Annotated in this window: 40 protein-coding genes and 3 tRNA genes (2 of these 43 only partly in view); 34 read left to right on the forward strand and 9 right to left on the reverse strand. The window is 71.5% G+C overall.

Going from position 1 to position 57,671, the window contains the following annotated elements; all coding sequences use genetic code 11:
- The 5 genes from AIF0345_RS05605 to AIF0345_RS05625 all read left to right on the forward strand — a co-directional run.
- Window positions 1-839, forward strand: partial view of an alanine/glycine:cation symporter family protein gene (locus AIF0345_RS05605; RefSeq protein ID WP_285297582.1) — the 3' portion only. It extends 625 nt beyond the left edge of the window; only the last 839 of its 1,464 coding nucleotides appear in the window; the start codon falls outside the window, past its left edge; the stop codon is at window positions 837-839.
- Window positions 840-974: 135 nt separating this feature from the next.
- Entirely contained in the window at window positions 975-2,525 is a 1,551-nt protein-coding gene (locus tag AIF0345_RS05610; protein WP_285297583.1) for an alanine/glycine:cation symporter family protein, read from the forward strand.
- A gap of 12 nt (window positions 2,526-2,537) precedes the next feature.
- Complete coding sequence (locus AIF0345_RS05615; RefSeq protein WP_285297895.1) at window positions 2,538-4,031, forward strand: alanine/glycine:cation symporter family protein; 1,494 nt, start codon at window positions 2,538-2,540, stop codon at window positions 4,029-4,031.
- A gap of 84 nt (window positions 4,032-4,115) precedes the next feature.
- On the forward strand, window positions 4,116-5,672 hold the full coding sequence (locus AIF0345_RS05620) for an alanine/glycine:cation symporter family protein (RefSeq protein ID WP_268916644.1): 1,557 nt from the start codon (window positions 4,116-4,118) through the stop codon (window positions 5,670-5,672).
- A 71-nt stretch (window positions 5,673-5,743) separates the two neighbouring features.
- The gene (locus AIF0345_RS05625; protein WP_285297584.1) at window positions 5,744-6,565 is read left to right on the forward strand and encodes a fumarylacetoacetate hydrolase family protein; all 822 of its coding nucleotides are present in this window, start codon (window positions 5,744-5,746) and stop codon (window positions 6,563-6,565) included.
- 20 nt (window positions 6,566-6,585) lie between these two features.
- Here the strand turns inward: AIF0345_RS05625 and AIF0345_RS05630 are convergent, their stop codons facing one another.
- On the reverse strand, window positions 6,586-7,824 hold the full coding sequence (locus tag AIF0345_RS05630; protein WP_285297585.1) for a MalY/PatB family protein: 1,239 nt from the start codon (window positions 7,822-7,824) through the stop codon (window positions 6,586-6,588).
- 520 nt (window positions 7,825-8,344) lie between these two features.
- Between AIF0345_RS05630 and AIF0345_RS05635 the strand changes: the two genes are divergently transcribed.
- The 10 genes from AIF0345_RS05635 (at window position 8,345) to AIF0345_RS05680 (ending at window position 20,276) form a co-directional block, all read left to right on the forward strand.
- Entirely contained in the window at window positions 8,345-9,067 is a 723-nt protein-coding gene (locus tag AIF0345_RS05635; RefSeq protein ID WP_404976003.1) for a polysaccharide deacetylase family protein, read from the forward strand.
- A 66-nt stretch (window positions 9,068-9,133) separates the two neighbouring features.
- Window positions 9,134-10,243 carry a C45 family autoproteolytic acyltransferase/hydolase gene (locus tag AIF0345_RS05640; protein ID WP_285297586.1) on the forward strand — a complete coding sequence of 370 codons (1,110 nt, stop codon included), beginning with the start codon at window positions 9,134-9,136 and terminating at the stop codon, window positions 10,241-10,243.
- A gap of 191 nt (window positions 10,244-10,434) precedes the next feature.
- A complete protein-coding gene (locus AIF0345_RS05645; RefSeq protein WP_285297587.1) occupies window positions 10,435-12,273 on the forward strand; it encodes a LuxR C-terminal-related transcriptional regulator in 1,839 nt (612 codons plus the stop codon).
- 130 nt (window positions 12,274-12,403) lie between these two features.
- On the forward strand, window positions 12,404-14,002 hold the full coding sequence (gene gltX, locus AIF0345_RS05650) for a glutamate--tRNA ligase (RefSeq protein ID WP_268916650.1): 1,599 nt from the start codon (window positions 12,404-12,406) through the stop codon (window positions 14,000-14,002).
- A gap of 186 nt (window positions 14,003-14,188) precedes the next feature.
- Window positions 14,189-14,260: transfer RNA gene (locus AIF0345_RS05655), tRNA-Gln, on the forward strand.
- Window positions 14,261-14,343: 83 nt separating this feature from the next.
- Window positions 14,344-14,416: transfer RNA gene (locus tag AIF0345_RS05660), tRNA-Glu, on the forward strand.
- Between the two features lie 36 nt (window positions 14,417-14,452).
- Window positions 14,453-14,525, forward strand: a tRNA-Glu gene (locus tag AIF0345_RS05665).
- 180 nt (window positions 14,526-14,705) lie between these two features.
- On the forward strand, window positions 14,706-16,340 hold the full coding sequence (locus AIF0345_RS05670) for a ribonuclease J (RefSeq protein WP_084682687.1): 1,635 nt from the start codon (window positions 14,706-14,708) through the stop codon (window positions 16,338-16,340).
- 30 nt (window positions 16,341-16,370) lie between these two features.
- Window positions 16,371-17,330: a PfkB family carbohydrate kinase gene (locus AIF0345_RS05675; RefSeq protein ID WP_043564713.1), complete on the forward strand. Its 960-nt coding sequence runs from the start codon at window positions 16,371-16,373 to the stop codon at window positions 17,328-17,330.
- A gap of 60 nt (window positions 17,331-17,390) precedes the next feature.
- Window positions 17,391-20,276, forward strand: a complete 2,886-nt coding sequence (locus tag AIF0345_RS05680) for an FtsK/SpoIIIE family DNA translocase (RefSeq protein ID WP_285297588.1) — start codon at window positions 17,391-17,393, stop codon at window positions 20,274-20,276.
- Between the two features lie 76 nt (window positions 20,277-20,352).
- On the opposite strand, the gene AIF0345_RS05685 is transcribed toward AIF0345_RS05680, so the two are convergent.
- Entirely contained in the window at window positions 20,353-21,669 is a 1,317-nt protein-coding gene (locus AIF0345_RS05685) for a CapA family protein (RefSeq protein WP_285297589.1), read from the reverse strand.
- Between the two features lie 148 nt (window positions 21,670-21,817).
- Between AIF0345_RS05685 and pgsA the strand changes: the two genes are divergently transcribed.
- The 6 genes from pgsA (at window position 21,818) to AIF0345_RS05715 (ending at window position 25,924) form a co-directional block, all read left to right on the forward strand.
- Complete coding sequence (gene pgsA, locus AIF0345_RS05690; protein WP_285297590.1) at window positions 21,818-22,525, forward strand: CDP-diacylglycerol--glycerol-3-phosphate 3-phosphatidyltransferase; 708 nt, start codon at window positions 21,818-21,820, stop codon at window positions 22,523-22,525.
- Entirely contained in the window at window positions 22,522-23,037 is a 516-nt protein-coding gene (locus AIF0345_RS05695) for a CinA family protein (protein ID WP_268916654.1), read from the forward strand. Before pgsA ends, AIF0345_RS05695 begins: the two co-directional genes overlap by 4 nt.
- A gap of 133 nt (window positions 23,038-23,170) precedes the next feature.
- Window positions 23,171-23,593 carry a helix-turn-helix domain-containing protein gene (locus tag AIF0345_RS05700; protein WP_404975981.1) on the forward strand — a complete coding sequence of 141 codons (423 nt, stop codon included), beginning with the start codon at window positions 23,171-23,173 and terminating at the stop codon, window positions 23,591-23,593.
- A gap of 155 nt (window positions 23,594-23,748) precedes the next feature.
- Window positions 23,749-23,982, forward strand: a complete 234-nt coding sequence (locus AIF0345_RS05705; protein ID WP_268916655.1) for a DUF3046 domain-containing protein — start codon at window positions 23,749-23,751, stop codon at window positions 23,980-23,982.
- Window positions 23,983-24,203: 221 nt separating this feature from the next.
- Window positions 24,204-25,430, forward strand: coding sequence for a recombinase RecA (recA, locus tag AIF0345_RS05710; protein ID WP_043564666.1), 1,227 nt, complete (start codon window positions 24,204-24,206; stop codon window positions 25,428-25,430).
- Window positions 25,430-25,924, forward strand: a complete 495-nt coding sequence (locus AIF0345_RS05715) for a regulatory protein RecX (RefSeq protein ID WP_043564668.1) — start codon at window positions 25,430-25,432, stop codon at window positions 25,922-25,924. Before recA ends, AIF0345_RS05715 begins: the two co-directional genes overlap by 1 nt.
- Window positions 25,925-25,951: 27 nt before the next feature.
- Here AIF0345_RS05715 and AIF0345_RS05720 read toward each other — a convergent pair whose 3' ends face one another.
- Window positions 25,952-27,829, reverse strand: coding sequence for a phosphoenolpyruvate carboxykinase (GTP) (locus AIF0345_RS05720; protein WP_268916656.1), 1,878 nt, complete (start codon window positions 27,827-27,829; stop codon window positions 25,952-25,954).
- Between the two features lie 285 nt (window positions 27,830-28,114).
- On the opposite strand from AIF0345_RS05720, the gene AIF0345_RS05725 reads away from it, so the two are divergent.
- Window positions 28,115-29,851 (forward strand): formate--tetrahydrofolate ligase, encoded by a 1,737-nt coding sequence (locus tag AIF0345_RS05725; RefSeq protein ID WP_268916657.1) that lies wholly within the window; start codon window positions 28,115-28,117, stop codon window positions 29,849-29,851.
- A gap of 165 nt (window positions 29,852-30,016) precedes the next feature.
- Here AIF0345_RS05725 and gcvH read toward each other — a convergent pair whose 3' ends face one another.
- From gcvH to gcvP, 3 genes are read right to left on the reverse strand one after another with little or no spacing between them, the layout of a single operon-like run.
- A complete protein-coding gene (gene gcvH / locus AIF0345_RS05730; protein ID WP_285297592.1) occupies window positions 30,017-30,409 on the reverse strand; it encodes a glycine cleavage system protein GcvH in 393 nt (130 codons plus the stop codon).
- A gap of 35 nt (window positions 30,410-30,444) precedes the next feature.
- Window positions 30,445-31,761, reverse strand: coding sequence for a glycine cleavage system aminomethyltransferase GcvT (locus tag AIF0345_RS05735; protein WP_285297593.1), 1,317 nt, complete (start codon window positions 31,759-31,761; stop codon window positions 30,445-30,447).
- Window positions 31,758-34,760, reverse strand: coding sequence for an aminomethyl-transferring glycine dehydrogenase (gene gcvP, locus AIF0345_RS05740; RefSeq protein ID WP_285297594.1), 3,003 nt, complete (start codon window positions 34,758-34,760; stop codon window positions 31,758-31,760). The genes AIF0345_RS05735 and gcvP overlap by 4 nt, the downstream gene beginning before the upstream one ends.
- 1,048 nt (window positions 34,761-35,808) lie before the next feature.
- On the opposite strand from gcvP, the gene AIF0345_RS05745 reads away from it, so the two are divergent.
- The gene (locus AIF0345_RS05745; RefSeq protein WP_285297595.1) at window positions 35,809-36,555 is read left to right on the forward strand and encodes a hypothetical protein; all 747 of its coding nucleotides are present in this window, start codon (window positions 35,809-35,811) and stop codon (window positions 36,553-36,555) included.
- A gap of 64 nt (window positions 36,556-36,619) precedes the next feature.
- On the opposite strand, the gene AIF0345_RS05750 is transcribed toward AIF0345_RS05745, so the two are convergent.
- Window positions 36,620-37,579 (reverse strand): tetratricopeptide repeat protein, encoded by a 960-nt coding sequence (locus tag AIF0345_RS05750; RefSeq protein ID WP_285297596.1) that lies wholly within the window; start codon window positions 37,577-37,579, stop codon window positions 36,620-36,622.
- A 140-nt stretch (window positions 37,580-37,719) separates the two neighbouring features.
- On the opposite strand from AIF0345_RS05750, the gene miaB reads away from it, so the two are divergent.
- From miaB to AIF0345_RS05765, 3 genes are all read left to right on the forward strand, one after another.
- Complete coding sequence (gene miaB, locus AIF0345_RS05755) at window positions 37,720-39,375, forward strand: tRNA (N6-isopentenyl adenosine(37)-C2)-methylthiotransferase MiaB (protein WP_285297597.1); 1,656 nt, start codon at window positions 37,720-37,722, stop codon at window positions 39,373-39,375.
- Window positions 39,376-39,461: 86 nt separating this feature from the next.
- Window positions 39,462-39,836: a PH domain-containing protein gene (locus AIF0345_RS05760; RefSeq protein ID WP_285297598.1), complete on the forward strand. Its 375-nt coding sequence runs from the start codon at window positions 39,462-39,464 to the stop codon at window positions 39,834-39,836.
- 678 nt (window positions 39,837-40,514) lie between these two features.
- Entirely contained in the window at window positions 40,515-42,875 is a 2,361-nt protein-coding gene (locus AIF0345_RS05765; protein ID WP_285297599.1) for a DUF6531 domain-containing protein, read from the forward strand.
- Here AIF0345_RS05765 and AIF0345_RS05770 read toward each other — a convergent pair.
- Window positions 42,847-43,914 (reverse strand): IS630 family transposase, encoded by a 1,068-nt coding sequence (locus tag AIF0345_RS05770; RefSeq protein WP_285297600.1) that lies wholly within the window; start codon window positions 43,912-43,914, stop codon window positions 42,847-42,849. The two genes, AIF0345_RS05765 and AIF0345_RS05770, sit on opposite strands and share 29 nt — an antisense overlap.
- Before the next feature lie 72 nt (window positions 43,915-43,986).
- Here AIF0345_RS05770 and AIF0345_RS05775 point away from each other — a divergent pair, with 72 nt between their 5' ends.
- Window positions 43,987-47,184, forward strand: a complete 3,198-nt coding sequence (locus AIF0345_RS05775) for an RHS repeat-associated core domain-containing protein (protein ID WP_285297601.1) — start codon at window positions 43,987-43,989, stop codon at window positions 47,182-47,184.
- Window positions 47,185-48,442: 1,258 nt separating this feature from the next.
- Here AIF0345_RS05775 and AIF0345_RS05780 read toward each other — a convergent pair.
- Window positions 48,443-49,405: an FAD:protein FMN transferase gene (locus AIF0345_RS05780; protein ID WP_285297602.1), complete on the reverse strand. Its 963-nt coding sequence runs from the start codon at window positions 49,403-49,405 to the stop codon at window positions 48,443-48,445.
- 125 nt (window positions 49,406-49,530) lie between these two features.
- Between AIF0345_RS05780 and AIF0345_RS05785 the strand changes: the two genes are divergently transcribed.
- The 7 genes from AIF0345_RS05785 to AIF0345_RS05815 all read left to right on the forward strand — a co-directional run.
- Entirely contained in the window at window positions 49,531-51,510 is a 1,980-nt protein-coding gene (locus AIF0345_RS05785) for an FTR1 family iron permease (protein WP_285297603.1), read from the forward strand.
- Window positions 51,511-51,635: 125 nt separating this feature from the next.
- Window positions 51,636-52,259 (forward strand): iron transporter, encoded by a 624-nt coding sequence (locus AIF0345_RS05790; protein ID WP_285297604.1) that lies wholly within the window; start codon window positions 51,636-51,638, stop codon window positions 52,257-52,259.
- A gap of 218 nt (window positions 52,260-52,477) precedes the next feature.
- Window positions 52,478-53,746 carry a DUF2318 domain-containing protein gene (locus AIF0345_RS05795; RefSeq protein ID WP_273165873.1) on the forward strand — a complete coding sequence of 423 codons (1,269 nt, stop codon included), beginning with the start codon at window positions 52,478-52,480 and terminating at the stop codon, window positions 53,744-53,746.
- A gap of 34 nt (window positions 53,747-53,780) precedes the next feature.
- Window positions 53,781-55,070, forward strand: a complete 1,290-nt coding sequence (locus AIF0345_RS05800; RefSeq protein WP_285297605.1) for an ABC transporter permease — start codon at window positions 53,781-53,783, stop codon at window positions 55,068-55,070.
- A 26-nt stretch (window positions 55,071-55,096) separates the two neighbouring features.
- Window positions 55,097-56,440 (forward strand): ABC transporter permease, encoded by a 1,344-nt coding sequence (locus AIF0345_RS05805; protein ID WP_285297606.1) that lies wholly within the window; start codon window positions 55,097-55,099, stop codon window positions 56,438-56,440.
- Window position 56,441: 1 nt separating this feature from the next.
- The gene (locus AIF0345_RS05810) at window positions 56,442-57,194 is read left to right on the forward strand and encodes an ABC transporter ATP-binding protein (protein WP_285297607.1); all 753 of its coding nucleotides are present in this window, start codon (window positions 56,442-56,444) and stop codon (window positions 57,192-57,194) included.
- Window positions 57,191-57,671 carry the 5' portion of an FMN-binding protein gene (locus AIF0345_RS05815; RefSeq protein ID WP_285297608.1) on the forward strand. It continues 71 nt past the right edge of the window, so only the first 481 of its 552 coding nucleotides appear in the window; the start codon lies at window positions 57,191-57,193; its stop codon lies off the right edge, out of view. The genes AIF0345_RS05810 and AIF0345_RS05815 overlap by 4 nt, the downstream gene beginning before the upstream one ends.

The raw sequence follows: 57,671 nt of genomic DNA on the forward strand, positions 1-57,671 counted from the left end.
TCGTCTTCGGCGGCATCCGCGCCGTGGCCCGCGTCACCGAGTGGATGGCCCCGATTATGGCCCTGGTCTACATCGTCCTGGTCCTCATCATCTGCCTGGCGAACCTGGGCGACTTCATCCGCGTCATCGGCCAGATCCTCTCCTCGGCCTTCGCCGTCGAGCCAATGGTGGGAGGCCTGGGCGGCGGCGTCCTCGCCGCCGTCATCAACGGCACCAAGCGCGGCCTGTTCTCCAACGAGGCCGGTCAGGGCACCGCCCCCAACGCCGCGGCCACCGCCACCGTCGCCCACCCCGTCCAGCAGGGATTCATCCAGTCCCTGGGCGTGTTCGTCGACACGGTCATCGTGTGCACCGCCACCGCCTTCGTCATCCTCATCGCCGGGCCCGAGACCTGGGGCGCCGAGGGCGCCGACCCCTCCACGCTGACCACCCTGGCCATCTCCCACGAGCTGGGCGGCTGGACGGTCCTGCCCATGGCGATCCTCATCTTCGTCCTGGCCTACTCCTCGATCATCGCCGCCTACGTCTACACCGACGTGAACATGGACTACCTCACCGGTGGCAGGCGCTGGGCGAGCTGGACCGTGCGCGTGGTCTCGGTCGTCTCCGCCACCGCCGGCGCGGTCCTGTCCCTCGACGTCGTGTGGAACGCCGTCGACATCGCCATGGCCGTGATGACCCTGACCAACCTCGTCGCCCTGCTGCGGCTGTTCCGGTGGGGCGCGGGCGCGCTGCGGGACTACGAGGCCCAGCGCGCCCGCGGCGTCGCCGAACCGGTCTTCCGCGGCCGCGACAACCCGCACCTGCCCGCCGACGTGCCCGGCGACGTCTGGGACTGACACTCCCCGCCCGCCCCGTCACACCCCGCACCCTCCGCACAGCGGTGCGACCCCACCAAGGAGAAACCTCATGAACCCAGTAGTGACAAGACTCCCGCAGACCAGCCAGCCGGCCGCCGCGACAGGAGCAGAACGATGAGCGCCGCCTCCGTCGCCGAGCTCGCCGCCCTCGCCCCCGCGCCCCGGGCCCTGTCCGCGGCCGACCTCGAGGCCGTCCTGGGCGCCGTCGACGACGGCTTCTACACCTATGTGCTCTCAGCCCTGCTGATCGCCGTCGGCCTGTACTTCACCGCGCGCACCCGCGGCATCCAGGTGCGCCACTTCGGCACCATGATGCGCAGCATCACCGTCTCCCGCTCCGGCGCGCACGGCGGCATCTCCTCCTTCCAGGCCTTCGCCGTCGGACTGGCCGCGCGCGTCGGCATCGGCAATGTCGCGGGAGTGGCCCTGGCCGTCGTCGCCGGCGGGCCGGGCGCCCTGTTCTGGATGTGGGTGGTCGCCGTCATCGGCATGGCCACCGCCTTCACGGAGTCCACCCTCGCCCAGATCTTCAAGCAGCGCGGCAGGGACTTCACCTTCCAGGGCGGGCCCGCCTACTACATCACGAACGGCCTGGGGTCCAGGGCCTGGGGGGCGGTCTTCGCCGGCCTGTGCATCGTCAGCGTCGGGGTGACCGTCGTCATGGTGCAGACCAACTCCCTGGCGGGCGTCGTCAGCGCCACCGTGCCCGAGGTCGCCCCCTGGATGGTCGGCGTCGCCCTCGTGCTCCTGACCGCTCCGATCGTGCTGGGCGGACTGAAGTCCGTCGCCCGCGTCACCGAGGTCGTGGCGCCGCTCATGGCCCTGGCCTACGTGCTGGTCGCCCTGCTGGTCCTGCTGATCAACATTGACGAGCTCCCGCGCGTCCTGTCCGAGATCGTCCGGGGGGCCTTCGGCGTGGACCAGGCCTTGTTCGGCACCGCCGGGGGGATTATGGCCGCCGTCCTCAACGGGGTGCGGCGCGGCCTGTTCTCCAACGAGGCCGGCCTGGGCACCGTCCCCAACGCCGCCGGGACCGCCACCGTGGCCCATCCCGTGCGCCAGGGCCTCATTCAGTCCTTCGGGGTCTTCGTGGACACGATCCTGGTGTGCACCGCCACCGGCCTCATCATCCTGCTGGCCGCCGACACCTACCGGCCCGGCGACGACAGCCTCGTCGGCGCCGTCCTGACCCAGCAGGCCGTCGTGGAGCACCTCGGGGCCTGGACCACCTGGCCCATGGTGGTGCTCATCTTCGTCCTCGTCTTCTCCACCGTCCTGGGCTGCTACTCCTACTCCCAGGTCAACGTGAACTTCCTGGGGGGCGAGCGCCGCGCCGAGCAGCTCTTCGGCGTCGTGCTCACCGCCGCCGCCTTCGCCGGCACCGTCCTGACCCTGCCGATCGTGTGGGCGCTGACCGACATCGCCCTGGGGCTGCTCGGCGTGCTCAACCTCGTCGTCATCGTGCGCCTGACCCCCTGGGCCCTCGGCGCCCTGCGCGACTTCGAGGCCCAGGTCGCCGCCGGCCGGGAGCCGGTCTTCATCGGCCACTCCAACCCGCACCTGCCCGGCGACGTCCTGGACGGCGTGTGGGAGGCGCCGCGGCCCGGGGACGACGGCGGCCGCCGCTCGGGCGCCCCGCGGCCGCAGCCCGAGGGAGGGGAGTGAGCCGTGGGGGCGATGGACGCGGTCGACTCGGTCCTGGCCACCCTGTCGAACTGGCTGTTCGGCACCGCCCTGGTGTGGGTGCTGCTCGGAGCCGGCATATGGTTCACGTACGGCACGCGCGCAGTCCAGCTGCGGCACATGGGCTCCATCGCGCGGGCCGTCGCGGGCTCGCGCAGCGGCGCCGGGGGCGGCATCTCCTCCTTCCAGGCCTTCGCCGTGGGGCTGGCCTGCCGGGTGGGGACCGGCAACATCGTCGGCGTCGCCCTCGCCCTGGTCCTGGGCGGTCCCGGCGCCGTGTTCTGGATGTGGCTCGTGGCCCTGCTGGGCACGGCCACGGCCTTCACCGAGGCGACCCTGGGCCAGCTGTTCAAGGTGGACCGCGGCGACGGCACCTACCGCGGCGGACCGGCCTACTACATCGCCCGCGGACTGCACCTGCCGGCGCTCGGGGCCGTCTTCGCGGTCCTGTTCATGATCGCCAACGGCCTGGCCATGCCGATGGTCCAGGCCAACGCGATCACGGCGGCCCTGGGCGACTCGGCGGGTCTGAGCCCGTGGTGGGGGGCCGCGATCGTCGTCGTGCTGGTCGCACCGGTGCTGCTCGGCGGGCTGCGGTCCATCGCCCGCGTCACCGAGTGGATGGCGCCGGCCATGGCCGTCGTCTACCTGCTCCTGGTCGCCGTGATCATAGTCCTGCACCCCGTGCAGGCCGCCTCCGCCGTGGGCGACATCGTCGCGGGCGCCCTGAGCCTGCGCGCCGGTCTGGCCGGTACCGCCGGGGGCGTGGCGATGGCCGTCCTCAACGGGGTGCGACGCGGCCTGTTCTCCAACGAGGCGGGACTGGGCGGCGCGGCCTGCGCCGCCGGGTCCGCCACCGTCGCCCACCCGGCGCAGCAGGGCTTCATCCAGGCCTTCGGCGTGCTGGTCGACACCATCGTCGTGTGCACCGCCACCGCCCTGGCCATCCTCGTCGCCGGGCGCATCGACGGCGCGGCGTACACCCCCGGCGTGACCGGGGCCGACGGCGCCGACGTGTCGGGCACCCTGACGCAGAACGCGATCGCCTCCGTCCTGGGGCGGTGGACCGCCTGGCCCATGACCATCCTCATCGTGGTGCTGGCCTACTCCACGATCCTGGGCGCCTTCTCCTACGCCGAGGTCTGCCTGGACTACCTCACCCGGGCCACGGCGGCCACCCGGGCGCTGCGCGCGGCCGCCGTGGCGTGCGCCTTCGTCGGCGGAGGAGCGGCGCTGACCACCGTGTGGACCCTGGCCGACGTCCTGCTGGGGGCGGGGGCGCTGATCAACCTGGTCGCCCTGGTCCTGCTGAGCAGGTGGGCGCGCGGCGCCCTGCGCGACTGGGAGGCGCAGCGCGCCGAGGTGGCCGCAGGCGTGCGGGACACCGGCTCCGTCCGCTTCCTCGCCACGGGCAACCCCCACCTTCCCGGGCCGCTGCCCGGGGGCGTCTGGGACGCCGGGGCGGGCGGCGCGACGATATCTTCCTGAAACGCGGGCGGCCTACGTTGAGGGCATGTTGGCCGCCCATGACCCCGCGGGCGGTGTGTGTCCCCGTCAAGACCGGAGATCCATATGCTTCCCGCAGTGCTTCCACCGACCGCAGGCCTCTTCGACGGCCCAGCCGAGCTGCTCGACCAGGTCTCGGGCCACCTGTACGGCGACTTCCTCGCCTGGCTGCTCATCGCGGCCGGAATCTGGTTCACGATCCGCACGCGCGGCGTCCAGGTGCGCCTGTTCGGACAGATGCTGCGCGCGATCGCGGGCTCCCGCGGCGGTGACGGGGGCATCTCCTCCTTCCAGGCCTTCACCATCGGCCTGGCGTCGCGGGTGGGCACCGGCAACATCGTGGGCGTCGCCCTGGCCATCACCATGGGAGGCCCCGGGGCCGTGTTCTGGATGTGGGTCGTGGCGATCGTGGGCATGGCCACCGGATTCATCGAGGCGACCCTGGCCCAGATGTACAAGATCCGCCACCCCGAGGGCACCTTCCGCGGCGGCCCCGCCTACTACATCAGCCGCGGCCTGGGATCGAAGTGGTGGGCGGGCGTCTTCGCCGTCGTCATCACCTTCGTCTTCGGCTTCGCCTACGAGGCCACCCAGGCCAATGCCATCTCCGGGGTCATGAAGGGCACCTTCGGCGTGCCGCCCTGGTGCACCGCGGTCATCCTGATCCTCATGACGGCCCCCATCGTCTTCGGGGGCATCACGGTCGTGGCGAGGATCGCCGAGTGGATGGCCCCGATCATGGCCGGCGTCTACGCCCTTCTGGCGGTCACTGTGCTCCTGCTCAACGCGCACGCCATCCCCGCCGCGCTGGCGAGCATTGTCGAGGGCGCCTTCGGGCTCAACCAGGCCTTCGCGGGCCTCGCGGGCGGGTTCACCGCCGCGGCGCTCAACGGCATCAAGCGGGGCCTGTTCTCCAACGAGGCGGGCGAGGGCTCGGTCCCCAACGCCGCGGCCACCGCCACCGTCGCCCACCCGGTCCAGCAGGGCCTCGTGCAGTCCCTGGGCGTGTTCGTCGACACCATCGTCGTGTGCACCGCGACCGCCCTCATCGTGCTGCTCTCCGGGGTCTACACGCCCGAGGGCACGCTCGAGATGGGCGAGGGCCCCGCCAAGGACGCCGCATCGACCCTGACGTCCTCCTCGATCGGCGCGGTCCTGGGCGGCTGGACCGAGTACCTCATGGCCGTCATCATCTTCGTCTTCGCCTACTCCTCCCTGCTGGGCAACTACACCTACGCCCAGGTCAACATGGACTTTCTGCGGGGCACGGGGCACAGGCACTACGCCCTGCGCGCCATGATCGTGGTGGCCACTGGGATCGGGGCGATGGCGTCGCTGACCTTCGTGTGGAACCTGTCCGACGTCGTCATGGGCCTCATGGCGATCATCAACATCGTGGCGATCATCGTGCTGGGCAGGTGGGCCTTCGGGGCCCTGGCCGACTGGGAGGACCAGAAACGGCGCCTGGACGCCGGGGAGATCAGCGAGATCCGGTTCGTCGCCGAGAACAACCCGCACCTGCCGGGCGCCCTGCCCGGCGACGTGTGGAGCAGGGCCGGCGCCGGGCGGATCGAGCCGGCGGCCGACGGCGGGCAGCGGGACCCGCAGTACGTCCAGCAGTAGCGTGCAGAGGCGCCCGCCCCGCGCCGTCTCGGCCGTCCGGCGCCGCGGCGCCGATCCTCTACGCTTCCCCCATGAAGATCGCGCGCTTCTCCACCGGCGACGAGTTCCGCTACGGGATCGTCGAGGGCCTGCCGGACGATGACCCCGCTCCCTCGGGGGGCAGCCGGGGGCACCTCATCGTCCTGAGGGGCGACCCCCTCTACACCCCGCCCGAGGCCACGGGCGAGGTCGTGCCCCTCGACGAGGCCCGGCTCGTCTCACCGGTCATCCCGCGCTCCAAGGTGGTGGGCATCGGCAAGAACTACGCCGCCCACGCCGAGGAGACGGGGGGCCGGCCACCGGCCGAGCCGATCGTCTTCCTCAAGCCCAACACGGCCGTCGTCGGCCCCGACTCGCCGATCCTCCTGCCGCCCTGGTCCGAGGAGGTCCACTACGAGGCCGAGCTGGCCGTCGTCATCAAGTCGGTGGCCAAGGACCTCGCCCCCGCCGAGGCGCCCCGCGTGATCCTGGGGTACACGGCCGCCAACGACGTCTCCGCCCGGGACCGCCAGCGCGAGGACGCCACCTGGACCCGGGCCAAGGCCTTCGACACCTCCTGCCCCCTGGGGCCGTGGATCGAGGTCCTTGAGCCCGGTGACGGCGGCTTCGACCCGGACGACACGATGGTGCGCGCCCGCGTCGACGGCGCCGTCGTCCAGGAGGGCTCGACGCGCGACATGATCCGCTCAGCGCCCGAGCTCGTCGCCTACGTGTCGGGGATCTTCACCCTCCTGCCGGGCGACGTCGTCCTGACCGGCACGCCCGCGGGCGTCGGCGAGATCCGGGCCGGGCAGCGCGTCGAGGTCGAGGTCGAGGGCATCGGCTCCTTCTCCAACCCCGTCATGCGCCGCTGAGGCCGGCGGGTCCGGCGGCCTCAGGCCCGGAGCGCGCCGACCGCCCCGGCCAGGCGCCGGGCGATCTGGACGGCGATGCCCCGGCCCGTGGCCAGGTTGAGGCGGCAGAAGCGCTCGTACCCCCGCCCGAAGGCGGCGCCCGGACTCATGGCGACGCCCGGCTCCCGGCGGAAGAACCGCGCCGGCGCCTCCCCCTCCAGATCCAGGCCCGAGCAGTCCAGCCAGCCCAGGTAGGTGCCCGTGGGCGCGGTCAGCTCCACCCCCTCGACGCCCGACAGCGCCTCGGCCACCAGCTCGGCATTGCCCCGGACGTAGTCGCGGACCGCCCGGTTCCAGGCCATGCCCCCGGGCGTCAGGGCGGCGACGGCCGCCCGCGCCCCCAGGGCCGCCGCCTCGTCGGCCAGGTGCGCGCTGAGGGCGGATGCCTCCCACGCCGCCCTGGCGCCGCCGGAGGCGATGAGTTGGGCGCACATGAGGCCCGGGATGTTCCAGCCCTTGGACACGGCGGTCGCCGTGAAGGTCAGGTCAGCCTCGGCCGCCGGCCGCGAGGCGTAGGGCGTGTGGGTCGCCGCGGGATCCAGGACGAGCGGGGAGTGGATCTCGTCGGCGAAGACCGGCACCCGGTAGCGGGACGACAGCGCCGCCACGGCGTCGAGCTCGGCCGGGGGCAGGACCCGCCCCACCGGGTTCCACGGGTTGCACAGCACCAGCAGGCCCGCGCCGCCGGCCATGGCCGCCTCGATGCGGCCCAGGTCGAGCTCCCAGACGGGGCGCCCCGCGGCGTCGCGCCCGCGGTGCGCCGGGACCTGGACGCACTCGCGGCCGTGGCGGCCCGGGATCGACAGGAACGGCATGTAGGCCGGAGTCGGGACGATCACCGCGGACCCCGGCCGGGTATGGTGCTCGACGACGGCTCCCAGCGCCGAGAGGACGTTGGGCAGCAGGCTCACGTCCTCCACCGGCACCCGCCAGCCGAAGGCCTGCTCGTGGAAGGCGGCGACGGCCTCGCGGGCCGCCTCGCCCACGCCCGTCGGCATGTAGCCCAGGGTGCCGTCCTCGACGGCGCGGCGCAGAACCTCCGCCACGGCGGGCGCGGTGCCCAGGTCCATCTCGGCCACCCACGCCCCGATGACGTCGCCGTCGTACTGCGTCCACTTCAGCGAGCCGCGGCTGCGCATGACCTCGGGCGTCAGGGCGTCGAAGGCGCGGACGAGGTCGTCCTGCGGGGCGGCGGAGGCGGTCGGGGCGGCGTCGGTCATGGGCGCCAGCCTATCCGGGCCGTGGAGCGTCGCCCGCCCGGAGGGAGCGGGGCCGCGGGCCCGGCCCCGCGGGTCGCGGTCCCGTTCGCCGAGATCGGTCCGAGGAGTCCGACGGGGCGCCCGCCGAGCGCCTGCTGGGCGGGACGATCACTTCTCCCGCCCCGGAGCCAGTCGGTCAGCCGGCGAGACGATCGGCTCCGGTCCGGCAGGCACGGCCGCCGGGTACTGCGGGCCGGAGCGCGCCGGAACGTCCACGTCGTCAATCGCGGTTGACGTCAGTTTGCTCCACGCTCCGTTGGAATCACTCATCTAGGGTATTCACCCGATGTCATGCGGGTGTGAGCCGCGTAACGTCATGGGTGTCCGCCACGTGACGACAAAGGAGTGATTCCCATGGCCGGCACCATCTGCTTGACCTTCCACTTCGACGCGGTGAGCCTCTACCCGGGCATGTTCGGGGTGACCTCGCCCTCGACGGCCTCCCGGGGGCGAGTTCGGTGCACGCGTCGGCGTCCCGCGAATCCTCAAGGTTCTGCGCCGCGAGCGAGTCCGGGCGACCTTCTTCACCCCGGGTCTGACGGTCGACACCTTCCCCGAGGTCTGCAAGGAGATCCGCGGGGACGGGCACGAGTTCGCCCACCACGGGTACCGTCACGTCAGCCCCGTGCCGATGACCGAGGCGGAGGAGCGCGAGGAGCTTCTGCGCGGCATCGACGCGATGGAGCGCCACCTCGACGGCTACCGGCCCTACGGCTACTGCTCGCCCGCCTCGGACCTGTCCCCGAACTCGATCCGCCTGCTCAGGGAGGAGGGCTTCGTCTACGACGCGACCATGTGCGCCGACGACTTCACGCCCTACTGGTGCCGTGAGAACGACGAGCTGGGGGCCGACGGCTCCATCACGTTCGGCACCAGGGTCCCCCTTGTCGGCCTCCCCTTCTCCTGGACGCTCGACGACTTCCCGCAGATGGAGTTCGTCCTGGGCAGAGGACTGACCATCGAGGGCCTCAACGACCCCAGGAAGTGCGAGTCCATGTGGCTGGCCGACATGGACTTCATGGCCGAGGAGGTCGAGGACGGCGTCTACGTCATGTGCTTCCACCCGCAGGTCATCGGCCGCGGGGCGCGCATCCGCGTGGTCGAGCGCATGATTCGCCGCGCCCGCGAGCACGGCTTCGCGTTCACGACCTGCCTCGAGGCCGCGCAGAACTGGAAGGCCGGGAACCCGTTCCAGGCCGCCTGACCGACACGACCAGCTGTGCGGGGAGGCGGATCCGGTCCGCCTCCCCGCCATCCCCGAGGAGGAACCATGGCGCTACCGCCCATTATCACCGTGGACGAGGCCGACCCCTACCGGCGGGGCCGGGCCATCGGATACAGGGCCCGGGAGTGGATCGACCGTTCCCTCCGGCTCTACGGGCGCATCTTCGAGCACTACGCCGGCCTGGAGTGGCCGCGCGTCGTCAGGCACGCAGAGGCGTTCCGGCCCGTCATCGGCGGCTTCGACCCCGACATTCTCGCCGAGATCGACGGCATCGCCGACGGCGCAGGCACCGGCCGAGACGACATCCTCGCCCTCAACGTCCGCTCCGAGATCATGTTCGGGCTCAGGGCCGCACCCGCGGCCGAGTGCACGTCCTTCTTCGCCGGGCCGCAGGCCGCCCGTGGGGGCAGGGTCCTGCTCGGGCAGAACTGGGACTGGAAGCCCGACTGCCTGAGCACCACCGTCCTCCTGGACGTCAGGCAGGGGCCGGACGCGCCCGCCTACATCACGATCGTCGAGGCGGGGCTCCTGGCGAAGACGGGACTCAGCTCCGCCGGCATCGGCCTGACCACGAACACCCTGATCTCCCCCTACGACAGGGGGGAGGCCGGGGTCCCCTACCACGTCCTGCTCCGCAGCATCCTGAGCTGTGCCGCCCTCGAGGAGGTCGAGGACCTTCTCGCCCGGGCGCGGCGCTCCGCGTCGGCGAACTACATGGTGGCCGACGCCGCCGGGCGCGGCCTGTCGATCGAGACCTGGCCGGGGTCGCCGGGCGGGGTCTCGCGCATCGATCCCGTCCGCGGCGTCATCGGGCACTCCAACTGCTTCGTCTGCGAGGTCCCCTTCGAGGACCTCGGGGCCGTCGAGATCCCCGACGGCCCCGAGCGCGTGCGAGTCCTGTCCGGGATGCTCCAGGAGGCCTCCGGCTCGTTGGACGTCGCCTCTCTGCACCGCATCTCCCAGACCCATGGGCCCCTGCACCCCAACGGCATCTGCCGGCATCCGGACGAGAGCCAGGAGCCCATGGCCCGCCTGATGACGGTCGCTTCTGTGATCTACGACCTCAAGGACCTCACGGCGCACGTCTGCCTCGGCAACCCCTGCACCAACGATCTCGAGGTCTACCACCCGACCTTCGCCGGGGAGGCGCCGTGAGCGCGCCTCGCGTCATCCCGCTCGCCGTCCGCGCGCCCTGCGGGCGCCGTCGCCCAGCCGGTCGATATGCTCGCTCCCGAGACGCTGCGGCCAGCGGGAGCCGACGTCGGCCCCGTGACGGCGCGACGCTCGGGCGGATCGGCGGCGGCCCACGCGAACGGCTGCTTGAGGATCGACGAGGATGAAGGACGATGGGCGTCGGCGCATCGGCTCCCTCCGGGGCGAGGGGAGGAGCGGGCCACCCGGAGCGGCGCGGCGAGGCCCTGGTCCGCGAGGACTCGTGCACGGTGCTCTGCGACCCTCATCGTCTTGTCCGTCCCGTTGTCGTGGACATCGCCCGCGCTGCGCTGAGGCTCGATCTCGGCCCGGTGAGCTTCATGTGCCGATGCGGGCCGTCGGGGGCGCTCGCGGTCCGAGTCGGCGAGGCCGACTGCGCTGAGGGGGTCAGGGAGCTGACGGTCCGCGACGCCCCGATCCCCTGGGGACTGACCCCGAGGCAGCTCGAGGTCCTCACGCTGCTGTCCTTCGGCCTGACGAACCAGGAGATCGGTGCCGGGCTCGGCATCCGCCTCAAGACGGTGGGCGCCCATGTCGAGGACCTCTTCACCCGGCTGGGCGTGACGAACCGGACTCTGGCCACCGTCGTGGCGGTCGAGCACGGCCTGCGGCTCATCGACGTCGTTCCGGGGGACGACGAGTTCCCCGGCCTCGACATCTGCCGGCTCAGGAGCCAGTGGGACCGGCAGCGGCGCGGGGCCGGGCCCGCCGGCAGGAGGGGGCGGGCCGTGTCCGGTCGGGGCGTCCCGCCCCCGACCCGTGAACGCCCCTGGGAGAGGACGCCTCTGCGCATCGGCTCGATCATTCCCCAGCAGCTGCCGGGGGAGGCCCTCGACATGCTCCAGGGCGCCGAGCTGGCCATCCGCAGCCGCAACGCCCGCGGAGGAGTGCACGGCACCCCGATCGAGCACCTGGTCGTCAGCTGCGACGTCTTCGACAGCGCCAGCATGACCGAGGCGCTCGCGAGGCTGCGGGGGATGGGGGTTGACGCCGTGCTGCTGGGCTACAACCTCGACTACCCCAATACCGAGAGGTTCCTCAGGGCCGCGGGGGAGGCCGAGGTGCCCGTGATCCACGCGTCGACCTCCCGGCTGGCCATTGACAACGTCGCGGACAACCCGGGGCTGCTCGGGAACATCTTCCACATATGCGCGGGCGACGAGCTCTACGGGCCGGGGATCCTGAGCCTTCTCGACCACGTGGAGGCCGCTCACGGCGTCGGCCTGCGGGGACGGCGGCTCGCTCTCATCGAGCCGCCCCCGGGGATGGACGTCTTGGGGCCGTACGCTGCCGACCGCCTGTGCGACAGGGGCATCGGCCTCCTCGCCGTCGGGCGGGGGCAGTCCCTCTGCGACGCCGCGGAGCGCTCCCACATCGTCGCGGAGCTTGACCGGCTCGATCCGGACATTGTGGTCTGCGCCTCCTTCCTCGACGAGCAGCTCCTGGTGGATGTGCTGACGTCGTTCACCGGTGAGGCGCGACGGCCTCTCGTGTTCTCCCTCTTCACGCCCTCGCTCGCCGGATTCGTCGAGGACAACGCCGCCCTGGTCGAGGGACTGGTCTGGTCGACTCAGACGGGGACCTACCACGATGCGCTCGGGCAGCGGTTCCGCAGGGAGATGATGTCCTCCTACGGGCGGTGGCCCGGCCACTCCCAGGCCGGGGTCCACTTCGACGCGGTGAGCATGCTCGTGCGCTCATGGCTCGACGCCGGGCACCCGCGCGACTACGCCGACGTGACCCGGCGGATGAGGGAGCACCCCTACCGCGGGGTCAACGGTAGCTACTGGCTGGCCGGAGCCGGTCAGGCCCCGCTGAGCTATCCCTACGAGAGCCTGGACGGGTCCCTGGCGCAGGCGCAGCTCATCTACCAGGTCCGCGGGGGCCGGAACGCGGTGATCCTCCCCGATGCGTACGCCGAGACAGGCGTCAGCATCAAGGGGACTCGACTGGCGGGCCCCTCCGGGGCGTGAGCCCCCGCCGGGCTCCGTGAACCGATCTCGGCGCGGAAGTGAACCGATCTCGGTGAAAGGGGCGGCGCCGCCCACCACGGCGGGGCGGGTCGCCGGAGCGGAGGGATCCTGCCGTTAGGCTTGCGCCACTATGAGTGAGAACACCCCCTCCGCCGCAGCCACGGCGGCCGCCCCGCCCGCCCCCGGGTCCAGCCCGGTGCGCGTCCGCTTCTGCCCCTCGCCCACGGGCGCCCCGCACGTGGGCATGGTCCGCACCTGCCTGTTCAACTGGGCCTGGGCCCGCCACACCGGGGGCGCCTTCGTCTTCCGCATCGAGGACACCGACGCGGCCCGCGACTCCGAGGAGTCCTTCGACGCCATTATCGACTCCCTGACCTGGCTCGGCCTGGACTGGGACGAGGGAGTCGGCAGGGGCGGACCCCACGAGCCCTACCGTCAGTCCCAGCGCATGGACCTGTACAGGCAGGTCGCCTCCGAGCTGCTTCAGGCCGGCTACCTGTACGAGTCCTTCTCCACCCCCGAGGAGATCGAGGCCCGTCACCGGGCCAAGGGCGAGCCCCCCCGGCTCGGCTACGACGGGTACGACCGCCACCTCACCGACGAGCAGAGGGACGCCTTCCGCGCCGAGGGCCGCCGCCCCGTGCTGCGCATGCGCATGCCGGAGGAGGACATCGCCTTCACCGACCTGGTGCGCGGCCCCATCACCTTCAGGGCCGGCAGCGTGCCCGACTACGTCGTCGTGCGCGCCGGCGGGGACCCGCTCTACACCCTGGTCAACCCCGTCGACGACGCCGCCATGGGCATCACCCACGTGCTGCGCGGGGAGGACCTGCTGTCCTCCACGCCGCGCCAGATCGCCCTGTACCGCGCCCTGATCGCCATCGGCCGCGCGCGGGCCGTGCCCGAGTTCGGCCACCTGCCCTACGTCATGGGGGAGGGCAACAAGAAGCTCTCCAAGCGCGACCCGCAGTCCAACCTCCTCATCCACCGCTACCGCGGCATGATCCCCGAGGGCCTGCTGAACTATCTGGCGCTGCTGGGCTGGTCCCTGAGCGCCGACCGGGACGTCTTCTCGGCCGCCGAGATGGTCGAGGCCTTCGACGTGACGCACGTCAACCCCAACCCGGCTCGATTCGATCCCCGCAAGTGCGAGGCCATCAACGCCGAGCAGGTGCGCGCGCTGGCAGAGGCCGACTTCCGTGACCGCCTGGTGCCCTACCTCGCCGACGCCCTCCCCGACCCCACCGGCCGGGCGCCCGCCGAGCCCCTGGTCTCGGCCGCCTCCTTCGAGGCGCTCACCGCCCGGGAGCAGGAGATCCTGTCCGCCGCCGCGCCCCTCATCCAGACCCGCATCCAGCTGCTGCGCGAGAGCCGGGACATGCTCGGCTTCCTCTTCGTGGCCGACGACGACCTCGTCATCGACGACAGGGCCGTGCGCAGGCTCAAGGACTCGGCCGCCGACGTCCTGGAGGCGGGCATCGGGGCCCTGGAGGGGCTCGCCGAGGACCAGTGGAGGGCGGCCGGGCTGGAGGAGGTCCTGCGGGCCGCCATCGTCGAGGGCCGGGGAATGCCCGGCGGCGAGGGCATCAAGCCCCGCCTCGCCTTCGGTCCGCTGCGCGTGGCGATCACCGGGCGCCAGGTCTCCCCGCCCCTGTTCGAGTCCATGGAGATCCTGGGGGGCCCCGCCTCGCTGACGCGGCTGCGCGCCCTGCGGGACCAGCTGGGCTGACCCGCCGGTGAGCGGCTCGACCGGGGCCGCCGCACTCGGGGCGGGGCGATCCGGCCGCTCGGCCGCCGAGACCGGCGGGCGCTGGTGTGGGCGCACTCACGCCGTCCGGGTTTGTCGGCGGGAGGGCCTGCGTGTAGATTGTCTCCCGCTGCTCCGGGGCCCCGGCGTCTCGAAGCGCGCCAGCACTGGGGTATGGTGTAATTGGCAACACAGGTGATTCTGGTTCATCCATTCTAGGTTCGAGTCCTGGTACCCCAGCGGAGAGCCGGACGGCTCGGTTCATCTCCCGGTCCGGGCTCGGCCGGCCGAGTGGTCTCTCCCATTACAAGTGCATACACCGCGCCCCGTTCGTCTAGCGGCCCAGGACACCGCCCTCTCACGGCGGCAGCACCGGTTCAAATCCGGTACGGGGTACGAGTCAGGAAGATGCTTCGCATCCTCACTGATCGGGCCCCGTTCGTCTAGCGGCCCAGGACACCGCCCTCTCACGGCGGCAGCACCGGTTCAAATCCGGTACGGGGTACTTATCGCTGCTCTCGCTTCCTGTGCCCGGCCGCTGCTGCGGTCGGGCACTCGTCGTCTGCGCCCGCCTGCCGCCGCACCCGCTCAGGGGCGCACCGGGCCCCGGTTCCACTCATCTAGAATGCGTGGCGTGACGAACTTCCCGACGCTCAAGGCTCCCGGTCCGGTTCCCGACGGCGCGATGCGCATCGTGCCCTTGGGGGGACTGGGAGAGGTCGGCCGCAACATGACCGTCTTCGAGGTCGATGGCGAGCTGCTCATTGTCGACTGCGGCGTTCTGTTCCCCGAGGAGGACCAGCCCGGTGTCGATCTCATCCTGCCCGACTTCAGCTACATCGAGGACCGTCTCGACGACGTCGTCGCCCTGGTCCTGACCCACGGCCACGAGGACCACATCGGGGGCGTGCCCTACCTGCTGCGGCTGCGCGACGACATCCCGCTGGTCGGCTCCGCGCTCACCCTCGCCTTCGTCGAGGCCAAGCTCAAGGAGCACCGCATCCGCCCCGCCCTGCGCGTGGTCGCCGAGCACGAGGCGGTCTCCTACGGCCCCTTCGACCTGGAGTTCGTCGCCGTCAACCACTCCATTCCCGACGCCATGGCGGTCATGATCCGCACCGACGCGGGCAACGCGCTGATCACCGGGGACTTCAAGATCGACTCCCTTCCCATCGACGGGCGCATCACCGACCTGCGGTCCTTCGCGCGCTTCGGCGACGAGGGCGTGGACCTGTTCTGCGTGGACTCCACCAACGCCGAGGTCCCCGGCATGATCGGCCACGAGAACCAGATCGGTCCCGTGCTCGACAGCGTCTTCGCCGAGTCGGACCAGCAGATCATCGTGGCCTCGTTCTCCAGCCACGTCCACCGCGTCCAGCAGGTCCTGGACGCCGCCGCGCTCCACGGGCGCCGCGTGGCCCTCGTGGGCCGCTCGATGGTGCGCAACATGAGCATCGCAGCCGAGCGCGGCTACCTCAAGGTCCCCGACGGCGTGCTCATCGACGCCAAGGACGTGTCCTCCCTGCCCCCCGACGGGCGCGTCCTCATGGCCACAGGGTCCCAGGGCGAGCCCATGGCGGCCCTGTCGCGCATGGCCCACGGCGAGCACCGCAGCATCACCCTGGAGCCCGGCGACACCGTCATCTTCGCCTCCTCCCTCATCCCGGGCAACGAGAACTCCGTCAACCGCGTCATCAACCAGCTCATGCGCCTGGGCGCGCGCGTCGTCCACCAGGGCAACGCCAAGGTCCACGTCTCCGGCCACGCCTCGAGCGAGGAGCTGCTGCACGTCTACAACATTGTGGGGCCCCGCAACGTCATGCCGATCCACGGGGAGGTCCGCCACCTCGTGGCCAACGGCGCCCTGGCCGTCAAGACCGGGATCGCCCCCGAGAGCATTATGCTCGCCGAGGACGGCGTCGTCGTCGACCTGCTCGACGGGCGCGCCCGCATCGCCGGGGCGGTGCCCTGCGGCTACGTCTACGTCGACGGGGCCTCCGTCGGGGAGATCGACGAGACCGAGCTCAAGGACCGCCGCATCCTGGCGGAGGAGGGCTTCGTGTCCGTCTACGCCGTCGTCGAGACCAAGACCGGCACCATCCTCGCCGGTCCGGACATCCAGGCCCGGGGCATGGCCGAGGACGACTCCGTCTTCGAGGACGTCCTGCCCGACGTCACCACCGCGCTCCAGGCGGCCCTCGACAAGGGCAACGCCGACGCCCGCTCCCTCCAGCAGGCCATGCGCCGCGCGCTGGGGCGGTGGATCGGGCGCCGCCTGCGCCGCCGGCCCATGATCGTGCCCGTCGTCATCGAGGCCTGATGAGGGGATGAGGGTATGAGCCCGCCGAGCATGCGCCGCCCGCCGTGCTTCATCTCCACCGGGAGCGTCCTGATGGACCTTCCGCTCCGCGTCGGCCGCGTCCCCGCGCCCGGCGGCGCCGTCACCGCCACGTCCTCCGGCCCCGCCGTCGGCGGGGGGTACACGGTCGTGTCCGCCGTCGCCCGCCAGGGCGTGCCCGCCGCCCTGGCCGCCACGCTGGGCACCGGCCCGAACTCCGCCCAGGTGCGCGAGACCATGATGACCGACGGAGTCGAGCTCGTCGTCGAGGAGCTCGTCGGCGACATCGGCACCTGCACCACCCTCATCGAGCCCTCCGGGCGGCGCACCTTCATCACCACCGAGGGGGTCGAGGCCGAGCCCCAGCGGGAGGACCTGGACCGTCTCGAGCTCATACCGGGCGACTGGGTCTACACCACGGGCTACGACCTGGCCCACTCCACCTCCCGGGACGTGCTCGCCGAGTGGCTCCTCGCCCTGCCCACCGGCGTCAGCCTCATTGCGGATCTGGGGCCCGTCGAGCCCGAGATCCCGGGCCCCATCATTGATCCGCTTCTGCGACGCACCAACCTGCTGACCGGCAACCACCTCGAGATCACGCAGCTGTCCGCTCGTCTCGGCAGCCCGGCGGCCATGCGCCGGGCCGCCCCCGACGCCCTGATCGTGCGGCGCACCGGGGTGCACGGCTGCGTCCTGTGGCCCGCGCGCGGCGACATGATCGAGGTGCCCGGATTCGCCCGGGACGTCCTGGACACCACCGGCGCCGGCGACACCCACACCGGCGTCCTGGTCGCCGGCCTCATGGACGGGCTCGACGTCGTCGCCGCCGCCCGCCGCGCCAACGCCGCCGCGGCCGAGGCCGTCAGCCGCCTGGGCCCGGCGCGCTCGCCGCGGCGCGACGAGATCGATGCGCTGCTGTCCGTCCAGGTCGCCCCGGGACCCGAGTCGCCCCCGGGGGTGACGCACACGTGAGGATCTCACTGGCGTGGTTGGCTGCCGAAACGCCGCCAGTTCGATAATGTCGCAGGCACCATGGCCACTTCCCCCTCATCCTCCGCCCGCTCCGGCGCCCGGGGCCCCCGCGGACGCGCTTCGAAGCAGCCCACGCAGCAGATGGAGCCGTCTCCGTCGGGGAGCCGGTACCGCCGCACCGCATGGGCCTTCGTCATTCTCGCCCTGGCCGTCGTCACCGGCCTGCGCGAGTGGCTGGGCGTGTCCGGCGCCGCCGGGGGCGTCCTGCACCACCTGGCTGCCGGACCCGTCGGCGTCCTGGGCATCGCCGTCCCCCTCCTGCTGGGAGCGCTGGGAGTGGCCATGCTGCGGGTCCGCCGCCTGGGCACGGTGCACGCGCGCATCAGCGTCGGCACCCTCGGCGTGCTCGCGGGGGTGACGGGCATCATCCAGGTCGTCTCCGGCAACCCCTCCCTGGCGCACGGCATGGCTCCGCTGGAGGAGGCCGGTGGGCTGCTCGGCTGGGCCGTCGGGTACCCGCTGGTCGTGCTGTTCTCCTCCGTGGCCGCCGTCATCCTGTTCGTCCTGCTCATCGCCTTCTCCGCCCTGGTGATCTCCGGGCGCACCATCGCGGACCTGCGCGAGCAGCTCGCCGAGCGCCGCGGGTCCGCCTGCGGGGAGGACGGCGGCGAGCCCGGCGACAACCTGGCTACGCGCGTCCTGGGGGCGATGCGCCGCACCGCGGGCGGCCGCAGGGCCCAGGACGAGGCCCAGACCCGCACCCTGGGGTCCTACGACGGCGACGAGCCCTTCCGCACCGCGCTGGAGACCGAGAAGCGGCGCCGGGGCAGCGGACGCCGCAAGCGCACGCAGCCCCCCTCCGCGGAGGCGGCCGACACGGGGGCCCAGCCCGCCCTCGACGACGACACCCGCGACCGGACGGCGACCTCCGTGCTGTCGACCCCGGCCGCGGGCGTGCCCCTGGACGACGAGCCCGACTCGCCCCCCGCCGTGCGCCCGGGGCGCTCCGCCGCGGCGCGCTCCCGGGGGCCGCGTCCGGTCCCGCCGGCCGAGCCCAACGCCGTCACCGAGGAGACCCCGTCGCTTGAGACCGACCCGGCCGACGAGCCCTCCATGACGGACATGACGGACATGTCGGGGATGTCGGGGATGTCGGGGATGCCGGGGATGGTGCCGATGGCGCTGCCCGACGGCACGACCTACACCCTGCCCAGCGAGAGCCTGCTGGAGCCCGGGGCCGGCCACGCCACCCGCACCGAGGCCAATGACGCGATCGTCGAGAAGCTCCAGGACGTCTTCACCGAGTTCAATGTCGACGCCACCGTCACCGGCTACACCCGCGGCCCCCAGGTCACCCGTTACGAGGTCCACCTGGGCCGTGGCGTCAACGTCTCCCGGGTGACGGGCCAGGAGAAGAACATCGCCTACGCGGTGGGCAGCGACGAGATCCGGCTGCTGACCCCCATCCCCGGCAAGAGCGCCATCGGCGTGGAGATCCCCAACTCCGACCGGGAGATGGTCAAGCTCGGCGACGTCCTGCGCTCGGGCGCCGCCAAGAAGCAGACGCACCCCCTGGTGGTGGGCCTGGGCAAGGACGTCGAGGGCGACTACGTGGTGACCAACCTCGCCAAGACGCCCCACATGCTCGTGGCCGGTCAGACCGGATCGGGTAAGTCCTCGTTCGTGAACTCCATGATCACCTCGATCATGATGCGGGCCACCCCCGAGGAGGTCCGCATGGTGCTGGTGGACCCCAAGCGCGTGGAGCTGACGATCTACGAGGGCATCCCGCACCTGATCACGCCCATTATCACCAGCCCCAAGAAGGCGGCCGAGGCCCTGGAGTGGGTGGTCCGCGAGATGGACGCACGCTACGACGACCTCGCCTCCTTCGGCTTCAAGCACATCGACGACTTCAACCGGGCGGTGCGCGCGGGGCAGGTCGAGCCCCTGCCCGGCTCGCAGCGCGTCATCTCGCCCTACCCCTACCTGCTGGTGGTGGTCGACGAGCTCGCCGACCTCATGATGACCGCGCCCAAGGACGTCGAGGCCTCCATCCAGCGCATCACCCAGCTGGCCCGCGCCGCCGGAATCCACCTGGTGCTGGCCACCCAGCGGCCCGTGGCCCAGGTCGTCACGGGCCTGATCAAGTCCAATGTGCCCTCGCGCCTGGCCTTCGCCACCGCCTCCCAGCTGGACTCCCGCGTCATCCTGGACCAGAACGGCGCCGAGACCCTGACCGGCCAGGGCGACGCCCTCTACCTGGGCCCAGGCACCTCGGCCCCTGTGCGCGTCCAGGGCTCGTGGGTCGATGAGTCCGAGATCCGCGCCGTCGTCGAGCACGTCAAGCGCCAGCTCACCCCGGAGTACCGCGACGACGTCACCGTCCCGGAGGTCAAGAAGCAGATCGACGAGGAGATCGGCGACGACATGGACCTGCTGCTGCAGGCCGCCGAGCTCATCATCTCCAGCCAGTTCGGCTCGACATCCATGCTCCAGCGCAAGCTGCGGGTCGGCTTCGCCAAGGCGGGCAGGCTCATGGACCTCCTCGAGTCCCGCGAGGTCGTGGGCCCCTCCGAGGGCTCCAAGGCCCGCGACGTCCTGGTGGCCCCCGAGCAGCTCGAGGAGACGCTGGCCTGGATCAAGGGCGAGGGCGGCGCCCCCGGCGGCGAGCCCGAGCAGCCCCAGCAGGCGGGGCAGGCGCAGCAGGCCGGTGCCCCCCAGCCGGCCCGGTCGGCGGGCTCGGCCGACGCGGCCGGCGCGGGCGACCGCCGGCCGACAGCCGCTCCGCCCGCCTCCCGGACCCCCGACTCCGGGACCGATGCGGATCGACGGGCCCCGCAGCCGTGGGGCGGCGACACCGCCTCCGACGGGGCAGGAGACGCGGGGGACGCGACGGACTCGGAGGACGCCTGGAGCCTGACCGGGCGCGGCCCCTCCTGGTGAGGCGGCCAGCGCCGGGCGGGGGCCGCCCAAGGCCCCCGGACCCGGGCGGACGGGGAGCGGCCCGCCCCGCCGGGCCTCAGCCGCGCGGCACCACCGTCGGCTCCGGCCCGGTCATGGCGGGCACGTCATCGGAGTAGGTCTCCATGTTGAGGAAGGTCGTCGCCGCGTCCCACCGGTTGGCGAGCTCCTCCTCGCTCAGGGTGCAGCCCTCGGGGACGCTGCCAGCATGGGCGGCCGCCAAGTCTATCATGTGGTGGCCGTTGTTGTCGACGGTGAAGGGGTGCCAGTGCAGGGCGTCCACGTGCGCCTCACTCGCGCCGTCGGCGGCCTGACCGACGGTGACATCGACCCACACGAAGGTGCCGGTGCCCGCCAGCGCGTTGCCCAGCTCGGGCGACTGGTTGGAGATGAAGTTGCCGGCCGAGTACGACACCCACATGCCCGCGCCGCCGGGGCCGCCCTTGAGGAGCTCGTTGGTCTGCGGCACGTGCGGGTGCGCGCTGAACAGGACGTCGATCTCGCCGGTGTCCGCGATGGCCTGGGCGTACTCGGTCTGCTCGGCCACCGGGTCGGAGGTGTACTCCTCGCCGATCTGGGAGTGCAGGACGACGATGTCGGCTCCCGCCTCGCGGGCCGCCCGCGCCTGCTTGGCGGCCCAGTCGACGTCATTGAGGTTGACCGCCCACTGCGGGTCGGCGGTGAAGCCGTTGAGCCCGTAGGTGGTGGACAGCTCGGCGACCCTCACCGTGCGGCCCTCGCGCTGGAGCTCGTAGATCTGGTAGGGCCTGTCCGCCTCCGCCTGGGTGCGGTTGGTCCCGCTCCAGCCCATGCCGGCGTCCTGGAGCGCGTCGGCGGTGGCGATGACGCCGTCCATCCCCTGGTCCCAGGAGTGGTTGGAGGCGGTCGCGCACCCGTCCCAGCCCGTGCTCTTCAGGGCGGTGACGACACCCGGCAGGGTGCCGAAGGTGGGGAATCCGGAGACGACGCCGGTCGGGGAGACGGGGACCTCCATGCCGCACAGGGCCAGGTCGACCCCGCTGGTCCAGGGCCGGGCCGCCGCGGTCAGCGGTGCGATGTCGCCCTGCCCGTCCTCGGTGTCGTCCATGACGGGCACGTGCATGAGCACGTCGCCGCCGTATCCGATCGTCAGGTGCGCGTCGGGCGGCGGCGTGGGGGAGGGGCTCGCCGCGGGCTCCTCGGACGCCGTCGCCTCCGCCGGGTCGGTGGCGGAGCGGGCGCAGCCGGTCAGGAGCCAGTCGCCGGCGGCGCCGGTCCACACCAGGGCGACGACGGCGACCACCGCGAGCGGCCCGGTGCGCCGTCGGCGCGCCCCGGGGATCGAGGGCCGCGCGGAGTCGCCGGGCCGAGAGGATTCAGAAGTGTGAGAAAACATACGTCTCAGGGTAGGGGCTCGGCCACGCCGTTGAAAGGACTTCGAGTGGAAGGCTATCTCCTGGCCCACACCCGGCATCGCCCGTGCGCAACCGCCGTCGTGCCGTGCCTGAGCTGAAGAGGGCGCTCACACCGTTAGGCTTGTCCCGATGAACGCCACTCCGACGCCCCCCGACCGTGAGGGCTGCGAGGGCTGCGAGGGCTGCGAGGACCATGGCGATCGTGATGGCGCTGCCGCCGGAGTCCCGGCCCCGCAGGGCCCCTCAGCGCCGGGCCGCGCGCCCCTGCTCAATGTCGCCAACGCCCTGACCGTGCTGCGGCTCATTCTGGTGCCGGTCTTCATCTGGCTCATGCTGAGCCCCGGCGAGGCGACGAGGCTGACGGCGACCCTCGTCTTCATTGTCGCGGCCTTCACCGACCGCCTCGACGGGCAGCTGGCCCGCTCGTGGGGCCTGGTGACCAGCTTCGGCAAGATCGCCGACCCGATCGCGGACAAGGCCCTGACCCTGTCGGCCTTCCTCCTGCTCTCGGTCGCAGGCAGCCTGTGGTGGTGGGTCACCATCGTCATCATTGTGCGCGAGCTGGGCATTACGGTGCTGCGCTTCGTCATGCTGCGGCGCGCCGTCATGGCGGCCTCCCGCGGCGGCAAGCTCAAGACGGTGCTGCAGATGTTCGGCATCGTCGGTCTGCTGATGCCCTGGGGCATGCTCCTGCCCGACGCCGTCGCCGGCGGGATCACCGCGCTCGCCTACGTCGTCATCGCCGGCGCGCTGGTCGTCACCGTGGTCACCGGCGGCGACTATGCTGCTCAGGCCTGGCGCATCGCTCGGCGGGCGGCGGACGGAGCTGGACGATGAGCCCCGCCGATGGCGCCCCCCGGGCCTCCACCCTGGTCGAGGCGGCCCGCTGGCTCCTGGCGAGCGCCGAGAGCCGCGGCCTGACCGTTGCGGTCGCCGAGTCCCTCACGGGCGGCGAGGTCGTCTCGACCCTCGTGAGCGTCCCGGGCGCGTCGGCCGTCGTCGTCGGGGGCGTGGTCGCCTACGCCACGCGGATCAAGTCCCAGGTGCTCGGGGTCGACGAGCGCCGCCTGAAGCGCACCGGCCCGGTGGACGGCGAGGTCGCCAGGCAGATGGCGAGCGGCGTGGCCGCGCTCATGGGAGCCGACCTCGGGCTGGCCACCACGGGCGTGGCGGGCCCCGGGCCGGCCGACGGCCACCGCGCGGGCACCGTGCATGTGGCGGTGGTCTCGCCGTGGGGCGAGGTCTCGCGCGAGCTCCACCTGGACGGGGACCGCATGCAGGTGCGCGACGGGGCGACCACGGCGGTCCTCGCGCTCGCCGCTGCCCTGCTCGGTGCGGCCGAGACCTGATTCCTCAGCAGGGAACCTGTCGGATACCCAGGTTTCTTCCAGGATCCTCGGCTTTGATGATCCTGCCGCCGGCGAGGCGCACAGCCCCACGGCGGCGGGAATGAATCTCCGCAGTGAATGGTTGCACCACACGATGAATAACGCGACTCACCCCCGCACAACCCGACCCGCTCGACCGGTCGGACGCGCGCCGATGCGCCCGGCCGTCAAGGCTGGACGCGGTGCGGCTGCGGACGCCACCGCCAGCAAGCACGAGAACGTCCTCCTGCGCCGTGAGATCGGCGAGGTCCTGCGCTCGGTGCGTCAGCACCAGGGCCGTACGCTCCGCGAGGTCTCCGGCCAGGCCAGGGTCTCGCTCGGATACCTCTCGGAGGTCGAGCGCGGCCAGAAGGAGGCCTCCTCCGAGCTGCTCGCCTCCATCTGCCAGGCCCTGGAGGCCCCGCTGTCCGTGGTTCTGCGCGAAGTCTCCGACCGCATCGCCGTGACCGAGGGCGTGACCATCCCGGACACGGTCCCCGACGAGCTGGTGCGCCAGCAGGGCGTGCCCCTGCGCTGATCGCGCACTGTGCGCGACCAGGTGACCAGGTAGTTCTGCCTCCGGTGCCGTCCGCGGCGCCGGAGACGGCTGGGCCTTCGCGCTGCAGGAGGGCGTGGGGCGCGGCCCGCCTCTTCGCCCCAAGGGCGCCTGCGCGCACGCGACAGGGATCCCACATGAAGCACTCCGAGTTCTGGAAGGCAGTGGAGACCGTGTACGGCTCGGCCTACGGGCGCTCTCTCGCGCAGGACCTCGTGGTGCCGGGCCTGGGGGCTACCTGCGTGGAGGCGCTGGCGGCAGGGGTGCCTCCACGCGAGGTCTGGCACGCCCTGTGCGATGAGACGCAGGCCGGCGACGCGGACCGCTGGGTCTTCCGGGAGGATGTTCGACGGCGACCATCCCGGCGGTGAGCGACACGTCATCATCCCGGCTGGGATTCGAACACGTGTTCGGCTACACTGGTCCACAGACGACGTTCGCGCGCCCGGTGCCCACAGGGCTCGATAGGGAGCGGTGAAACATGTCGGTGGTCCGGCATAACGTCGTTCGTGAGCCCCGGAGAGGGGACCTCACCACAGGACCAGCCATGACCGCCGCGGCGTCGAGCCGCCCGAGAACCCGAGGTAGACCCATGCCCGTCGCCACCCAGACCAAGGACCGGTCCAAGGCCCTGGCCACCGCACTCGCCCAGATCGACAAGTCCTTCGGCAAGGGGTCGGTCATGCGCCTGGGGGATGACACCCGCCCGCCCGTGGCCGTCATCCCCACCGGCTCGACCGCCCTCGACATCGCCCTGGGGATCGGCGGCCTCCCGCGCGGCCGCATTGTCGAGATCTACGGGCCGGAGTCCTCCGGCAAGACCACCGTCGCGCTCCACGCCGTCGCCAGCGCCCAGAGGGCCGGGGGCAACGCCGCCTTCATTGACGCCGAGCACGCCCTCGACCCGGTCTACGCCAAGGCTCTGGGCGTGGACACCGACAACCTCCTCGTCTCCCAGCCGGACACCGGCGAGCAGGCCCTGGAGATCACCGACATGCTCATCCGCTCCGGCGGCCTGGACATCATTGTCATCGACTCCGTCGCCGCGCTCGTTCCCAAGGCGGAGATCGAGGGGGAGATGGGCGACTCCCACGTCGGCCTGCAGGCCCGCCTCATGAGCCAGGCGCTGCGCAAGATCACCGGAGCGCTCTCGTCCACCGGTACCACCGCCATCTTCATCAACCAGTTGCGGGAGAAGATCGGCGTCTTCTTCGGCAGCCCGGAGACCACCACCGGCGGCAAGGCCCTGAAGTTCTACGCCTCGGTGCGCATCGACGTGCGTCGCACCCTGACCCTCAAGGACGGCGACCAGCCCGTGGGCAACCGCACCAAGGCCAAGGTCGTCAAGAACAAGATGGCTCCGCCCTTCAAGCAGGCCGAGTTCGACATCCTCTACGGCCAGGGGATCTCCCGGGAGGGCGGCCTGCTGGACCTCGGCGTCGACAACGGCATCATCCGCAAGTCGGGGGCCTGGTACACCTATGGCACCGACCAGCTCGGGCAGGGCAAGGAGAACGCCCGGACCTTCCTGAAGGACAACCCCGAGCTCGCCGAGGAGATCGAGAACAAGATCCTGGCCGCCCTGGGCGTGGGCGAGCCGGGGCGCAGGGCCAAGGAGGAGGCCGCTGCCGCCGCCGCGCAGGCCGATGCCAAGGCCAAGGGCCCCTCCAAGGACGACTCCGCCGGTTCCGCCGGCCCGGCCAAGGACAGGGACTCGGCCGCGAAGGGCGCCGTCAAGACCGCCAAGAGGCGCACCAAGAAGAACGCCGCCGAGCTGGACATCGACTCCGCCTTCGGCGAGGACGCCGGCGGCTTCTAGTGCCCTGGCTCACCGCCGATGAGCACCAGGAGGAGGTAGAGGCTGCACGGGACGTCGTCCTGCGGCGCCTCGACCGCTCGCCCGCTCCGCGCGCGGCGCTGGCCGACCTGCTGGCGCGCAAGGAGGTCGCCCCGGACATCGCCGAGGAGGTCCTCGATCGGCTCGAGTCCGTCGGACTCGTCGACGACGCCGCCTACGCCGCCGCCCTGGCGCGCACCCGCTTCGCCGAGAAGGGCGCCGCGCGCCGGGCCATCGCCGAGGAGCTGCGGCGCAAGGGCCTGGGGGAGGACGACATCCGTGCGGCCCTGGGCCAGATCGACTCCGACGACGAGGCGACCGCGGCCCTGGCCCTGGCGCGCAAGAAGCTCGCGGCCACCCGGGGGCTCGAGCCCGCGGTCCGCCGGCGCCGCGCCCTGGCGCTGCTGGGCCGCAAGGGCTACTCCCGCGAGGCCGCCCTGCGCGCCCTCGACCGGGCCCTGGCGGAGCAGGGCTGAGGGGTCGCCGGCGCGCAGGGCCGCGGGTCAGGCCCGGCGGCCTGGACCGCCGCTCGCCTCCTCATCCAGGGCGGCCTGCACGCGCCGGTGCGCCTCCCAGATCTCCTCGGGCAGGCCGTCGAACTGGGCGAGGTGCTCCTCGCGCAGATCCATCTCCCGGCGCCAGCGGTCGGCGTCGATCTCGAGCAGCCGCTCCAGGTCGCCGCGGTCCCCATCGAATCCGTCGAGGTTGAGCTCCTCGACGCGCGGGACCAGCCCCACCGGGGTGCGCACGCCCTGGGCCCGGCCCTCCTTGACGTCGATGAGCCACAGCAGGGCGCGCAGGTTCTCCCCGTAGCCGGGCCACAGGAAGCGCCCGTCGTCGGGGTCGCGCTGGAACCAGTTGACGTGGGCGAAGATCGGCGTGTGCTCGGCGGCGCCCAGCACGTCCAGCCAGTGGCGGGCGTAGGCGCCTTCGGGGAAGGACATGAAGGGGCGCATGGACATGGGGTCGTAGCGCAGGCGCCCCTCGGTTCCCTCCGCGGCGAAGGTCGCCTCGGCGCCCAGCGTCAGGCCGTCGTAGACGCCCTCGGCCAGGTCGGTGATGGCGCGGATGAGGGGCTCGCGGTCGCGGCAGCGCCCGCCGAAGATAATGGCGTCGATCGGCACGCCCTCGCTGCGCTCGTAGTCCTCGGCGATGTTCGGCACCACGGACAGGCGGGCGGTGAAGCGAGAGTTCTTCTGGGACCACAGGTCCTCGTCGGCGCCGGAGCGCTGGTGGTCGGCGGGGCGCTCGGAGACGAGCTCGTTCTTCCAGTCGCGCCAGCCGGTCACGTCGTCGGGGTAGTCGGGGGTCTTGCCCTCCCACCACAGCTCCTTGGTGCCCTCATGGTGGGCGACGTTGACGAACAGGGTGCCGGTGCCCTCGGCGATCGCCCTCATGGCGTTGGGGTTGGACTCCCAGCTGGTGTCCTTGGCCACCCCGAAGGTCCCGTACTCGGGGTTCATGCCGTAGACGCGCCCGTCCTCGCCCACGCGCAGCCAGACGATGTCGTCGCCGTAGAAGTCGACCTCGTAGCGGTCGCTGAGCGCGGCCGGCGGCAGCATCATGGCCAGGTTGGTCTTGCCCGAGGCCGAGGGCATGCCCCCGCAGACGTGGTAGGTGCGGCCGGTGACCCTGTCCCGGATGCCGATGAGCATGAACTGCTCGCCCATGAAGCGGCCCGAGGCCCAGCCGTCGTAGGAGCCCTGGCGCAGGCCGTGGGCGATCTTGCCCAGCAGGGCGTTGCCGCCGTAGGCGGAGCCGAAGTGCAGGATGGTGCGGTCGTCGGCGATGGTGGCGAACAGCCGGCGGTCCTCCTCGGTGCCCTGGCCCAGGGCCTCCAGGTCCCCGGTGGCGTGGACGGCGCGCACGAAGAAGCCTGGGTCGTCCAGGTCGTTGAGGTAGCCGGTGCCCACGCGCGCCATGCGCAGCATCTGGAGGACGACGACGCGGTTGTCGGAGAGCTGGACGCCGACGGCCCAGCGGGCCAGGGGCGAGCCGGGGGGCGCCATGAGGTAGGGGACGACGTACATCGTCCGGCCGGTCATGGCGCCGCTCATGCGCTCGACCTGCTGGGCGCGGACCTCGTCGGCGTCGCGCCAGTTGTTGTAGACGCCCCTGTCGGCGGGGTCGTGGGTGGCCACAACCGTGCGCTCCTCGGAGCGCGCGGTGTCCTTGGGGTGGCTGTGGGCCAGGTAGCGGCCGGAGCCGGCCTCCATGATCTCCCCGGCGTCGAGCGCCTCGGCGAGAAGACGCTCGTCGGCATCCGAGTCCACGACCTCGATGCGGTCGGGGGTGAGGATCTGGGCCCATTCGGTGACGAACTCGTGGACTGAGGGGTTGGTGATCCCCGCTCGGGCGAGGACCTCGGTGGGATGCGTCATGAGAACTCCAATCGTTGAGCGGGTCCCGTCGGGCATCGTCGCCCAGGTGCCCGACGGGCCCGTGCCCGATCCTATGCAAAGTTTCGGGTATGCGAAAATCTGAACGCAACCTGTGCATTGCCGCCAGCGGGCTCCGGGAGCCGCGTCGCTTGCACCACCCGCCCCCACCGCCGAGATCGGTCCGGTTCCGGCTCGAGATCGGTTCACATGACCGATCTCGGCGCGGAGCTCGACCGATCTCGACGCGCCCGGAGCCTCCCGGAACCACTCCTCTACGCTTGGCCCATGAGCGAATCCGACCGGGACGGCGCCCGGACCGCCCCCGACCTCCGCGACCTCGCCGCTCGGGCCGGCATCGGGGCCGAGCACGTCATCCCCTACGGCCGCGACGTCGCCAAGATCGACCTGGGGGTCCTGCGGTCCGGCGAGGCCACGGCGCCCCGGGGCGCGGGCCACTACGTCGTCGTCACCGGCATGACCCCGACGCCCTTCGGCGAGGGCAAGACGACTGTCGCCATCGGAGTGGCCCAGGCCCTCGCCCGCCGCGGCGAGCGCCCCGTGCTCACCCTGCGCCAGTCGGCGATGGGCCCGACCTTCGGCATCAAGGGCGGGGCGGGCGGCTCCGGCAGGGCGCGCATCCTGCCCGCCGAGCGCATGAACCTGCACCTGACCGGCGACTTCCACGCCGTCACCGCCGCCCACAACCTCCTGGCCGCCGTCATCGACAACCACCTCCACCACGGCAACGAGCTGCGCATCGACGAGCGGACCATCACCTGGCCGCGCGTCCTGGACGTCAACGACCGCGCCCTGCGCCACATCGTCACCGGCCTGGGCACCCGCGCCGACGGCGTCACCCGGCAGTCCTCGTTCGACATCACCCCGGCCAGCGAGGTCATGGTCATCATGTCCCTGGCGACGTCCCTGGCCGACCTGCGCGAGCGGCTCGGCCGCATCGTCATCGGCCGTGACGCCGACGACCGGTGGGTGACCGCCGAGGACCTCCGGGCGGCGGGGGCCATGTCCGCGATCCTGCGCGACGCTCTGGCCCCCAACCTCCTGCGCACCGGCGAGGGCGCACCGGCCCTGGTCCACACCGGGCCCTTCGGCAATATCGCCACCGGCTGCTCCTCGGTCCTGGCCGACCTCGTCGCGGCCCGGGGTACGGCCGGGACCGCGCGGCGTGCGCCGGGCTACGTCCTCACCGAGGCCGGCTTCGGGGCGGACATGGGCCTGGAGCGCTTCATCGACCTCAAGTGCGCCGTCTCCGGCATGCGGCCCGAGGCCGCCGTCCTGGTCGTCACCGTGCGCGCCCTCAAGGCCCACTCCGGCCGCTACCGCCTCGTCGGCGGCAGGGACCTGCCCGCCGAGATGCTGGCTGAGAGCGTGGAGGACGTGCGGGCGGGCGCGCCGAACCTGCTGCACCACCTGGGGATCGTGCGCGGCTTCGGCCTGACCCCGGTCGTGGCCGTCAACGTCTTCCCCACCGACCACGACACCGAGATTGCCGAGGCCCTGCGGATTGTCCGCGAGACCGGCGCCCGGGCGGCCGCCGTCCGCCCCGTGACCGACGGCGGCGCCGGCTGCCGCGAGCTCGCCGACGCCGTCGTCGAGGCCTGCGACCGGGCCCGCCGGGCCGGGGTGCCGCCGGTCCGGGCGCTGTACGGCCCCGAGGACGACCTGCGCACCAGGATCGGCAGGGTCGCCGCCATGTACGGGGCCGACGGCGTGGACTACGCGCCCGCCGCCGCGCGCTTCCTCGAGCGCTGCGAGCGCGACGGCTTCGGCCGCCTGGCGGTCGTGGTGGCCAAGACCCCGCTGTCGCTGTCGCACGAGGCGACCCGCAGGGGCGTGCCGACCGGCTGGCGGCTGCCGGTGCGCGAGGTGCGGCTGGCCGCCGGCGCGGGCTACGTCTACGCCCTGTGCGGCGCGGTCTCGACCATGCCCGGGCTGCCGAGCCGGCCCGCAGCCGAGCGCATCGACATCGACGCCGCCACGGGGGAGATCCTCAACCTGCGCTGAGTCCGGGCGCGCAGCAGGGGCGCGGCCGCGCATGCGAGTCGCCCCGGCCGGGGCTCGCCGAGATCGGTCGTATTCCGGCTCGAGATCGGTTCACATGACCGATCTCGACGCGGAAGTGAACCGATCTCGACGAAAGGGGAGGGGAGGCGCGGGCGGCTGCAGGGCTCAGGCGGGGGCGATCTCGGCGTCGAAGCGCTCGGCGTACTCCTCGGGGCTGAGCAGCTCGCCCTCCCCGGTGACCTCGACGGCGAACAGCCAGCCCTCTCCGTAGGGGTCGGTGTTGATGACGCTGGGGTCGTCCACGGCCGCATCATTGCGGGAGGCGACCGTGCCGGTCACCGGGGAGTAGAGGTCCGAGACGGCCTTGGTCGACTCCAGCTCGCCGCAGACCTGGCCGGCCTCGACCTCGGCGCCGACCTCGGGCAGCTCGACGAAGACCACCTCGCCCAGGGCGTCGGCGGCCACCGCCGTAATGCCGACGCGGGCGGGCGCGGCGGCGTCGATCCACTCGTGCTCGGCCGAGTACCGCAGGTGGGGTCTAATGTGCTGACGGGGCATATCGTTTTCCTTTCCTCTCAGGACGGCTGGCGGCGTCAGCGCGCGCGCCGGTAGAAGGGCGCGGCGACCACCCTCATGGGGTGGGTCCGGCCGCGCACGTCGACATCGAGGGCCGTGCCCTCCGGCCACCCCGGCTCCTCCGGAGAGGCGGGCACCAGCAGCGCCAGGGCGATCGGGTGGCCGAGGGTGGGGGACAGCAGGCCGGAGGTGACGACTCCGACGCGCCGGTCCTCATGGTCACGGACCTCGCAGCCGGCGCGGGCCGCGCGGCGCCCCTCGCCCGCCAGGGCCACGAGCCGCCGTGTGCCCTCGGAGCCCTCGCGCGCGGCGCGGGCCGCCAGCGCCTGCCTGCCGACGAACTCGGGCTTGTCCAGCTTGACGACGGCGCCCAGCGAGGCGTCGTACGGCGTGGTCTCCTCGGTCAGCTCGTGGCCGTACAGCGGCATCCCCGCCTCCAGGCGCAGCGAGTCGCGCGCCGCCAGGCCGCAGGGCGTCAGCGCCGGGAGCGGCCTCCCGCCGGCGTCGTCGTCCCCGGGCGGCAGGGCCGCGGCGCGCCCGGCGATGACGGTCCACAGGTCGACGGCGTCCTCGGCGCCGCAGAACAGCTCGAAGCCGTCCTCGCCCGTGTAGCCCGTGCGCGCCAGCAGGATCGAGTGCCCGGCGGCAGCGGCCCGCACCGCGGCGTAGTAGCGCAGGCGCCGCAGGATCGTGGGCCCGCACAGCACATCGGGCCCGCAGTCCCCGTCGTCGTCGGGGGCGCCCTCCTCGGGGCGCAGTGCCGCGGGCATCCCGGCGCCGGAGCCGATGACGCCGCGCAGGATCTCCTCCGCGCGCGGGCCCTGGACGGCGATCAGCGCCATGGTCAGCGAGATATCGGCGACCTCGCAGTCGAAACCGGCGCAGCGCGCCGCCAGCTCGGCGGCCACGCGCTCCCGGTTCCCGGCGTTGGGCACGACGAGGTACTCCTGGTCGCCCACGTGGTAGACGATGAGGTCGTCGATGATCCCGCCGTCCTCGGCCACGATCATGGTGTAACGGGCCCGGCCGAGTGCCACCTTCGAGATCCACCCCACCAGGGCGTGGTCGAGCGCGGCGGCGGCGCCGGGGCCGGTCACCTTGACCTCGCCCATGTGGGACAGGTCGAAGATGCCGGCGCTGCGGCGCACGGCATGGTGCTCGGCGAGGTCGGAGGCGTAGCGCAGCGGCATCTGCCAGCCTCCGAAGTCGGTGAAGGAGGCGCCCGCTGCGGCGTGCACGGAGTGCAGGGGCGTGGTGCGCACCGTGCGCACCGTGCGCACCGTGCGTGCCATGGCGGACTCCTGGGTCTCCTCTGGGGGCCTGTGCTCGGTCATCGTTCCTCCTCTGATGTCAGGACGGCGGTGGGCCGGGCGGTCAGCGCGGCCGATACGGCCGGGGCGGCATTGTCGGGCGCGGGGCAGGTGCACCTCAGGTGACGGTCCCCCCAGGCGTTGTCAATGCGCGAGACCGGCGGGAAGTACTTGTCCCGCACCAGCGTCGGCTCCGGGAACGCGGCCCGGCTGCGGGGATAGGGGCGGTCCCACTCGTCGGAGGCGACCTGCGCGAGCGTGTGCGGGCTGCGGCGCAGCGCGGAGTCCTCGACGGCGGTCCGGCCGGCGATGACCTCGTCGATCTCGCCGCGGATGGAGCGCATGGCCTCAACGAAGCGGTCCAGCTCCTCGAGCGGCTCGGACTCGGTGGGCTCGACCATGAGCGTGCCCGCGACCGGGAAGGACAGGGTGGGGGCGTGGAAGCCGTAGTCGATGAGCCGCTTGGCCACGTCCTCGGCGCTCACCCCGGAGCGCGCCGTCAGCTCGCGCAGGTCGAGGATGCACTCGTGGGCGACGTACCCGCCCGGGCCCGAGTACAGGGTCGGGAAGCAGTCCCGGAGCCGGCGCGAGAGGTAGTTCGCGTTGGCGACCGCGGACAGGGTCGCCCTGCGCAGGTCGGCGTCATCCAGCAGCGCCAGGTAGCTCCAGGCCAGCGGCATGACGCCGGCCGAGCCGAAGCGCGCCCCCATGACCGGGGCGCCGCGGAAGCCGTGGTCCGCGTCGGCCGCCTCGGGGGCGGGGGAGCCCGACGGGCCCGCCGGCAGGTAGGGCGCCAGGTGCTCCTTGACGGCCACCGGCCCCACACCCGGCCCGCCGCCGCCGTGCGGGACGGCGAAGGTCTTGTGCAGGTTGAGGTGGGAGACGTCCCCGCCCAGGTCGCCGGGCCGCAGCAGCCCGGCCAGGGCATTGAGGTTGGCGCCGTCGATGTAGACCTGGCCGCCGGCCTCGTGGACCAGGCGGGTGACCTCGCCGACCTGCGGCTCGAACACGCCGTGCGTCGAGGGGTAGGTCAGCATGATCGCGGCGAGGCGGTCGCCGTGCTCGGCCAGCGTGGCCCTGAGGTCGTCGACGTCGATGGAGCCGTCGGGCGCGGTGGCGACCACCTTGACGGCCAGGTCCGCCCCGGCCGCGGAGGCGGCGTTGGTGCCGTGGGCGCTCGCGGGCACCAGGCACAGGTCGCGCCGGCCCTCGCCCTTGTCGCGCAGGTAGTGCCTGATGGCCAGCAGGCCGGTCAGCTCGCCCTGGGCGCCCGAGGCGGGCTGGAGGCTGACGCGGTCGTAGCCGGTCAGGGCCGCCAGGCGCTGCGAGAGCTGGGCGAGCAGCAGCCGCCAGCCCGCCGTCTGGGCGGCGGGAGCGTAGGGGTGGATGCCCGCCAGCTCGGGGACGAGCCAGAGCGCGGACTCCGCCGCCGCGTTGAGCTTGAGGGTGCACGAGCCCAGCGGGATCATGGTGCGGTCCAGGGCGAGGTCGCGGTCGGCCAGGCGGCGCAGGTAACGCACGAGTGCGGGCTCGCTGCGGTAGTCGTGGAAGGCCGGGTGGGTCAGGAAGGCGCTCTCGCGCACCAGGGCCGGCGGCAGGGGGAGGGCCCGGGCCGGTGCGCCGTCGTCGGGGTCGGCGGGCCTCCGGCCGGTGAGGGCCCCGACGACGACGGCGACGTCCTCATCGGTCGTGGTCTCGTTGGTGGACAGGCCCACGTGATCGGCGTCGAGCAGGCGGAGGTTGTAGCCGAGCTCCTCGGCGCGGGCGACCGCCCGCTCGGCGGCGCCCGGCACGACGACGCTGAGGGTGTCGAAGAAGCTCTCGTGCTCGATGCAGAGCCCCGCCGCGCGCACCCCGGCGGCGATGCGCGCGGCCTGGGCGTGAGCGTGGCCGGCGATCGCCCTGAGCCCCTCGGGGCCGTGGTGGACGGCGTAGAAGGCGGCGACGACCGCGAGGAGTGCCTGGGCGGTGCAGATGTTGGAGGTCGCCCTCTCCCGCCGGATGTGCTGCTCACGGGTCTGGAGGGCCAGACGGTAGGCCTCGCGGCCCTCGCTGTCCCGGGAGACGCCGACGATTCGGCCGGGGACCTGCCTGCGGAGACTGTCGGCCACAGCCATGAAGCCGGGGTGCGGGCCGCCGTAGAACAGGGGCACGCCGAGCCGCTGGGCACTGCCGACAGCGATGTCGGCGCCGACGGCGCCGGGCTCCCTCAAGACGGTCAGGGCCAGGGGGTCGGCGTCGACGGCCGCCAGGCCGCCGCGCTCGTGGACCGCGGCGATCGCCCCGGCCAGGTCCCGGATCGCTCCGCGCGTGGTCGTGTGGGCCAGGACGGCGCCCAGGAGCTGCTCCCCGGGTGCCGCCGAGCCGTCCTCAATGGCCGCTGGCTCGGCGGTCAGCGCTCGGATCCCGAGCGCCTCGCAGCGGGCCAGCGCCACCTCGATGCACTGGGGGTGCAGGCCGCAGTCCAGGACGACCGGGCGCCCGGCGGCCCTGCGGGACGCCCGCGCCATGAGCAGGACCGCCTCGGCGACCGCGGTGGCCTCGTCCAGCAGCGAGGCGCAGGCCACCGGCAGGCCGGTCAGGTCGCTGATGAGCGTCTGGAAGAGCAGCTGGGCCTCGAGCCGGCCCTGGCTGATCTCCGCCTGGTAGGGCGTGTAGGCCGTGGTCCAGGCCGGGTTGCCCAGCACGTCGCGGGAGATGACGGCGGGTGTGAAGGCGGGGTGGTAGCCGCGGCCGATCATCTCGGTGTGCGGCTCGTTGAGGGCGGCCAGTGCCCGCAGGGCCTCAATGGCCTCGGGCTCGGACAGGCCGCCGGTGGCGGTGGAGGGCTCGCTGCCGCCGGGCGGGGGCAGGGCCGGCAGGCCGGCGGGGACGACGGCGGTGGCCAGGTCCTCGAGCTCGTGCAGGCCCAGGGCGGCCAGCACGGGATCCTGGCGGTCGCCCGTGGCGCCGATGTGGCGCAGGACGAAGGGGACGTGGGGAACGGCGTGTCGTCGAGCCATGAGGACCTCCGGTCGGAGCATGAACCGGCCCACATCCTAGGGGACGAGCCGGGGCCCTCGTGAACGGATGCGCCAGCGCGCCGTGGCGCCCCGGCACCCGTTAGGCGCACGCGCATCGGAGTGCGCGGTCTCAACCCTCTCCGGCCCGAGATCGGTTGTTCTCCGGCCTGAGATCGGTTCAAGGGGCTCAGCGGGGCCCGTCGCCGGGCCTCCATCAATCCTCCGGGGCGCTCCGGGACACCCGAGAGGCGGACATCAGTCGGAAAAGGTGGCTCCCACGCACTTTTAGCACCGGCCCCCGCCCCGCTCTCGCCGCAGAACCGCGGAATCACGCCGTTCCCCGCTGCGTCCAGGATCGGCGAACGCCTTAAAAGTGCGTGGGAGCCACCTTTTTGAGGGGTCGCAGCCCGCGGCGGACGTCAGGCGGGCCCTCGACCTCGGCCAGCCGGGCCTGTTGCGGGCCGCGTACTGAGCGACTACGCGGGAGGGCGCGAGCGCGGGTCGGGAGACTCTGCTCAGCGCGGTTGCGCTCCGCCGCGTGTGGTCGCAGTCGGTGCTGCCCGAGGTCGCGCGCCTGTCCCTGGAAGCGGTTGGGAGCTTCGGATCCGCGCCGCATTGGAACCAGTCGTCCGGGCCCTGGATGGGGAAGCGCCCCTCGTTGGCGAGCCTGAGGTCCGGTATCGTCCGTATCATGAGTACTGACGCTGGCCGTCAGCCTGTCCCGGGCCGTTCTCATGACGGGCCCTCCCACAGGCCTGGACGCACCGGCGCGTCTCGGGTGGGGCGACGCGCCGCCCTGGTCGGCGGCGTGGCCCTCCTCGGGGCTGCGGGGGTCGGGGCGGTCGCCGTGAGCCAGGGGATTCTCCGACCCCCGTGGCATCGGGGGTGCGGGTGCGTCATGCCGCCGCCTCCTTCGCCTGCTGCCGGCGTTGAGTCCCTGCGGGACGCCGTTGAGGCCTATGCCCGTTCTCGGAGCCTTGCTGCCACAACCAGACTCGAAGGCGCCGGTGTCGCTTCCAAGGTCGTCCTCTACCGCAGATCCGAGGAGGGCGACGCCGATGCGGCGGATATGGGCGCCTTCCTCACCGGGCTCCACGCGGAGGTCTCTGACGAGATCGCCGGCGGGCAGGGCCTGTCCGTCGATGTCGATCTGCGATGGACCAGCGGGGGCGAGGACCAGGTCCTCACAGCCGGCCTCACAGGCGCCACGGACTCGGCTCGTCTTGGGGCGTGCGTGGCAATCGCCGTCCCCGTGCTCGTCGATGGAGCGGGCCAGGCTGACATTACCGACGACACCCTGTCCTGCTACCTCGGGGGAGATCCCGCTCCTCAGGCGGTGCCGGACGGCAGGGGCCGGCGCGTCGGCTGGATGCTCGCAGCGCCTGCGAGCCTGCCCGAGAGCGTGCTCTTCAAGCAGGTCGCCTTGAGCCACCTCACGGCCACCATTGAGATGCGGGCCGGCGGGGACCTGTCCGCCCTGCCGATCGACGGCCTCTCCGACAAGTCCTGGGAGGCCGGCTGGACAGATCTCACGGTGCAGGACCTGGCCCCCGGTGCGTCCGTCCTGGTCGAGAGCAGCTCCCAGGGGCGCAGCGGCCCCCTTCAGGTCGCCGATGTCCGCGGCGTCCTGGAGGAGGCGCGATCGGGGAGCTGGGCGCGTCGCATCATCTTCAGGGGCGACATCGGCACCGACGACCCGGGGGCCGCCTTCGACTGCGACGACGGCGCCCTGTCTGTGCCGGATCCGATGCCTACGATCGACGGCATGCCCCTGTCCGCCGAGCTGTCCGAGGGGCTCCTCCGCGATCTCGGTTAGGGCGTGGGAGGCGAGTGCTCTTCAGGTTCTGGGGGCGAGCCGCCCAGGTGAACCGCGTGTCGCATCAGCCCCAGATGGTGAGTGCGATGAAAGCGACTGCTGAGCCCAGGATGGTCGTCCATAAGAGGGCGATCTTGCCGATCTGCTTGATCACTCCATGGCTATTCTTGAAGGCGGAGCGCCAGGGGTGCTCTCCGAGCGACGCCGCTTGGACGGACGAGGTGATATCTCTCATTCCGGAGTGCGCCGAGAGGCCGAAGACGATCAGGAGGGCCACGACCAGGCACCAGATCGGGAGTGCGGACTTCGTGAATGTGAACAGCAGCCTCGCCAGGACGAGGACTGGCATGACGATCAACATGAATAACGTGAGCGTGTTCTTGCAGGCCTTGCTGAGAACCTCCGAGAGGTACTGATCCGGCGTTTTGGGCTCTCGGGCCGCAGCCTGTGCAGCCTCCATGGCCTCCATAGCCTCCGTATTGAGCCTGCCCAGCTCCAGCCGAGACTTCTCGTGGTCCGGGTCGAGCTCGAGCGCCCTCTCGAACGCGTGCCTCGCCGCCGCAGGGTTCACGGTCCGGTAGACCATGCCGCGCACGTGGTGGGCCCAACGGCTGTCGGGGGCCTCGGACACGGCAATGTCTGCCGCGCTCGTCGCGGGCCCGGTCTCACCCAGGCTCAGATAGGACAGGGCGAGCAGACCGAAGAGCGTCTCATTCCTGGGGTGGATCCGGATGGCGTCGAACGCGCACTGGACGGCCTCGGCCTCGCGGCCCATCCGGTGCAGAAGCCTGGTGCGCGCGATCAGCCCATCCAGGCCCTCGGGGCGGAGGGACACGGCGCGGTCCGCACTGTCCAGGGCGCGATCCAGGTCGCCGGTCAGCGTGAGCGCCGCAGCCAGCGCCGTCCACCGGTCGTAGTCCTGGTCGGGGCTCTCGGGCTTGACGGTGATGAGCAGCTCGGCGGCGAGGTCGGGGCCGCCCGAGTCGATGAGCCCCCGCGCGCGCCGAATCGTGGGGTGACCCACTCGCTCCTCCTCTTCAGCACTGGACCGCGGGCCGTCACGCAGGCGATGGCCCTCGCGCCGCCCGCCCGGGCGCCGCGGAGGAGGGTAGCACGAGGAGCCGCGGCAGGCGGCCTCCTTCGCCTCCTCTACACTGCCAGGCGATGACCACTCTTGACGCCACACCCCGGCTCGACGCCCGAGGAGCCGCGCCGCGCACCTACCACGTGCGCACGCTCGGCTGCCAGATGAACGTCCACGACTCCGAGCACATGGCCGGCCTCCTCGAGGACGCAGGCTACCTGCGCGTCGAGGACGTGCCCGAGGCCGCGGCCCGCGCCACCGAGGCGGGCGACGGCGGTGCCGACGTCGTCATCGTCAACACCTGCTCGGTGCGCCAGAACGCCGCCAACCGGCTCTTCGGCAACCTTGGCCAGCTCGCCGCCGTCAAGCGCCGGCGCCCCGGCATGCAGATCGCCGTGGCCGGGTGCCTGGCCCAGCAGATGGGGCAGGGAATCGTCGAACGCGCCCCCTGGGTCGACGTCGTCTTCGGCACCCACAATATCGACGTTCTGCCCGCCCTGCTGGAGCGCGCCCGCCACAACGCCGAGGCCGCCGTCGAGCTCGAGGAGTCCCTCAAGGTCTTCCCCTCCACCCTGCCCACCCGCCGCGAGTCCGCCTACGCCGCCTGGGTGTCCATCGCCGTCGGCTGCAACAACACCTGCACCTTCTGCATCGTCCCCTCCCTGCGGGGCCGGCAGCGCGACCGCCGGCCCGGGGAGGTCCTGGCCGAGATTGAGGCGGTCGCCGCCGACGGGGTCACCGAGGTGACCCTGCTGGGGCAGAACGTCAACTCCTACGGGGTCGGCTTCGGGGACAGGGGCGCCTTCGCCAAGCTGCTGCGCGCCGCTGGCGGCGTCGAAGGCATTGAGCGGGTGCGCTTCACCAGCCCCCACCCGGCGGCCTTCACCAGCGACGTCATCGACGCCATGGCCGCCACGCCCGCCGTCATGCCCAGCCTGCACATGCCGCTCCAGTCCGGGTCCGACCGGATCCTGCGGGCCATGCGCCGCTCTTACCGCAGCGCGAAGTTCCTGCGGATCCTCGACGAGGTGCGAGCCAGGCTGCCCGAGGCCGCGATCACCACCGATATTATCGTCGGCTTCCCCGGGGAGACCGAGGAGGACTTCGCCGCCACCCTCGACGTCGTTGAGAAGGCCCGCTTCGCCTCCGCCTACACCTTCGAGTACTCGCCCCGCCCGGGCACGCCCGCCGCGGACCTGCCCGCGGTCCCCGTCGAGGTGGTCAAGGACCGCTACCGGCGTCTGGACGAGCTGGTCCGCCGCATCACCCATGAGGAGAACGTCAAGCAGGAGGGGCGGGTCGTCGAGCTGCTCGTCGCCGAGGGGGAGGGGCGCCGGGACGCGGCGACCGCCCGCGTCTCGGGGCGCGCGGCGGACAACCGGCTCGTCCACGCCGCCCTGCCGGCCGGTCTCGCGGCCGGCGACTACGCCGCGGGCGCTCCGCGGCCCGGGGACATGGCGATAGTGCGGGTGACCCACGGCGCCCCGCACAACCTCATCGCCGACTCCGCCCGCTGCGGGGAGGTGCTCAGCACCCGGGAGCGGGTCGCCAACGACGCGCTGGGCGCCGGGGACCGCGTCTGGTACGACGACGGTCCGGCGCTGTTCCGGGTGCGCCGCACCCGGGCAGGGGACGCCTGGGAGCGGCGCCGCAGCCAGGCGCACACCGCCCCCGAGTCCGACACCGCCCCGGTGAGCCTGGGCACGCCCGCCCTGCGCGTGGGGGCCCCGGTCTGACGGCCTCCGGGGCCCGCAGGGACCCGACCTGCTAGCATCGCGCCGTCGGCGGCAGACGGTGCCGCCCAGAGCGCAATCGAGGCCTCATGGAGACTGCGGCGATCACGGCGTGGACGTTCCATGCGGAGGTGCCGATCCCTCAGGACGTCGGCCGGCTGCTCGTGCAGGGCGAGCGGCCCTGGGCGGCCTTCCGGACCTTCCGCGACACCGCCATCTTCACCTCCAAGCGGCTCATTGTGAAGGACTCCCAGGGCCTGACCGGCAGGAAGGTCGAGATGTACTCCCTGCCCTACTCCGCCATCAACATGTGGTCCTCGGAGAATGCGGGGACCCTCGACCTCAACGCCGAGATCGAGTTGTGGACGCGAGCCGGCCACATCAAGATCAAGCTCGGCAGGGGAGCCGACGTCCGGCGCATCGACCAGCTGATCGGTCACGCCGTCCTCAACAACGGGAACTGAAACGGGCACTGAGGTCGACGACGAGATCCTGGCGGCGGTGCGGGCCCGCCTGTCCTGATCGTTCCGGTCCGGGTCCTCTCGTGCCCTTCTCCCTATGCGGCTGTGGTGGTCTGGGGTGGGGTCGTGGCGTGGAGCGGTGCGTGGTTGGGGTGCGCGGCCCGGGTGCGCACGTGGTTATGAGGCCGGGTGGTTGGGGCCCGGGTGGCCGGGCGCTGCTCCGGTGTTGCGGGGTGTCCGGCAGCCTCTAGCCGCTCGGGCCCTGGTGGTTGGGTGCTGTGGTTGTCTGGGGCGACGTCGTCCTGGGTGGTGGGTGTCCGGGGTCTGGTGGGGTCTAGAATTATTGTTGCCTGGCTGTGGCTGGGTGCCTTGTCGCGTGGTTTTGTTTGTTCTGTTGGCTTGTCTGCATGATCCGGGAAGGCTGTTGGGTGTGCGGTGCTGTGGAATCTGGTTCTGGTGGGTGGGGTAGGCGGGTCGGTTCTTTGTGCGGCGGGCTGGGATCGTTGGCGTCGCCGTTGTCTGCGCGGGCTGTCTGCGCGGGCTGTCCATAAGCTGTCGTGTTGGCGGAAGGGCTTCTGGGGGGCCTCTGGGAGGCTTCCGGAGGGGTTCCGTGTAGAGTGGGTCCCGGGTACGATCGCTGTGTTCGGCGTGGTTCGGGGCGCCTGTCGTTAAGGAGGCGTCATGCCGCAGGGCTCGGACCAGGTCGGCCCTCTGGTGGGTATTGACGAGGATGTTCCCTATAGTGCGGCGGACGCGAGCGCGCTGGTGGCGGCGTGCCGTGCGAGCGCGACACTGATCGAGGGGCAGGCGGGCACGCGCGCCTGGGCGGTGTCGACGGCCGAGACCGACTTCGAGGGCTGTTTCTCGCGGGTGTTCGCCGACAACGCGAGGGTGCAGGTGGCGGACGCGACGAACCTGGTGAGGGCCCTGCGCGACGTGGCCACCAAGGTCGATGCGCTGACCGAGGAGGCGGGCAAGGAGCAGGAGCGCCGCGAGACGGGACGGAGGTGGAAGCGCGACCACGACAACAAGAGCTGGGCCGAGAAGACCTGGGACGCGGTCTTCCACGCCGATCCCGTGCCGATCGGCCCGGAGGCGAGGCCGCTGCCTCAGACGGTCCCGGAGCCGGTGGTGGGGGCCCGGGAGGCGCCCTGGCCGGGGAGCACGTCGGGGCAGACGTCGGGGACGAGCTCGGCGGCGCCGGCGGACCTGCGCTCGTTCGCCACCACGTCGCAGGCGGCCAATGACGAGCTGGCGGGGGACCCCGCCGCGCTGCGGGGGAGGTACGAGACGTTCGAGGCGACGTGCACGTGGGGGGCGGTGTACGCCTCCGGAGTCTTCAAGGCCTATGACACGTACCTGGCTAATAATGTCAACGATGTGACGTGGGCGGGTACGGTGGCCGGCGCCTTCGAGGCCGTCGGCGGCGCAGAGGGCGTCTCCACGGTCGCGGACGCCGCGATCCAGGCGTCTTTGGAGGCGGCCGGGGTCACGGTCTGTCGCTCGCAGATCGAGATCGACCCGGCGATGGTGCAGGGCGGCCAGATCACCTCCGGGTATGCGGACGACCCGGTGAACACGCTGACCGGCAGCTTCGTGGAGCCGGAGATCGACCTGGCCTTCACCGGCGGGTCCGGGGCCCTGGCGCTGATCCGCGTGTACAATTCCTCGGCGCGGGAGCCGGGCGCGTTCGGGCCCGGGTGGGCCAGCGCCCTGGAGTCTCGTATCGAGCTCGACGACGAGGCCGCCCGGTGGGTGCAGGCCGACGGGGCGGTGGCGGTGTTCCCCCGCGCCGGGCAGGGGTGGGAGCGCGCCACGGGCGAGAGCCGGTGGCTGGAGCGCGAGGACGCCGCCGATGGCGAGCGCCTGGTGGTCAGCGACAACGCCGGCGGCCGGTGGGTGTTCACCGCCTCGGGCGTGCTCGTCTCCAACTCCCGCGGGGAGGGCACCGGCGTGGCCTATGTGCGCGACGAGGGCCGCGTGGTGCGGATGGAGCACGAGCGCGGCCGGTCGATCCGCCTGGTGTGGGACGGTCCGCGCGTGGTGGCGGCCGAGACCTCCGACGGGCGCCGCGTCAGCTACGTCTACGACGAGGCCGGGCGCCTGACGGGCGCGCAGGCGCCCAGGGGGTCGCGCGGCTACGAGTGGGGCGAGGCGGGCCTGATCGTCCGGGTCACCGACGCCGACGGCGTCGTCGAGGCGGACAACACCTACGACGAGGCGGGGCGGGTGCGCACCCAGCGGTCGGCCTTCGGACGCACGACCCGCTACTCCTACCTGCCGGGCCGGGTCACCCAGGTCGCCGACGCCGACGGAGAGCGCTCCAACGTCTGGACCTATGACCGGCGCGGCCGCCTGATCGGCGTGGTGGACGCCCACGGCAAGCGCCAGTCGGCGGCCTGGGACCGGTGGGGCAACCAGGTCGTGGCCACCGACCGCGACGGCGGACGCACCGTGCGCACCTTCGACGAACGCGGCCACATGCTCATCGAGCGCACCCCCACAGGAATGCGCACCACCAGCACCTGGGACGACCAGGACCGCCTGACCCAGGTGCGGGTCACTGTTTCTAAGGACAGTGACGAGTGCGTCACCCGTTTCGAGTATGACGGAACGGACCGCCACCCGAGGAGGATTATCGATCCCGAGGGTGGGACCACCGCCGTTGAGTGGGACAGGAATCTTCTTGTCGGGATTACGGACCCCACCGGGCGCCGTACCACCATGGAGTACGACTCTTTTGGCGATATCGTTTCTGTGACTAACGGCGCTGGTGAGTGCGCCCGCCTGGAACGCGACGAGGCCGGCCGCGTGACGGCCTCGGTCTCTCCGGCCGGGCGGATTACCCGTTACGAGTACGACGCCGGGGGAGCGTGCGTGCGGCGCATCGACCCCGACGGGGCGGTGTGGGGCTACGAGTTCTCCGAGGCCGGTCGCCTTCGCGCCACGATCGACCCGCTAGGGGGCAGAGTCGAGACTGTTCATGATGAGTCCGGCGCTGATATGGCTGGAATTAAACAAGATCGGTGTGTGATGGTGTGATTGGGAGGTGCTCGAAGTCGTAGTCGAAGGTGCGGTTGGTGATGTAGGCGGTGAAGGCCGCGAAGGTGTTCTCCGGGGTGTCGCGCTGGAGGTTGGCGATATTGTTTTTGGCGGCGTTCCACACGTGTTCTGTGGGATTGTGGTCTGGGGCGTACGGGGGCATGTAGATGGGTGTGATGCGCTCCAGAGCCTGGCCGGGGGCATAAAGATCGTTCAAGGCCTTGGCGTGGTGGAACCTGGCGTTGTCCAGGACCACCGCGATCTTCTTCCCCTCATCGGTCTCGCGCGCCAGGCGATCCATCATGAGGGTGATCTGCTCGGCGTTCTGGTTTCCCTCGATGGGGTAGATTCTCATTTTCTTGGTCGTCAGGCTCAGTGCCCCGAAGAACGACTGGCTCGCCTTCTTGCGGTCCACGTACAGCCTTGTTCTCTTTCCCTTGGGAAGCCACATGCGCCGGGTCTCGGCCTCGTGCTCGACGCGGACCTCGTCGACGGTACAGACCTCCCAGCCCTCCTGGAGCAGATCGTTGACCTGGCGCCGGATCTCGGCCATCCGCCTGGTGATGGCCTTCTCGTCGCGGCGCCCCTCGAACGGGTCGGGGAGCTTGAAGGTCATGCCCAGAAAGCGCATGAGCAGCCGATAGGAGGACTCGGACCTGTACTCGACTCCGAACTTGATCTGCACGACGTCCTTAAGGGCCGGGACGTCCCAGAAACCGGCTTTGACGCCTGCCTCCGAGGGCGGTCTACTGAGAATCTCCTCCAGCTCCTCCTTCTGCGCCCGCTTGAGCTTTGCCGCATTCTCGTTGCCGGCGTGACCGGTTACCACGGAGCCCATCCTGTATCTCCGCCATTCTGACAGCCACTCACGTACCGTCCCCTCGGCCCGCTCGACCATCTCCGCGATAATATCCAGGCCGACGCCGCGGGCAGCGTACACAATCGCCTCCGCCTTCATTCTCACCAGCCTGTAGGTGTCCGGGCGCTTCTTCCACCTGATGAGGATGTCCCGTTCCTCGTCCGTCATGTCGATCTGCATGAGACTATCTTATACGAGGTGCTCCGCAGACGCCAACCAGGAATCCCGCAGCAGCTGCCCCAGAATGCCATTTTGTTTAATTCCGGCCATACCGAGACCATCGACCAGCTGGGACGTCGTCTAACCAAGGAGATCGACGACCTTGGCAATACAGCGTCCGTCTCCCTGCCGGATGAGAGCCGCTGGGAGTTCACCCACGACGCCTTGTCCCGTTTGACCCAGGTCACCGACGCTTCAGGGGCGAGGTGGTCCTTGGAGCATGATGCTGTTGGTCATATCGTTGCCGGTACCGACCCCACGGGGGTGCGGCGCACGGCAGCGATTGGTACGGCCGGGTTCGGCGAGTCCCTCACCGACGGTGAGGCGACATGGTCGGAGAAGCATGATCCGTTGGGCAGACTGATTGCTGAGGCTGGTCCAGACGGCAGGGAAACCACCTACAGGTACGACCGCTGCGGGCGCGTCATCGAGACGGTGGACCCCGATGGCGGGGTCACCACGTTCAGCCGCGACGAGGCGGGGCGTGTGCTTACCGTGACCATGGCGTCCGGAGCGTCTTACAGCTACGAGTACGACGCCGCCGGGCGCTGGTGCGCGTCCGTATCCACCGGTGGCGCGCGTTTCGAACTCGCCTACGATGCTGACGGCAATATCGTCACAGAATCGTGGCCGACCGGCGAGGTGGTCACCACGGAACGCGACGCCTGCGGGCGCCCGGTGCGCAGGGTCGATCCCGGTTCTGGAGTCACGACTCTTGCCTATGACAAGGCGGGGCGTGTTGTTCGTGTGCGCGACCCGTACTACGGGGCCCGCAAATATGCTTATGACGCCGCTGGGCAGGTTGTTGCGGTAACTAATGCGCTCGGCGGGGTCACCCGGTTCGAGTACGATGCGAATGCTCGTCCGTACCGCACAATCGACCCTGCGGGCGGGGTCACCACGCGGTCTTTCGACGGCATGGGCAGGGTCACGTCTTTGACGGATCCGCTGGGCCGGACCAGCCGTTACTTCTATGATGGTGCTGGGCGCGTGACGCGCACGGTGGATGCCGCCCGGGTCGAGCGGACTTTTACTTACGACTGTGCAGGCAGGATCGCCACCGAGAGCCTCGGTGGGACGCTACGCCGCAGTTATGCCTTCGATCCGGCAGTCGCGACCATGCAGGTCGATGAGCGTGACGGGGACGGGGGTGAGTCCTGGCAGTGGTGGTGGGACTGGCGCGGCGAGATGATCCACGCTCGTCAGGGTTCATTGCACACAACCTATGAGCACGATGCTGATGGCCGCGTGACGCGCATGGTGCGTCCTGACGGGGAGGCCACTGTCTATGAATATGACCGGGAGGGGCGGGTCAGCGCGTTCGCCCAGGACGGGATTGGGCGCGTCAGCATCGAGCGGGACTGTCTCGGCCGCGCCGTGTCCGCGCTCGGGGACGGGATCCGCATCACGTGGGAGTGGGAGAACGGGTTTCTCGTCCGTCAGGTGGTCCACCAGGAGGGTCGAGCCACAACCGTCACGTTCGTGCGTGACCAGGACGGGCGGATTCTCTCTCGCGCGGTGGACGGCGAGACGACCTTCTACAAGTACGACGCCGGTGGCCAGCTCACGAGCGTGACCACACCGTCCGGTGAGGTGTACACGTACGCGTGGGATGCTCTGGGGCGCATGACCAAGGAGGACGGCCCCGGCGGGGTGCGTTGCTACCAGCATGACGCCGCCGGTCAGCTCGTGCGGGTCCGCGCGGGCGAGGAGGAGGTGAGCTTCACATATGACGCGCTGGGCAGGCGCACCGGCGAGCGAGGACCGGGCGGGCGGCGTTGCTATGCCTGGGACGCGGAGGATCATCTGGTCAAGGTCACTACCTTGGTCAAACGCGGCGATCGCCTTGAGGCCGGGGATGAATGGAACCTGGAGTGGGGCGCGAGTGGTGACCTGACACGAATCAACTCCACCGCTCTCGCATGGGACCAGGCCAGTGGCCTGCCCGTACCGATCAGTGCCGGCGAGGTCGCGGTAAGCGTAGCCGCAGGGGTGACTGCCGCGGCAGGCGCAGCGGCCGAGGGGCGAGAGGAGTCCCGTATCGCCTCCACGTGGCTGAAGACGGATACCGATCCGTGGGCTGGTTCGCAGCCGCTGATGGGTGTGGGCGAGGGAGTCTCAGTCACCTCGCGGGCCACCCTCGCCTTCGACGGCCTCGAGGTCATGGGAGTGCGCGTCTACGATCCGATGACGAGCTCGTTCTTGTCGACCGATCCGTTGCTGGCGCCGCCGGAGGCCGCGTGGGCGGGCAACGCGTACTCATATGCGGGCAATAACCCGATTGGCTTCTCAGACCCGACGGGCCTCGCCCCGGTCTCGGATGCGCAGCTGCAGGCCTACTCCGAGGCCCACAGCGGCGCGCTCTCACAGGCGTGGAACGCGGCTACATCCTGGGTGAAGGACAACTGGCAGTATGTTGCTGCCGCTGCTGTTGTGACCGCGGGTGTGGTGATGTGCGCCACCGGCGTGGGTGCGGGGGTTGGAGCCGCGATTCTCGTCGGCGCTGCGGCCTCTGGCGCGTTCTCCGCGGGCTCGCAGTACCTGACAACGGGGACCATTGACCCCAGGAAGATGGCCACTGACATCGCAATCGGTGGGGCGACCGGCCCTATCGGCGGCGGCGTGGGATCTGCCGTGGGCTCTGCGCTCGGGCGTACCGCCCTGTGCCAGGCGGGACGCAATATCCTCAGCGGTGTCGCCTCAGGCGCCGCCGAGGGCGGTGTATCCGGTGGCTTGACCTATCTGGCCGGCGATGGCCCTCACACGGTGAGCGGGCTGGCGGCCAACACGCTGGGCGGTGCGGGCACGGGCGGACTGTGCGGCGGGGGCGGCGCCGCTATCGCGAACAAGCTGAACGGCGTGACCGGGTGGGCCTGTTTCGCTGCGGACACCCCTGTGGTCATGGGTGACGGATCCACGAAGGCGATCGCCGAGGTTGAGGTCGGGGACCTGGTCCTGGCGCACAACCCGCACACGGGGGCCGACGAGGCCCGCGAGGTGCTGGAGGCCCCCGTCCATGAGGGCTCTGAGACGTGGAGGGTCGCGACCGCCGACGGCGGCGCCGTCACTGGGCTGCTGGGCGTGTCTCGGACAGCTCTGAAGGCGGTGTCTCGGGCTGTTTATCTTGTTGCTCGGTGCTCCTGGTCGGCCTCGCCGGGTGTCCTGTGCCCTCGGGGCGGGGTGGAGCTGTTTCTGATCGTGTGTTCCGGGCTTGTTCCGGGCTCGGCCTGAGGGGGGGCGGTGTCCCGGATGGTCTTGCTTCTTGTGGTGGTGGGCCATCTGATAGGCCCTCTCGTTCCTTGAGGGTGGCGCCCGCCAGCTTCCGCCCGGGCGCCCGCCCAGCACGCCCTGGTCCTGCCCGTCCGGAGGGCGAGCTCCGTGGTCCTCCGGGTGGTCGGCGAGCTGGGCGGGGGGTGTGCCAGGGTGCCGCGGGTCCGGGGCGGGGTGGATCGTCTCCCCCTGTCGCGTGCGGGCGCCTGCGGGCCGCCATACCGATCGCCTCGCACACCAGGGGCCGGTGCCGCGTGTGGTCGTCCCAGTGGCGTCCCCGACTGCTTTCCTCGTGCAGCAGCCCTGGGACGGTCGCCAGGCAGATCGAGCACCTCCCCGGGTGCGGGTACAGGTGGATGTCGCCCACCCACCTGCTCTCCCGGCTAGCCGGCGGCGGGAGCCCGCGCCGGGCACAGGCAGCGGCACACCATGGTGACCGGCCAGACGCCTGCCCACCGCGGCGGACGCAAGTGCGCGCCCGGGCGCCTACCGGGACCCCCTGCGCGAAGGAAGGAAGCCGCTTCTCCCCGAGCCCGCCCCCCAATCCTGGCCTCTCCCAGCCAGGCGCCCAGCCTCCTGCCCTCAGCCGACCGCTCCGCACCGACCTCGGAGCCCACGGACTCCGGGCGGTCCCTTCCCCCATCTCCTGACCCAGCCCCCACCACCCCAAGGAACCAGCCCACAGGACCCCGCCGCCCCCACGACAGTCCAGCCCCTCCACCCACGACACCAAGGACCACCTGCTCCCCGAGCCCACTACCGAGTCCCTGCGCCGACATGAGCCGATTCAACCTCGCTTCTCGAGCTCGTCTTCTTCTCCACCACAGTCCAAGAAACACCAGGCAGCTCAACGAGGGCTTTTGTGCAAGGCGGGTCGGGAAAGGTGGTGAATATTCGACGAATATTGACTGACTGCCGGCGATGGCGCGTGCAAAGGCGATCATGCCACCGGCACCCGGGACAGGCCGGATCATCTGGTCCGGGCGGGCACAGCGCCGTCGTCGCCCGGCAGTCCACAGCCCCGAGAGCCCTGAGCCCCTGTCTGCAGGCGCTTCACCTTGAGGGCTCGCTCTCCTGGAACCATGCGATCTTCAGCAAACCGCGTTATCCCAGGCGGAACGACCACCTTCACCGCAACCCCGCCACCAACGGGCGAATCACCGAAGCTGAGGCCGACGACGCCGGGGCTCGCCTCGGCGGCAGGCCTCCGCCGGGCGGATCAGGCGGTGAAGAGCTCGCCGGGCAGGTCGGCCAGGCCGCGCGAGACCGCGGCGGTGCCGTCGGTGCGCATGAGCGCGAAGTCGTAGCGGAAGCCCGCCCGCGCCAGCGCCTCGGGGGCGGCGACGAACAGGGCCGTGGCCAGGCCGTCGGCCTCGGCGCAGGTCGCCGCCACCGCCCAGGTGGCGAGCACGCCCCGGACCGGCAGGCCGGTGCGGGCGTCGAGCAGGTGATGCAGGCCGCCCCCCCAGGAGCGGCGGCCGGTGGCGGAGGCGCAGACCGCCGCGTCGGTGAGCGAGACCGAGCCGACGACCCGGCCCGGTGCGCGCGGGTCCTCCAGGCCGATGCACACCGGCTCGGGAGAGGAGACCAGCAGGTCACCCGAGCCGTCGACAACGAAAGCGCCGATCCCGGCTCCGCGCAGCTCGTGGGCGATGAGGTCCGCCAGGAAGCCCTTGCCGGCCGCCCCGACGTCGATGAGGACAGGACGGGCCAGGTGCAGCCGGTCGCCGTCGTGCCGAGCGGTCTGCGCCCAGGCGGGGCGGCCGTGAACCGCCCCGACGCGGGCGGCGGCGCCATGGTGGACGACGAAGGAGTAGTCGAGGTCGTAGCCGAGCTCGACCAGGTCGGCTCCCACCAGCGGGTCGACTCTTCCGCCGGTGGCGCGGTGCAGACGGTCGTACAGGTCGAGCAGGACGGCCGAGCCCGGCGGCAGGTCGAGGCTGAGGGGCCCGGCTCCCAGTCCGCCGTCGGCGGCCCGGCGCACCAGGGAGCCGGGACGGAAGCGGGACCACACCTCCTCGAAGGAGCCGGCGAGCGAGGCGAGGCGGTCGCGCAGCTCCAGGGGCAGGGGTGCGGAGGTGAGGACCTCCCAGCGCGTCCCGGTCGCCTCGAAGCGCCACCGCTGCGTCAGGGGGCCGGGCCCGCGCACCGTGCGCGGCCCGTGCGCGGCTGGAGATGACACGGCGTGCGCCTTCCTGCGGTAGTGATTTGTCGTCGACGAGCAGTGAAACCTAACCTAATATGCAAACATCAGAGTTACCGAACCTGGCTCCGGTACCTGTCAGCGTCGTGTGAAAGACCGCATCAATGCCATACAGCCGTCTCCCCCTCTCCCGCCCGGCCGCGGACGATCCTGCGCATCGTCCGGGGGCGCTGATCGCCCTCGCGGCGGTGCTTCTGCTGCTCCTCGGCGTGCTCTCCCCGCTGGGATCCGCCGGCGGTGCTCGCGCCGATGAGTCGGCGCCGGCCACTCCGAGCGCCAGCGCCTCGCAGGGCGGGGCCACCGACTACGACACCTGGAGCGCGGTCGCCGCGGCGGTCTCCTCCGACCTCGACGAGGCGCTGACGCAGTACCAGTCCGGCAACACCGCCGGCGCCGCCGCGACCTTCCAGAAGGCCTACTCGACGAGCTACGGGGCCTCCAACATGGGAACCGTTGTCAAGGACAACCTCGGCCAGGACACCGCCACCAAGCAGCAGGAGGCCTTTGAGGACCTTCGCACCCAGTCCTACAAGACCGGCAATGACGCCGCGATCACCACCGGCGTCACCTCCCTGAAGACCTCCCTGGCCGGCTCCGGCACCGCGCTCGACGCCATCGGCTCCCTGGCCTCGCCGCGGGACTACGCGACCGCCCAGGCGGACGCCATCGCCACCGAGCGCGCGGAGATCCAGGCCAGTAGGAAGAACGTCAACAAGGGCCGCGAGGGCCGCACGTGGACCGAGGTCGCCGCCGAGATGACCCCGCTGATCGACCAGGCCGTGGACAAGGCGTCCAGCGGCGACGGCCGGGGCGGGGCCGACCTGATCAACAAGGCCTACTACGGCTACTACGAGAAGCTCGGCTTCGAGAAGACCGTCATGGCGGCCATCTCCGGCAACCGCGTCTCCCAGGTGGAGAACCAGTTCAAGGTCGTGCGCCAGGCGATGGTCGACGGCGCGGACATCTCCGAGATCACCGCCGACGCCGAGGACCTGAAGAGCATGCTCACCGAGGACGCCGCCGTCCTCGACGGCGGCGCCGCGGCGAGCGTCAACCCGCTCAAGGCCTTCTTCACCGGCTCCTTCGGGCAGGCCTTCATCATCCTGCTGCGCGAGGGCCTGGAGGCGATCCTCGTCGTGGCCGCCATCATCGCCTACCTGGTCAAGGCGGGCATGAGGGACCGCATCAAGCTCATCTACGCCGGCCTGGTGCTGGGCCTGGTCGGCTCCGGCGTCGTCGCCGTGCTCTTCGCGGTCCTGTACGACTCCGCGGACTCCCACCAGGAGATCCTGGAGGGCGTCGTCGCGCTCGTGGCCATGGCGATGCTGCTGTTCACAAGCAACTGGATGCTGTCGAAGTCCTCTGTGTCGGCATGGAACGCCTACGTCAGGGACAAGACCGAGTCCTCGATCTCGACCGGCGGCTTCTGGGCGCTGGCGTCCCTGTCCTTCCTCGCGGTCTTCCGGGAGGGCGCCGAGACGGTCCTGTTCTACGAGGCCCTGTTCACCATGAACCCCTCCGGAGCCGCCAGCATCTGGCAGGGATTCGCCGCCGCGGCGGTCTGCCTGGTCCTGATCTTCCTGCTCATCCGCTTCACCAGCGTCAAGATCCCGCTGCGCCCCTTCTTCGCCATCACCAGCATCATTATGGCGGTGCTGGTCGTCATCTTCGCGGGCGGCGGCGTCCACGCCCTCATCGAGGGCGACCTCGTGCCCGCCTCCTACCTGCCCGGCTGGCCCACCTACGACTACCTCGGGCTCTACCCGTACAAGCAGACCCTGATCGCCCAGGCGGTCATGACCGCCGTCGTCATCGTCCTGTTCGTCATCTCCGCGGTGCGCAGGCGCCGCGAGGACCGGGTCAGGGCCGCGAAGACGGGCGACTCGGTCGGGGCGGCCGAGAAGAAGGCCGACGACGGCGCCGAGCTCTCCGCCGCATCGGCCGGCGCCGCCGCCCCAGAGGACTCCGCCTCCTCCGAGGGCGAAGGCTCCGGCGACCCCGCAGGCTCGCACGACGCAGAGGACTCCGGGACGCCTGCATCAGCCGACGATCCGCCCGCGGATCCCTCGCCGGCGGACAAGTGAGGGCTGAGCCCCGTGCTCCGGCGCTCACTGTCCGCTCCCCGAGCTTCCCGGCCCGGTCCTGGACCCGACCGGAAGACCGACGCCCGTCGCCCGACGTCGCGTTACCCCACCAGCAAGGAATTCTCATGCGTACCAAGCTCAAGGTCATGAGCGCCGTCAGCGCCCTCGTCCTCGCCGGGACTCTTGGCCTGACCGCCTGCAACAACTCCAACAAGGCGGCCGACTCCGCCACCCAGGAGGCCGGGGAGGACTCTGGCGCCGGCTTCCAGGAGTACCCGGTCGGCGACCAGCAGATCGCCCAGGGCAAGGACGGCGTCAACGAGCTCGATGTCTCTGTCGTCTACTTCCAACCCGTCGACATGGAACCCGCCGGTATGGGTCTGAAGGCCTCCGATGCCTCCTTCCACCTCGAGGCCGACATCACCGGCGACAAGGACAATGACCTCGGCTACGGCGCGGGCGACTTCGTCCCCGGCCTGAAGGTGGACTACACCATTACGGACAAGTCCAGCGGTAAGGTCGCGGCCGAGGGCACCTTCATGTCGATGAACGCCTCCGACGGCCCGCACTACGGCGGCAACATCAAGCTTCCCGGCGCCGGCGAGTACACCCTCACCCTGAAGATCCACTCTCCGGCGGAGAGCGGCTGGATGCTTCACGTCGACCCCGAGACCGGGGTCAAGGGACGCTTCTGGGACGCGCCCATCGAGCTCAGCCGGGACTGGGACTACACGCCGCAGGAGTGGTGATCCTCCGGCCCGCGGGGCGCACGCGCGCCTCGCGAGCCGCCCTCCCCGTCAAGGCCTCCGGGACTCATGAGGCCTCGTGAGGGCTCGACGCGGTCCGGCTGCGCCGGGGCGGTCGGTACCCGCCGACAACGGGTGCCGACCGCGGCCGGTCGCCGACCACGGACAACTGGATGTGCAACTGGGCAAGACCGGCCCGAACCTGAAGGGACTGATTGGACATGCTGGCACGCTTTGTCTCCGTCGTGGGCGGGATGACGCTGCCGTTCCTCCTCTATGCCGCTCTCGCCGTCGTGCTCGGGCCGCCTCGGCCCGAGGGGTGGCCGCGCGCGAGCCGCTGGCGCCTGGGAGCCTCCGTCGCGGGGCTCACCGCGGGGGTCGTCTTCGCCGCACTGCGCGCGGCGGCCGTCATCATCTCCCGCACGGAGGTCAACATCCCGACGCTCGCGGCCTGCGTCCTGGCTGACCTTGCCCTGCTGGTCGTGCTGGTCGTGCTTGTCGCCCGGCCGTCCTGGGGCTGGCAGGGGCGCCTCGCCCCGCTGGCCAACGCGGTCGCCTGCATCGCCCTGGCACTGGCCTTCTTCCGGGCCGTGCCGGAGATGATCCTCCAGCTGACGGCCTTCATCGAGCCGGGAGAGGCTACCTTCACCTCGGACATGCTTCTGCGGGTCCTCGGCTTCCTGTGCGCGTGGGCGGCCGTGGCCGTCCTCGCCTTCATGTACTACCGGACCTGCCGGCGCTCGCCGGTCCGCCTCACCCGCGCCGGCGTCGTCGTCCTCGGCCTGCTGGTCGTGCTGACGCACCTCACCGCCCTGGCCGCCCTCCTCCACGGCTCGCACATCGTGCTTCTTCACGGGCAGGCCTTCCGTGCAACGGTCTGGCTGACCAACAACACCGCGGGCATCGTCCTGCTGGCGGCGGCGGGAGTCCTCCTCATCCCCATGGCCGTCGCCTTCGCCGCGACGCTGCGCCGCGTGCCCGAGCAGCCCAACCCCGCCCGCCGGCGCCACGAGATCGCCGAGCGCCGCCGCTCCCGCCGCTGGGTGCTGGCCTCCGCCCTGGGCTTCGGCGCCCTGGCGGTCACCCGGACCGTCGCTGTCGCCAAGGTCAACGAGGTGCCGACCCTCTCCCCGCCCGAGCCCTACGAGATCAGGGACGGCAACGCCGTCGTCGCCCTGGCGGACATCAGCGACGGGCACCTGCACCGCTTCGCCTACGACGCGAGCGGCACAGAGGTCCGCTTCATCACGATCCTGAAGAACGGGGGCGCCTACGGCGTCGGCCTGGACGCCTGCGAGAACTGCGGCCCCGCCGGCTACTACGAGAAGAACGGCAAGATCATCTGCAAGCGCTGCGACGTCGCCATCAACCCGGCCACCATCGGCTTCAAGGGCGGGTGCAACCCGATCCCGATCGACTTCACGGTCGACGGCGGGAGCCTCATGGTCCCCACCTCGGCCCTGGACGACTCCGCGAAGATCTTCGCATGACCCGCCGCCCCACCCGTGCGCAGGAGGAGCACTGATGTTCTTCGCCCGGCTCGTGTCCCGCTCCTTCACCCGCCATCCCCGGCGCCGCGGGCTCATCGCCCTGACCGTCGCCCTGTCCACCGCGATCTCGGTGGCGATGCTCGGCGTCGTCCTCGACGTGGGCGACAAGCTCAACGCCGAGCTGACCACCTACGGCTCCAACATCGTCGTGCAGCCCAAGACCGACGCCGTCGTCTCCGGCCTGTACGAGACCGGCGACACTCCCGACCCGACCTCCTTCCTCAAGGAGGACGAGGTCGGCAACATCAAGACGATCTTCTGGGCCTACAACATCGTCGACTTCGCCCCCTCGCTGACCGCGCACCTGGACGTCTCCTCGGGCTCGGCCGACGGCGGCCCGGTGCGCGTGCGCGGCACCTGGTTCAACAAGGACCTGGCGCTGTCCACCGGCGAGAGCGTGACCGCGGGGGTGACCACCATGCGCTCGTGGTGGAGGCTCGACGGCGCGTGGCCCTCCGACGACGCCGACGAGGCGGTCGTGGGCTCCGCGCTCGCCTCGAAGCTGGGCGTCCACGCGGGCGACACCATCACCCTGGCCGGCGCGAGCGGCACGAAGGAGCTCGCCGTCACCGGCGTCTACGCCTCCGGCGACGACGACGACAAGACCCTCTACGCGCCCCTGGCCGACGTGCAGGACCTCACCGGTCACGCCGGGCAGGTCGAGCGCATCGAGGTCAAGGCCCTGACGACCCCGGAGAACGAGCTGTCCCGCAAGGCCGCCGCGAACCCCGAGCTCCTGTCCCGGGCGGACTGGGAGACCTGGTACTGCACCGCCTACCCGTCCTCGATCGCCTACCAGATCGAGGAGGTCGTCACCGGCTCGGTCGCCAAGCAGGTCCGCCAGGTGGCCGCTGTCGAGGGCAATGTCCTGGAGAAGACCCAGGCCCTCATGATCCTCATGACCGGCCTGTCCCTCGTGGCCGCGGCCCTGGCCGTCGCCTCGCTGACGACCGCCTCCCTGGTGGAGCGCACGGGCGAGTTCGCGCTCATGAAGGCCATCGGCGCCGACTCGGTCTCCGTCATCAGGCTGATTCTGGGGGAGACCGCCGTGATCGGGGTGATCGGCCTGGCGGTCGGCTCCGCGGTCGGTTCCGGCCTGGCGCAGGTGATCGGCAAGGTCGTCTTCAGCTCGACGATCACCATGCGCCCGATGGTGTTCGTCCTGGTCGCCCTGCTCATCGCCGCCGTCCTGCTGCTGGCGACAGCCTCCTCCATGAGATCCATTCTGCGCATCCAACCGGCCACGGCCCTGCACAGGAGGTGAGACGCGTGTTCCGCAAGAACCGTCCCATGACCAATCGCCGCATGTTCGCCACCATGCTCCTGGGGTCCGTGTTCCGGCGCCGCGGCCGGGTCCTGGTGGCCGTCCTGTCATCCGCGGTCGGCGCGGCCACGCTGTTCTGCCTCGCCGCGGTCTGCCTGGCCGTGCCCGCGCAGATGAGCGCCCAGATGCGCCAGTTCGGCGCGAACCTCATCGTCGTGCCCGTCTCGGCCGACGGCAGCGCCACGCGGGTCAGCCAGGCCGCCGTCGACGCCGCCACCGGCGCCGTCGCCTCCGCCACCGGCACCGCCGCGGACGAGGTGAGCACCGCCTCGTACCGCTACGAGACGGTGCGCGTCAACAAGAGCCCCTACATGGTCGCCGGCATCGATACGGACAGGGTCAGCGCGCTCAACGGGCACTGGGAGGTCCGGGGCTCCTGGCCCGGCCAGGGCGAGGTGCTCATCGGCCTGGACGTCGCCAACGCCGCCGGCCTGACGGTCGGCTCCACCGTGACGGCCGAGTACCTCTCCAGCGACAACCTGAAGCTCGTCTCCGACGGCGACACCGCGGCCGCCCCAGGGGCGACGACGGCGCCCGCCGCGGCGACCCCGACGGCGACCCCGACGGCGGGCCCCACCGCGGGCCCCTCCGCCTCCTCGACAGCGGCCCCGGGCCGCCCGGGGGCGGGGACGGCCGGCTCGTCCGGCTGGGACGGATCGACCGCCGCCAACCAGGCGGAGTGGCGGGTCGCCGGCGTCGTCGACACCGGCGGCGACGAGGATGACATCATCTACGCCAACGAGGCGGACGTGGACGCCCTGACGGGCGTGGCGGGCCCCGGCTACGACGTCGTCGAGTACTCGGTCAACACCTCCCAGGTCCCGATGTCCTCCGTCGTCCAGGCGGTGGACGCCTCCCACGACGGCATCCAGGCGGAGCCGGTCTCCAAGATCACCTCCGGCGACACGCGCATTATCACCATGCTCAACACCCTGTTCTGGGTGGTCTCGCTCGTCGTCCTCGCCCTCACCCTGGTCGGGGTGTCCACCACCATGACCGTCATCGTCTCCGAGCGGCGCAACGAGATCGGCCTGCGCAAGGCCCTGGGCGCCTCCGGGCGCGCCATCAGCCTTGAGTTCTACTCCCAGGCGGCCGCCCTGGGTCTGATCGGCGGAGTGATCGGCACGGCGGTCGGGTACGGTCTGGCCGTGGCCGTGTCCGTCGGGGTCTTCGAGCAGGCCGTCGGCTTCACCTGGTGGCTGGCGGTGGTCGCGGTCCTCATGACGGCGGTCGTCGCCGTCATCGCCTCGTACTCTCCGGTGCGCAGCGCCTCGCGCATCGACCCCGCGCTCGTCCTGAGGGAGGAATGACATGCTGCTCCGGCTGTCCCACGTCTACAAGATCTACGGCGAGCTCCACGCGGTGGATGACCTCAGCCTCGACGTCGAGCGGGGCGAGTGGCTGGCCGTCGTCGGCTCATCGGGGTCGGGCAAGACCACCCTGATGAATATCATCGGCTGCATGGACACGCCCACGAGGGGCACGGTCACCCTCGACGGGCGCGAGCTCGGGCGCCTCAACGCCTCCCAGCTCACCGACATCCGCAAGAACGTGATCGGCCTGGTCTTCCAGCAGTTCCACCTCATCCCGCACCTGACGGCCGTGGAGAACGTCATGGTCGCCCAGTACTACCACTCGATGACCGATGAGAGGGAGGCCATGGAGGCCCTGGGGAGCGTGGGCCTGGCCGACCGCGCCCGCCACCTGCCCTCCCAGCTCTCCGGCGGCGAGCAGCAGCGGGTGTGCATCGCCCGCGCCCTGATCAACCACCCCGAGATCATTCTCGCCGACGAGCCCACCGGCAACCTCGACGAGGCCAACGAGCAGCTCGTCCTGGACATCTTCCACCGCCTCCACGCCCAGGGCACCACCCTCATCGTGGTCACCCACGACGCCCACGTCGCCTCCAACGCACAGCGCGAGATCCTCCTCAACCACGGCAGGCTCGTGGGGGAGAGGACCAACGAGACCGCCGAGACCCGGCGCGGGCGCAGTATGCTCGACTTCGGCGAGGGAGCCCGCGCGGGCCAGGAAGGCGCGCCGGACCAGGAGGAGGACCAGTGAGCGAGGACAGCGGGGGCGCTCCTCGGGCGCCCGTGGCGCGCCGGTCCGTCGCCGCGGCCGGCGCCGTCCTGACCGTGGCCGGCCTGGCCGCGTGCGGCGGCCAGGCGAAGCCCGGCAACGACGAGTACGCGGGCAGGGCGCAGACCGCCAACCCCGCCCACTCCGCCACGGCGGCCGGCGGCGCGACCGCGGCGGCGAGCCCCACGAGCGGGCCCTACGCCGACGGCACCTACACGGCCACCCAGTCCTACGGCGTGCTCGACGACGTCATCGAGGAGGACTCCATCGACGTCGCCCTCACCCTGGAGTCCGGTTACATCACCGGGGTGACCATCACCGGGCACCCCTTCGCCTCCAGGTCCCGGGAGTACATCGACGGCTTCTCCCAGGAGATCAGCGGCGCCGTGGTCGGCCGCACCGTGGAGGACGCCCACGTCACCGCGCTCGCGGGCGCCTCCAAGACATCCGCCGCCTTCA

Source organism: Actinomyces israelii (assembly GCF_030253495.1).
Lineage (GTDB): Bacteria > Actinomycetota > Actinomycetes > Actinomycetales > Actinomycetaceae > Actinomyces > Actinomyces israelii.

What these genes read in the sequence shown, in the direction of transcription:
- AIF0345_RS05610 (WP_285297583.1), top strand. Translation starts at nt 975, where the DNA reads ATGAGCGCCGCCTCCGTCGCCGAGCTCGCCGCCCTCGCCCCCGCGCCC.
- AIF0345_RS05615 (WP_285297895.1), top strand. Translation starts at nt 2,538, where the DNA reads ATGGACGCGGTCGACTCGGTCCTGGCCACCCTGTCGAACTGGCTGTTC.
- AIF0345_RS05620 (WP_268916644.1), top strand. Translation starts at nt 4,116, where the DNA reads ATGCTTCCCGCAGTGCTTCCACCGACCGCAGGCCTCTTCGACGGCCCA.
- AIF0345_RS05625 (WP_285297584.1), top strand. Translation starts at nt 5,744, where the DNA reads ATGAAGATCGCGCGCTTCTCCACCGGCGACGAGTTCCGCTACGGGATC.
- AIF0345_RS05630 (WP_285297585.1), bottom strand. Translation starts at nt 7,824, where the DNA reads ATGACCGACGCCGCCCCGACCGCCTCCGCCGCCCCGCAGGACGACCTC.
- AIF0345_RS05640 (WP_285297586.1), top strand. Translation starts at nt 9,134, where the DNA reads ATGGCGCTACCGCCCATTATCACCGTGGACGAGGCCGACCCCTACCGG.
- AIF0345_RS05645 (WP_285297587.1), top strand. Translation starts at nt 10,435, where the DNA reads ATGGGCGTCGGCGCATCGGCTCCCTCCGGGGCGAGGGGAGGAGCGGGC.
- gltX (WP_268916650.1), top strand. Translation starts at nt 12,404, where the DNA reads ATGAGTGAGAACACCCCCTCCGCCGCAGCCACGGCGGCCGCCCCGCCC.
- AIF0345_RS05670 (WP_084682687.1), top strand. Translation starts at nt 14,706, where the DNA reads ATGCGCATCGTGCCCTTGGGGGGACTGGGAGAGGTCGGCCGCAACATG.
- AIF0345_RS05675 (WP_043564713.1), top strand. Translation starts at nt 16,371, where the DNA reads ATGCGCCGCCCGCCGTGCTTCATCTCCACCGGGAGCGTCCTGATGGAC.
- AIF0345_RS05680 (WP_285297588.1), top strand. Translation starts at nt 17,391, where the DNA reads ATGGCCACTTCCCCCTCATCCTCCGCCCGCTCCGGCGCCCGGGGCCCC.
- AIF0345_RS05685 (WP_285297589.1), bottom strand. Translation starts at nt 21,669, where the DNA reads ATGTTTTCTCACACTTCTGAATCCTCTCGGCCCGGCGACTCCGCGCGG.
- pgsA (WP_285297590.1), top strand. Translation starts at nt 21,818, where the DNA reads ATGAACGCCACTCCGACGCCCCCCGACCGTGAGGGCTGCGAGGGCTGC.
- AIF0345_RS05695 (WP_268916654.1), top strand. Translation starts at nt 22,522, where the DNA reads ATGAGCCCCGCCGATGGCGCCCCCCGGGCCTCCACCCTGGTCGAGGCG.
- AIF0345_RS05700 (WP_404975981.1), top strand. Translation starts at nt 23,171, where the DNA reads ATGAATAACGCGACTCACCCCCGCACAACCCGACCCGCTCGACCGGTC.
- AIF0345_RS05705 (WP_268916655.1), top strand. Translation starts at nt 23,749, where the DNA reads ATGAAGCACTCCGAGTTCTGGAAGGCAGTGGAGACCGTGTACGGCTCG.
- recA (WP_043564666.1), top strand. Translation starts at nt 24,204, where the DNA reads ATGCCCGTCGCCACCCAGACCAAGGACCGGTCCAAGGCCCTGGCCACC.
- AIF0345_RS05720 (WP_268916656.1), bottom strand. Translation starts at nt 27,829, where the DNA reads ATGACGCATCCCACCGAGGTCCTCGCCCGAGCGGGGATCACCAACCCC.
- AIF0345_RS05725 (WP_268916657.1), top strand. Translation starts at nt 28,115, where the DNA reads ATGAGCGAATCCGACCGGGACGGCGCCCGGACCGCCCCCGACCTCCGC.
- gcvH (WP_285297592.1), bottom strand. Translation starts at nt 30,409, where the DNA reads ATGCCCCGTCAGCACATTAGACCCCACCTGCGGTACTCGGCCGAGCAC.
- AIF0345_RS05735 (WP_285297593.1), bottom strand. Translation starts at nt 31,761, where the DNA reads ATGACCGAGCACAGGCCCCCAGAGGAGACCCAGGAGTCCGCCATGGCA.
- gcvP (WP_285297594.1), bottom strand. Translation starts at nt 34,760, where the DNA reads ATGCTCCGACCGGAGGTCCTCATGGCTCGACGACACGCCGTTCCCCAC.
- AIF0345_RS05745 (WP_285297595.1), top strand. Translation starts at nt 35,809, where the DNA reads ATGGGCGCCTTCCTCACCGGGCTCCACGCGGAGGTCTCTGACGAGATC.
- miaB (WP_285297597.1), top strand. Translation starts at nt 37,720, where the DNA reads ATGACCACTCTTGACGCCACACCCCGGCTCGACGCCCGAGGAGCCGCG.
- AIF0345_RS05760 (WP_285297598.1), top strand. Translation starts at nt 39,462, where the DNA reads ATGGAGACTGCGGCGATCACGGCGTGGACGTTCCATGCGGAGGTGCCG.
- AIF0345_RS05765 (WP_285297599.1), top strand. Translation starts at nt 40,515, where the DNA reads ATGCCGCAGGGCTCGGACCAGGTCGGCCCTCTGGTGGGTATTGACGAG.
- AIF0345_RS05770 (WP_285297600.1), bottom strand. Translation starts at nt 43,914, where the DNA reads ATGCAGATCGACATGACGGACGAGGAACGGGACATCCTCATCAGGTGG.
- AIF0345_RS05785 (WP_285297603.1), top strand. Translation starts at nt 49,531, where the DNA reads ATGCCATACAGCCGTCTCCCCCTCTCCCGCCCGGCCGCGGACGATCCT.
- AIF0345_RS05790 (WP_285297604.1), top strand. Translation starts at nt 51,636, where the DNA reads ATGCGTACCAAGCTCAAGGTCATGAGCGCCGTCAGCGCCCTCGTCCTC.
- AIF0345_RS05795 (WP_273165873.1), top strand. Translation starts at nt 52,478, where the DNA reads ATGCTGGCACGCTTTGTCTCCGTCGTGGGCGGGATGACGCTGCCGTTC.
- AIF0345_RS05800 (WP_285297605.1), top strand. Translation starts at nt 53,781, where the DNA reads ATGTTCTTCGCCCGGCTCGTGTCCCGCTCCTTCACCCGCCATCCCCGG.
- AIF0345_RS05805 (WP_285297606.1), top strand. Translation starts at nt 55,097, where the DNA reads ATGACCAATCGCCGCATGTTCGCCACCATGCTCCTGGGGTCCGTGTTC.
- AIF0345_RS05810 (WP_285297607.1), top strand. Translation starts at nt 56,442, where the DNA reads ATGCTGCTCCGGCTGTCCCACGTCTACAAGATCTACGGCGAGCTCCAC.